50 protein-coding genes, 3 riboswitches and 2 other annotated features (1 of these 55 only partly in view) are annotated in these 57,671 nt (G+C 50.6%); of the genes, 43 read left to right on the forward strand and 7 right to left on the reverse strand.

Annotated elements, in window-relative coordinates; genetic code table 11:
• Nucleotides 1–1,037, reverse strand: the 5' portion of a protein-coding gene (locus tag OIM03_03495) for a PLP-dependent aspartate aminotransferase family protein (GenBank protein HJI73341.1). Its footprint begins 94 nt before the window's first position; 1,037 of the gene's 1,131 nt are visible here — the first part of the coding sequence; its start codon is at nucleotides 1,035–1,037; the stop codon falls past the left edge of the window.
• A gap of 41 nt (nucleotides 1,038–1,078) precedes the next feature.
• Here OIM03_03495 and OIM03_03500 point away from each other — a divergent pair, with 41 nt between their 5' ends.
• Nucleotides 1,079–1,351: a hypothetical protein gene (locus OIM03_03500; protein ID HJI73342.1), complete on the forward strand. Its 273-nt coding sequence runs from the start codon at nucleotides 1,079–1,081 to the stop codon at nucleotides 1,349–1,351.
• Between the two features lie 58 nt (nucleotides 1,352–1,409).
• On the opposite strand, the gene OIM03_03505 is transcribed toward OIM03_03500, so the two are convergent.
• On the reverse strand, nucleotides 1,410–2,312 hold the full coding sequence (locus OIM03_03505) for a LysR family transcriptional regulator (protein ID HJI73343.1): 903 nt from the start codon (nucleotides 2,310–2,312) through the stop codon (nucleotides 1,410–1,412).
• A gap of 1,787 nt (nucleotides 2,313–4,099) precedes the next feature.
• On the opposite strand from OIM03_03505, the gene OIM03_03510 reads away from it, so the two are divergent.
• From OIM03_03510 to upp, 4 genes are all read left to right on the forward strand, one after another.
• The gene (locus OIM03_03510) at nucleotides 4,100–4,603 is read left to right on the forward strand and encodes a 3-isopropylmalate dehydratase (protein HJI73344.1); all 504 of its coding nucleotides are present in this window, start codon (nucleotides 4,100–4,102) and stop codon (nucleotides 4,601–4,603) included.
• Entirely contained in the window at nucleotides 4,603–5,856 is a 1,254-nt protein-coding gene (locus tag OIM03_03515; protein HJI73345.1) for an aconitase/3-isopropylmalate dehydratase large subunit family protein, read from the forward strand. The genes OIM03_03510 and OIM03_03515 overlap by 1 nt, the downstream gene beginning before the upstream one ends.
• A gap of 95 nt (nucleotides 5,857–5,951) precedes the next feature.
• Nucleotides 5,952–6,593 carry a CpXC domain-containing protein gene (locus tag OIM03_03520; protein ID HJI73346.1) on the forward strand — a complete coding sequence of 214 codons (642 nt, stop codon included), beginning with the start codon at nucleotides 5,952–5,954 and terminating at the stop codon, nucleotides 6,591–6,593.
• 87 nt (nucleotides 6,594–6,680) lie between these two features.
• On the forward strand, nucleotides 6,681–7,307 hold the full coding sequence (upp, locus tag OIM03_03525; GenBank protein ID HJI73347.1) for a uracil phosphoribosyltransferase: 627 nt from the start codon (nucleotides 6,681–6,683) through the stop codon (nucleotides 7,305–7,307).
• A gap of 161 nt (nucleotides 7,308–7,468) precedes the next feature.
• Here the strand turns inward: upp and OIM03_03530 are convergent, their stop codons facing one another.
• Nucleotides 7,469–7,819 carry a cupin domain-containing protein gene (locus OIM03_03530; GenBank protein ID HJI73348.1) on the reverse strand — a complete coding sequence of 117 codons (351 nt, stop codon included), beginning with the start codon at nucleotides 7,817–7,819 and terminating at the stop codon, nucleotides 7,469–7,471.
• 284 nt (nucleotides 7,820–8,103) lie between these two features.
• On the opposite strand from OIM03_03530, the gene OIM03_03535 reads away from it, so the two are divergent.
• Nucleotides 8,104–9,681 carry a hypothetical protein gene (locus OIM03_03535; protein ID HJI73349.1) on the forward strand — a complete coding sequence of 526 codons (1,578 nt, stop codon included), beginning with the start codon at nucleotides 8,104–8,106 and terminating at the stop codon, nucleotides 9,679–9,681.
• A gap of 393 nt (nucleotides 9,682–10,074) precedes the next feature.
• Here the strand turns inward: OIM03_03535 and OIM03_03540 are convergent, their stop codons facing one another.
• A complete protein-coding gene (locus OIM03_03540; GenBank protein ID HJI73350.1) occupies nucleotides 10,075–10,908 on the reverse strand; it encodes a MetQ/NlpA family ABC transporter substrate-binding protein in 834 nt (277 codons plus the stop codon).
• 62 nt (nucleotides 10,909–10,970) lie between these two features.
• Nucleotides 10,971–11,204 (reverse strand) — a binding site (T-box leader).
• A gap of 221 nt (nucleotides 11,205–11,425) precedes the next feature.
• On the opposite strand from OIM03_03540, the gene OIM03_03545 reads away from it, so the two are divergent.
• The 9 genes from OIM03_03545 (at nucleotide 11,426) to OIM03_03585 (ending at nucleotide 20,877) form a co-directional block, all read left to right on the forward strand.
• Complete coding sequence (locus OIM03_03545; protein ID HJI73351.1) at nucleotides 11,426–12,664, forward strand: O-antigen ligase family protein; 1,239 nt, start codon at nucleotides 11,426–11,428, stop codon at nucleotides 12,662–12,664.
• 376 nt (nucleotides 12,665–13,040) lie between these two features.
• A complete protein-coding gene (locus OIM03_03550) occupies nucleotides 13,041–14,588 on the forward strand; it encodes a succinate CoA transferase (protein ID HJI73352.1) in 1,548 nt (515 codons plus the stop codon).
• Nucleotides 14,589–14,882: 294 nt separating this feature from the next.
• Nucleotides 14,883–16,529, forward strand: coding sequence for a methylmalonyl-CoA mutase family protein (locus OIM03_03555; protein HJI73353.1), 1,647 nt, complete (start codon nucleotides 14,883–14,885; stop codon nucleotides 16,527–16,529).
• Nucleotides 16,530–16,565: 36 nt separating this feature from the next.
• Nucleotides 16,566–16,961 carry a cobalamin B12-binding domain-containing protein gene (locus OIM03_03560; protein HJI73354.1) on the forward strand — a complete coding sequence of 132 codons (396 nt, stop codon included), beginning with the start codon at nucleotides 16,566–16,568 and terminating at the stop codon, nucleotides 16,959–16,961.
• Between the two features lie 126 nt (nucleotides 16,962–17,087).
• The gene (meaB, locus tag OIM03_03565) at nucleotides 17,088–18,026 is read left to right on the forward strand and encodes a methylmalonyl Co-A mutase-associated GTPase MeaB (protein ID HJI73355.1); all 939 of its coding nucleotides are present in this window, start codon (nucleotides 17,088–17,090) and stop codon (nucleotides 18,024–18,026) included.
• Between the two features lie 20 nt (nucleotides 18,027–18,046).
• Nucleotides 18,047–18,499: a VOC family protein gene (locus tag OIM03_03570; protein HJI73356.1), complete on the forward strand. Its 453-nt coding sequence runs from the start codon at nucleotides 18,047–18,049 to the stop codon at nucleotides 18,497–18,499.
• 82 nt (nucleotides 18,500–18,581) lie between these two features.
• Nucleotides 18,582–20,111: a methylmalonyl-CoA carboxyltransferase gene (locus OIM03_03575; protein HJI73357.1), complete on the forward strand. Its 1,530-nt coding sequence runs from the start codon at nucleotides 18,582–18,584 to the stop codon at nucleotides 20,109–20,111.
• Between the two features lie 41 nt (nucleotides 20,112–20,152).
• Nucleotides 20,153–20,470, forward strand: coding sequence for a hypothetical protein (locus OIM03_03580; GenBank protein ID HJI73358.1), 318 nt, complete (start codon nucleotides 20,153–20,155; stop codon nucleotides 20,468–20,470).
• Between the two features lie 38 nt (nucleotides 20,471–20,508).
• Nucleotides 20,509–20,877: an acetyl-CoA carboxylase biotin carboxyl carrier protein subunit gene (locus OIM03_03585; protein ID HJI73359.1), complete on the forward strand. Its 369-nt coding sequence runs from the start codon at nucleotides 20,509–20,511 to the stop codon at nucleotides 20,875–20,877.
• A 715-nt stretch (nucleotides 20,878–21,592) separates the two neighbouring features.
• Here the strand turns inward: OIM03_03585 and OIM03_03590 are convergent.
• Nucleotides 21,593–22,048, reverse strand: coding sequence for a hypothetical protein (locus OIM03_03590; GenBank protein HJI73360.1), 456 nt, complete (start codon nucleotides 22,046–22,048; stop codon nucleotides 21,593–21,595).
• Nucleotides 22,049–22,279: 231 nt separating this feature from the next.
• Nucleotides 22,280–22,455, forward strand: a riboswitch (cobalamin riboswitch).
• A 163-nt stretch (nucleotides 22,456–22,618) separates the two neighbouring features.
• On the opposite strand from OIM03_03590, the gene OIM03_03595 reads away from it, so the two are divergent.
• The 22 genes from OIM03_03595 (at nucleotide 22,619) to speE (ending at nucleotide 48,535) form a co-directional block, all read left to right on the forward strand.
• Nucleotides 22,619–24,898, forward strand: a complete 2,280-nt coding sequence (locus OIM03_03595) for an acyl-CoA mutase large subunit family protein (GenBank protein ID HJI73361.1) — start codon at nucleotides 22,619–22,621, stop codon at nucleotides 24,896–24,898.
• Between the two features lies 1 nt (nucleotide 24,899).
• Nucleotides 24,900–27,098, forward strand: coding sequence for a methylmalonyl-CoA mutase (scpA, locus tag OIM03_03600; GenBank protein ID HJI73362.1), 2,199 nt, complete (start codon nucleotides 24,900–24,902; stop codon nucleotides 27,096–27,098).
• Between the two features lie 10 nt (nucleotides 27,099–27,108).
• Nucleotides 27,109–28,275 (forward strand): methylmalonyl Co-A mutase-associated GTPase MeaB, encoded by a 1,167-nt coding sequence (gene meaB, locus OIM03_03605; GenBank protein HJI73363.1) that lies wholly within the window; start codon nucleotides 27,109–27,111, stop codon nucleotides 28,273–28,275.
• An 80-nt stretch (nucleotides 28,276–28,355) separates the two neighbouring features.
• The gene (gene msrA, locus OIM03_03610; GenBank protein HJI73364.1) at nucleotides 28,356–28,946 is read left to right on the forward strand and encodes a peptide-methionine (S)-S-oxide reductase MsrA; all 591 of its coding nucleotides are present in this window, start codon (nucleotides 28,356–28,358) and stop codon (nucleotides 28,944–28,946) included.
• A gap of 648 nt (nucleotides 28,947–29,594) precedes the next feature.
• A riboswitch (cobalamin riboswitch) is annotated at nucleotides 29,595–29,769 on the forward strand.
• A 102-nt stretch (nucleotides 29,770–29,871) separates the two neighbouring features.
• Nucleotides 29,872–30,048, forward strand: a riboswitch (cobalamin riboswitch).
• Nucleotides 30,049–30,713: 665 nt separating this feature from the next.
• The gene (locus tag OIM03_03615) at nucleotides 30,714–31,259 is read left to right on the forward strand and encodes a glutathione peroxidase (GenBank protein ID HJI73365.1); all 546 of its coding nucleotides are present in this window, start codon (nucleotides 30,714–30,716) and stop codon (nucleotides 31,257–31,259) included.
• Between the two features lie 124 nt (nucleotides 31,260–31,383).
• Nucleotides 31,384–32,151 (forward strand): HAD-IIB family hydrolase, encoded by a 768-nt coding sequence (locus OIM03_03620; protein HJI73366.1) that lies wholly within the window; start codon nucleotides 31,384–31,386, stop codon nucleotides 32,149–32,151.
• A gap of 133 nt (nucleotides 32,152–32,284) precedes the next feature.
• Nucleotides 32,285–33,163 carry an energy-coupling factor transporter ATPase gene (locus OIM03_03625; GenBank protein ID HJI73367.1) on the forward strand — a complete coding sequence of 293 codons (879 nt, stop codon included), beginning with the start codon at nucleotides 32,285–32,287 and terminating at the stop codon, nucleotides 33,161–33,163.
• Nucleotides 33,139–34,005, forward strand: coding sequence for an energy-coupling factor transporter ATPase (locus OIM03_03630; protein ID HJI73368.1), 867 nt, complete (start codon nucleotides 33,139–33,141; stop codon nucleotides 34,003–34,005). The genes OIM03_03625 and OIM03_03630 overlap by 25 nt, the downstream gene beginning before the upstream one ends.
• Complete coding sequence (locus OIM03_03635) at nucleotides 33,999–34,802, forward strand: energy-coupling factor transporter transmembrane protein EcfT (protein ID HJI73369.1); 804 nt, start codon at nucleotides 33,999–34,001, stop codon at nucleotides 34,800–34,802. Before OIM03_03630 ends, OIM03_03635 begins: the two co-directional genes overlap by 7 nt.
• Before the next feature lie 48 nt (nucleotides 34,803–34,850).
• Entirely contained in the window at nucleotides 34,851–35,648 is a 798-nt protein-coding gene (gene truA / locus OIM03_03640) for a tRNA pseudouridine(38-40) synthase TruA (GenBank protein HJI73370.1), read from the forward strand.
• A gap of 201 nt (nucleotides 35,649–35,849) precedes the next feature.
• On the forward strand, nucleotides 35,850–36,632 hold the full coding sequence (locus OIM03_03645; GenBank protein ID HJI73371.1) for a TetR/AcrR family transcriptional regulator: 783 nt from the start codon (nucleotides 35,850–35,852) through the stop codon (nucleotides 36,630–36,632).
• Nucleotides 36,633–36,664: 32 nt separating this feature from the next.
• The gene (locus OIM03_03650) at nucleotides 36,665–37,729 is read left to right on the forward strand and encodes an efflux RND transporter periplasmic adaptor subunit (GenBank protein HJI73372.1); all 1,065 of its coding nucleotides are present in this window, start codon (nucleotides 36,665–36,667) and stop codon (nucleotides 37,727–37,729) included.
• Nucleotides 37,726–40,806 carry an efflux RND transporter permease subunit gene (locus OIM03_03655; GenBank protein ID HJI73373.1) on the forward strand — a complete coding sequence of 1,027 codons (3,081 nt, stop codon included), beginning with the start codon at nucleotides 37,726–37,728 and terminating at the stop codon, nucleotides 40,804–40,806. The genes OIM03_03650 and OIM03_03655 overlap by 4 nt, the downstream gene beginning before the upstream one ends.
• 98 nt (nucleotides 40,807–40,904) lie before the next feature.
• Nucleotides 40,905–41,175 (forward strand) — a binding site (T-box leader).
• A gap of 78 nt (nucleotides 41,176–41,253) precedes the next feature.
• Nucleotides 41,254–42,039: a transporter substrate-binding domain-containing protein gene (locus OIM03_03660; protein HJI73374.1), complete on the forward strand. Its 786-nt coding sequence runs from the start codon at nucleotides 41,254–41,256 to the stop codon at nucleotides 42,037–42,039.
• Between the two features lie 29 nt (nucleotides 42,040–42,068).
• Complete coding sequence (locus OIM03_03665) at nucleotides 42,069–43,061, forward strand: ABC transporter substrate-binding protein (GenBank protein HJI73375.1); 993 nt, start codon at nucleotides 42,069–42,071, stop codon at nucleotides 43,059–43,061.
• Between the two features lie 382 nt (nucleotides 43,062–43,443).
• Nucleotides 43,444–44,130, forward strand: a complete 687-nt coding sequence (locus OIM03_03670; GenBank protein ID HJI73376.1) for a YggS family pyridoxal phosphate-dependent enzyme — start codon at nucleotides 43,444–43,446, stop codon at nucleotides 44,128–44,130.
• A 14-nt stretch (nucleotides 44,131–44,144) separates the two neighbouring features.
• Entirely contained in the window at nucleotides 44,145–44,654 is a 510-nt protein-coding gene (locus tag OIM03_03675) for a cell division protein SepF (protein HJI73377.1), read from the forward strand.
• On the forward strand, nucleotides 44,654–45,076 hold the full coding sequence (locus OIM03_03680; protein HJI73378.1) for a cell division protein SepF: 423 nt from the start codon (nucleotides 44,654–44,656) through the stop codon (nucleotides 45,074–45,076). Before OIM03_03675 ends, OIM03_03680 begins: the two co-directional genes overlap by 1 nt.
• Nucleotides 45,073–45,867, forward strand: coding sequence for a pyrroline-5-carboxylate reductase (gene proC / locus OIM03_03685; protein HJI73379.1), 795 nt, complete (start codon nucleotides 45,073–45,075; stop codon nucleotides 45,865–45,867). The genes OIM03_03680 and proC overlap by 4 nt, the downstream gene beginning before the upstream one ends.
• Nucleotides 45,868–45,923: 56 nt before the next feature.
• On the forward strand, nucleotides 45,924–46,715 hold the full coding sequence (locus OIM03_03690; protein ID HJI73380.1) for a YlmH/Sll1252 family protein: 792 nt from the start codon (nucleotides 45,924–45,926) through the stop codon (nucleotides 46,713–46,715).
• Nucleotides 46,716–46,824: 109 nt separating this feature from the next.
• A complete protein-coding gene (locus OIM03_03695; GenBank protein ID HJI73381.1) occupies nucleotides 46,825–47,673 on the forward strand; it encodes a DivIVA domain-containing protein in 849 nt (282 codons plus the stop codon).
• Nucleotides 47,674–47,677: 4 nt separating this feature from the next.
• The gene (speE, locus tag OIM03_03700) at nucleotides 47,678–48,535 is read left to right on the forward strand and encodes a polyamine aminopropyltransferase (protein ID HJI73382.1); all 858 of its coding nucleotides are present in this window, start codon (nucleotides 47,678–47,680) and stop codon (nucleotides 48,533–48,535) included.
• A gap of 217 nt (nucleotides 48,536–48,752) precedes the next feature.
• Here the strand turns inward: speE and OIM03_03705 are convergent, their stop codons facing one another.
• A complete protein-coding gene (locus OIM03_03705; protein ID HJI73383.1) occupies nucleotides 48,753–50,273 on the reverse strand; it encodes a diguanylate cyclase in 1,521 nt (506 codons plus the stop codon).
• Nucleotides 50,270–51,343 carry a hypothetical protein gene (locus OIM03_03710; GenBank protein ID HJI73384.1) on the reverse strand — a complete coding sequence of 358 codons (1,074 nt, stop codon included), beginning with the start codon at nucleotides 51,341–51,343 and terminating at the stop codon, nucleotides 50,270–50,272. The genes OIM03_03705 and OIM03_03710 overlap by 4 nt, the downstream gene beginning before the upstream one ends.
• Nucleotides 51,344–51,931: 588 nt before the next feature.
• Between OIM03_03710 and OIM03_03715 the strand changes: the two genes are divergently transcribed.
• The 6 genes from OIM03_03715 to OIM03_03740 all read left to right on the forward strand — a co-directional run bounded on the left by OIM03_03715 (nucleotide 51,932) and on the right by OIM03_03740 (nucleotide 57,670).
• Nucleotides 51,932–52,609, forward strand: coding sequence for a class I SAM-dependent methyltransferase (locus OIM03_03715; GenBank protein ID HJI73385.1), 678 nt, complete (start codon nucleotides 51,932–51,934; stop codon nucleotides 52,607–52,609).
• A gap of 324 nt (nucleotides 52,610–52,933) precedes the next feature.
• On the forward strand, nucleotides 52,934–54,187 hold the full coding sequence (locus OIM03_03720; protein ID HJI73386.1) for an argininosuccinate synthase: 1,254 nt from the start codon (nucleotides 52,934–52,936) through the stop codon (nucleotides 54,185–54,187).
• Nucleotides 54,184–55,611 carry an argininosuccinate lyase gene (argH, locus tag OIM03_03725; GenBank protein HJI73387.1) on the forward strand — a complete coding sequence of 476 codons (1,428 nt, stop codon included), beginning with the start codon at nucleotides 54,184–54,186 and terminating at the stop codon, nucleotides 55,609–55,611. The genes OIM03_03720 and argH overlap by 4 nt, the downstream gene beginning before the upstream one ends.
• A gap of 200 nt (nucleotides 55,612–55,811) precedes the next feature.
• Entirely contained in the window at nucleotides 55,812–56,645 is an 834-nt protein-coding gene (locus OIM03_03730) for a formate/nitrite transporter family protein (GenBank protein HJI73388.1), read from the forward strand.
• Between the two features lie 421 nt (nucleotides 56,646–57,066).
• Nucleotides 57,067–57,516 (forward strand): hypothetical protein, encoded by a 450-nt coding sequence (locus OIM03_03735; GenBank protein HJI73389.1) that lies wholly within the window; start codon nucleotides 57,067–57,069, stop codon nucleotides 57,514–57,516.
• A 1-nt stretch (nucleotide 57,517) separates the two neighbouring features.
• The gene (locus OIM03_03740) at nucleotides 57,518–57,670 is read left to right on the forward strand and encodes a hypothetical protein (protein HJI73390.1); all 153 of its coding nucleotides are present in this window, start codon (nucleotides 57,518–57,520) and stop codon (nucleotides 57,668–57,670) included.
• The last annotated feature ends 1 nt before the right edge of the window (nucleotide 57,671 follow it).

Genomic DNA, 57,671 nt, shown 5'->3' on the forward strand with positions numbered 1-57,671 from the left:
TGTCTTTCTTCTTCGGTGAGGTCGCTGTGCGTCTGGGTGGCAGGATAAGTGATGAGGCTTTCCACGCCACCAAGGCTTTCAGCAAAGCGGATGAGCTTGACGTTCTTCAGGATCTCCAGTGCCGTTTCATGGGTGTCGGTGTAGAAGGAAAGCATAGCGCCTGCGCCTCTGGACTGCTTGTCATGGATGTCCTTGTTTTCGAAACCGGGAAGTCCCGGGTAGAGGACTTTGGTGATCTTTTTCTGGGAAGAGAGCCATTCAGCGAGAATCTGCGAGTTCTTCTGGGCTGCTTCCATGCGAAGCGCCAGTGTCTTGATGCCGCGGGTGACGAGCCAGCTGTCCCACGGGGCGAGGCAGCCGCCGACGGTCTTGTAGAGGAAGCGGAGCTTTTCAGCGATTTCCTTGTCCTTGCATGCAACGAAGCCTGCCAGGGTATCGTTGTGGCCGGCAAGGTACTTCGTGCCGCTGTGGAGGATGATGTCTGCGCCAAGGTCGGCCGGGTTGCAGAAGTACGGGCTCATGAATGTATTGTCTGCGATGAGGAGAGCGCCGTGGGCATGAGCGATGTCAGCGATGGCTTTGATATCGGTGATCTGCATCATCGGGTTGGTCGGTGTTTCGATATAGACAGCCTTGACCGTTTCATCGAAGGCTTTTTCCACATCATCCAGATGGGATGTATTGACATAGCGGAAGTTCAGGCCGTTCTTTTCATTGACGAAGCGGAAAAGGCGGATGGAACCGCCGTAGAGGTCGTCACTGGAAATGATCGTATCGCCCGGCTTGAAAAGTTCCATGACCATGGAAATGGCAGCCATGCCGGACGAATAGCTGGTACAGTCGCAGCAGTGCTCAAGAGCGGCTACGAGCTTTTCCGTGCTTTCGCGGGTCGGGTTCTGCACGCGCGTGTAATCATAGCCGGTCGACTGGCCAAGCTCCGGATGGCCGAAAGTGGCGCTCTGGAAAATCGGAACGGAAATGCAGCCGGTCGGATCTTTCCAGTCGCCGCCATGAATGCAGATAGTCTTGATGTCCATAATGAAATCCTCCTTATATAATGCCGTGAAATGGGGCAGATTTGGCAAACAAAAAACCGCCCCTCTTACGAGAGACGGTGCTTAGCCGTGTTACCACTCTGTTTCTCCCTGCCGTCACCGGCAAAGACTCTGCGGGTACGCCGGACAATGCCATAAATACCCTGCTGCTGTATCGGGCAGTCCCGGCCGGCTTCATGATTCAGCCAAGCAGGCTCAAAGTCCATCTTCAGAAATCGTTCCCGGTCTGCTTCTCACCCTCCGCAGCTCTCTTTGCCATTCCGGATTTCCTACTCTTCTTCTCATTGCCTTTATAAAACTGACCTCATGATAGCATGGGAAAATGGTGATGTCAATGAGTGAAATGGCAAGAATTCAGCGGACGGTGGAGGACCTTTTGTCCGCAAATCTCTTCACGATGAACTGATGGAAGCGGAGCGCTGCTGGAGACAGGGGTCGCGTCATGTTCCATGCGATGCCGATTTCTCTCTTGCAGGAGGGGAAGGAGACGTGGATCTGGCGGATGCCGATCGCATTGCTTCCTGGAATCTTCGGGAGGAGGGAAACGCCCAGATTGGAAGCGACAAGGCTTGCAATTGTGTTCGTGTCGTCGCCTTCGAAAATGACCTTCGGATGGACATTGGCGAGCGCGCAGACGCGATTGGTGAGGATTCTGAGGCTATAGCTCGGCTTCATTGTAACGAAGGGCTCGTTTTCAATATCCTTCAGCGCAGTCTGCTCCCAGTCGGCCAGGCGGTGATGGAGAGGGACAGTAATGTAAATTTCCTCGGAATAGAGGTAGGACCAGGCGATATGCTTCATCGTGATCATCGTGGATCCCAGGCACAGGTCGCTCGTCCCGTCGATGAGTCCCTGCGCGAGCAGCGTGGAATCGTTCTGCTGCAGGTTGAACCTGGTCGAAGGATTCTGCACCTTGAATTCGGAAAGAAGGACAGGAAGCATGTAGGTGCCAAGGGAATGGATGAAGGAAAGATTGATGATGCCGCCCTGCGGATCGTTTTCATGATCGAGTAGCTCCCGCCTGCCTTCCTCGATTTCAGAAAGAGCGCGCTCTACGTGGATGAGGAAACGCTGCCCATCCGGAGTGAGGGAGATTTCATGGCCCGTGCGGTCGAAGAGGGGATGGCCGAGCTCGTTTTCCAGTTTCGTGATGGAGCGCGACAGGGCAGACTGCGAGATGGAAATGGAAGCCGCCGCTTTCGTGAAGTGGCGGATATGCGCAAGCGCGCGGAAATATTCCAGTTGGCTGAGATCCATGGGGGACTCCTTTATAAAATACGGGATTCATTCTTTATATAAGCCGGACTCATAATCGTTAGTTCAATTATACCTTTAGGAAGAGGGGCGTTTCAATAAAAAGAGGCAATATTTATGAAAGATAGGAAGGATTCCAATGCACGGCATGCATGATAAACAAATAATATAGAAAATTAACAATGTAATAATACGGTAAAATCGCGATTTTTGGATGAATTCGGGGATTTCTCGTTTTCTTTATGCATGGCAGGAATAGAAATAATCCTTGACCGGTATTAGACGAAACGGGGTGTCATGGATAGAATGGTACTTAACCAACCGGAACGCGGTTCTTAGGGACATCCGGAGGCAAAGCTGCACTGGCTTTTCTTATACCTGCCAATGAATATTCATTGAAGAAATGTCAGGAGACAGCGCCCCGTGGAAACATGGGAGAAAGCAGCCCCGTAAGCTGCGAAATTTTATATGGGCTTTTGCGCCGTTGATCCCCTCCTTTCATCTTCCTATGGGGATCTATTTTTTTGCCCGCGAAAGCGGGATTTTTTATTTGGTTCTCCCTGTTTGTGCTTTCCTTTTATCTGTATAATGAGAAGAAAAGAAGGATGGGAGGGACCTAAGGAATGAAAATAAAAACATATGAGGCTGATGTAGTTGTCCTCAATGAAGAGAAAGGCTTTGCTGCGCTGAAAAAGGCGGCTGAAAGCGGCAGGAAGCTCTGGGATACTGAGAAGATCAGGGTCGTGATCGACAAGAAGGTGCCGCCGAATTCACCGGAGGAATCAAAAAGGCAGCAGGAGGTGCTTGCGCTTGCAAGGAAGCTTTCCATTCCTCATGCGTACGGGAAGGGAATGGCTTTCCACCTGCTGGCCGAAGAGTTCCTCTCCGAGGACTTTATTGCCGTATCCGGAGATCCTGACGTCTATGTGATGGGCGCCTTTGGCGGGAAGGGGTACTGCCTTGATGAGGAAGGCCGTGAAGAAGTGCTTCTTACGGGATCCTTCTCCATCCAGGAAGGCGGCGTATTCAATGTTTTTCTGAGTACAAAGGAAACGAGGTATGACCGGTTTTTCAGGGAAGGATACCGCCCCTGCAATTACGATAAGGCCTATGCGCTTTCCAAAAAGATTCCCCAAGGGATGCCCGTGTGTATTTCAGGAGAGCTTCAAGAATTCAGGAAGGAAGAGCTTGCTGTCATGTGCATGGCCGCAGGAAGAGCCTCCGGATGCACGGCTTTTGTGAAAGAAAACGTGCAGGGATCCCATATCCGGATCCAGTACGTTCCCTCTGTCGTCATCCATGAGGGAAAGGAAATCAGCCAGAAGGGACGGATCCCGATTTCCGCTGTCTTCATAGGCGGCGCGCAGGGCGGTTTCCTGGAGGATATCAGGCATGCCGCTGACATCATCCGCGGGGAGCATGTATCTGATGGCGTCCGTCTTTCCGTGGCTCCTGCCACAGCGGAGGTATACAGAAAGGCCGCTGACCTTGGCTATATCAAGGACATCATGGACGCAGGCGGTATTTTCCTCAATCAGTGCGCCGATCCTTCCTATGAGGCAAAGGCAGGGAAGGGAGAAATACTCCTTACGAACGATAATAAGGATTATGGGGACGAAATCGAGGCGGCCGTCTTCCATGTCAGCACGGAAAGAGCGGCCAATGCGGCCGTGAGAGGATATATCGGCGGCGAATTCCTGAAAAGAAAAAGGCAGGAAGAGCCTGAGGCGCCGGTGCTTTTTGAGGAAAAGGCGGAAGAATCTGAAAAGCCTGCTCCGGGAATAAAGAACCTGAGCGCGGATCCGATCCTTGCCTTCTCCGGGCGCGTGTGGAAGTTCGGGGACGACATTGATACGGACATCATCATCCCGACGCAGCATCTTTCCTATCCGTCCTGGGATGAAATCAAAAAACACATGTTCGAACCGCTCCGGCCTGAGCTGGCAGAAGAAGTCAGGGATGGAGACATCCTTGTCGCCGGGAACAACTTCGGCTGCGGTTCTTCAAGGGAACAGGCCGCCGAGGTGCTTTCTGAAAGCGGCATCCGATGCATCATCGCCAAATCCTTCGCGCGCATATTCTTCCGGAATGCTGTCAATAACGGCATCCTTCCGATTGAATGCGCCGCGCTCTTTGATGACGTAGAAGAAGGGGATACGGTCATCGTCGTACCGAATGAATACATCCTGTGCAAGGGGAAGAAATATCCGATTTCCAAAGTGAGGGGCGATCTTCTTTCGCTCATCATGGATGGCGGGCTCGTGAAGCATGTACAGAAGGAAAGGGGGAGGTAATGATGGGACATACTCTTGCTGAAAAGATCATCATGAAGAATACGGGCCTTGCCGATCTTCATCCGGGCGATCTTGTGACGGTCACGCCGGATCGGGCGGTCGTCCATGATATTTATACGAAGAGCCTTTATGAGAAGCTTATGGAAATGGGATTTGAAAAAGCCATGTATCCGGAGCGCCTCATCATTTTCCATGACCATCTGAATCCGGCCTGCCTTCCCACCGACCCGGACAGCCTTTCTTACGGGTACAAGCTGCGTGACAAGTACCATGTCGGGCACTTCCATGCTTCTGGTGGCATCTGCCATCAGCTCATCCCCGAGCTGGGTTACGGGAAGCCGGGAGAAATCCTCCTCTGCACCGACTCCCACACGACGACGGCCGGCGGTGTCGGCTGTTTCGGTACGGGTATCGGATATACGGAAATGGCATACTTATGGGGGACAGGGAAATTGTGGCTCCGCGTGCCGTCCTCGATCAAGGTACGCATTGAAGGGAAAATCCCGTCCAATGTTTATGCCAAGGACATCATCCTCCGCGTGCTGGGCGATCTCCGCGCGGCCGGAGGGACGTACCGATCCCTTGAATTTACGGGAAGCGCCGTGGAGAGCCTTTCCGTCGACAGCCGCCTGACAATATCCAACATGGTCGTCGAATGCGGCGCCAAGGCAGGCCTTTTTGCTGCTGATGAAAAGACAGCCGCTTATTGCAAAATACCCTATGAATCGATTTCATGGGTGAAGGCAGACGAAGATGCTGTCTATGAAAGGGAACTCTTCTACCAGGCAGAAGACCTTGAGCCAGTCATCGCCTGTCCGCCCCATGTCGACAACATCCGTCCGCTTTCTGAAATCGAAGGGGTGAAGGTCGATCAGGTCTGCCTCGGTTCCTGCACGAACGGAAGGCTGGAGGACCTCGAAGAAGCGGCAAAGATCCTGAAGGGCCGCCATATAGCAGAAGACCTTAAATTCATCGTGACGCCGGCTTCCGCCTCCATCATGGAAGAAGCCGTAAAGCGCGGCTGGATCCAGACCTTCGTCGAGGCAGGCGCTCTTGTGACGCCTCCGTACTGTTCCTTCTGCGAAGGACGCACGATGGCCCTCATGGGGGACGGGGAAGTGATGCTCGGTACGAACAACAGGAATTTCCTGGGTCGCTTCGGCTCTGCGAAAGCAAAAGCATACCTTGCCTCTCCTGCCGTGGCCGCGGCGACAGCCGTCAAAGGTGTCATCACCGATCCGGCCCATTTGTAAAAATATGGAAAAGTCCGCCGTATGGAATTTATTTCCGCTCCTTGTACGGTATAATAGAAGGAAAGCATATCATTTAATGAATCACGGAGGTTCCAATGTCACAAAGCTCAATGTCTGAAATCACCTGCCCGGCCTGCGGCAGCAAGCATGAATTCAAAGTCTGGGACAGCATCAATACGAAGCAGGATCCGGAATTGAAGGAAGCCGTCAGGACGGGGGACGCGTTCCGCTATACCTGTCCCGACTGCGGCGCGACTGCTCTTTTGAATTACAATTTCCTGTATCATCAGATGGAAGACAAGTACATGGTCTTCGTTTCTGTCGAAGGTGATGCATGGAATCAGATGATGTCCATCCTTTCGGCGAGGCAGAAGGACCTTCCGGACTATACGATGAGAATCGTCCGCTCCTACAACGATTTCCGCGAAAAGCTGATGATCCTTGATGCAGGCCTTGACGACCGCGTCGTGGAAATCATCAAGAGCAGCGTCTGGCACAATGTCGAGGAAACGTATGCCGACAAGGGCATCGATGAAATCCTCTTTGCTACGAATGACGACGGCGAGCATGGATTCCTTTTCAGAAGCCAGGACAAGATGATCGCATCCATGGAATTTGACATGGACCTGTACAAGGTAGTGAAGAATGCGGCTGAATCCAGGCTTGACTTCTATTCCAGAGGCATTTTTGTCATCGACCGCGCATGGGCTGACCGCGTGGTGGGGGAAATGGGCTGATTCTTTTGAAATTTTCCTACACTTTTTCACTTATTGTGCTAAAATGGTTAAGGCGAATTACAGAATAGTCTAAATTACAGGGAGGCAATCATGCAGATTCATATTATTGATCACCCGCTCATTCAACACAAACTCACGATCATGCGGTCCAAGGAAACAAGCTCCAGCGAGTTCCGCCGCCTGCTCCAGGAAATTACACTCCTCATGGGTTATGAAATCACCCGTGATCTTCCGCTCGAAGATGTCGAAGTGGAGACCCCGCTCGAAAAGATGCGCGGCCGCCGCGTAGCCGGCAAGAAAGTCGGCATCGTTCCGATCCTCCGCGCAGGCTTCGGCATGGTGGACGGCCTTCTTGAACTGATGCCGTCTGCAAGAGTCGGCGTCATCGGCCTCTACCGCGATCCGGAAACATCCAAGCCGATCGAATACTACTGCAAGCTGCCGGATGTGGACAACCGCGATTTCATCATCGTCGACCCGATGCTCGCAACCGGCGGAAGCGCTGTCGCAGCCATCAACATGATGAAGGAAAAAGGCGTAAAGAACATTAAGTTCATGTGCCTCGTATCCGCACCGGAAGGCGTTGAAGTCGTCAACCAGGCTCATCCTGATGTGCCGATCTACACCGCTGCCCTCGATCGTCAGCTCGATGATCATAACTACATCCTCCCAGGTCTCGGCGATGCCGGCGACCGTATCTTCGGAACCATGTAATACAATAAAAAACGGGACCACGCAAAGCGGTTCCGTTTTTTTATTTACAACGCTATGCTCCTCAAGAGGATTTTAGGCAAAAGAAAAGAGAGACTCGGGGGAAGTCTCTCTTTTTAACCCGGAGCCGCCGGGGGGACGGAGTTCCGGTCCGTTAAATCCCTTCATCTTTCATAAGGGAATACAACGGTCAAACACATTTTCATCGGTTCCAGCGCATAGACTGCATGGTCTACGTCATGGGGCATCAGGATGGATTCTCCTTCGGAAACCTCGAAGAATTCCTTGCCGACCATGATGCGAGCTTTTCCTTCCAGTACCTGGATCATAGCATCGCCCGTGGACTGATGAGAGCTGATCTCTTCGTCTTTATCAAAGGCAAAGAGGGTTAGGCTGACGTTTTTGTTTTGCGCCAGCGTCTTGCTTGCGATCTGACCTTCCTGATAGGAGATCTGATCCTTCAAAGTGAGCACGGATGCTCTGGGTAAATGGCGGATGAATTGCTTTTCCTCCATGTGGTCCTCCTTTAGTGTGATCAAAGATAGAAGTTGTCCTATCTTTATCTTCATTATACTATATGTTGAGGATTAGTCAACGCTAAAACTTAGAACCAAACGAATTTTACTATACTACAGAACATTTTGCAAGGATAAAAAATTTATGAGGGGTGATAAACGGTATAAAACGCAGAACGGGTGACAACGAGGCTGATTTGATGTAAAATAACAGTGTTAGTATCTATAAATCAAGCAAATGAATCCAGAGTATGAATTGTCTTTATTCAGAAAAGAGGAAATATATGAAACACAGCAAACTGACCGCTTTACTCTGCGCCCTGGTCATGACAGGCGCCGGCTCTATGTCCGCTTTTGCAGCGGATGCAGCACCGGCAGCGGCTGCAGCTACAGCTGCACAGCCGGCCAAGGCACAGGAAACGACAGCTGCCGCAGGCACTCCGGCCGAGGCTGCTCAGCCGGAAGTCAACTACACTGAAGCACTTCTGAAAGGCATGTCCCTGACACTGCCGGATGTTGAAAAAGCCGTAGAAGCCGGCACATTCAAGAACCTTTCTCCGGAAGCTCCGAAACCGGCTGAACCAGAACCGGCTCCAGCCCCGGAACCCATTCCTGAACCTGAGCCCGCACCAGCTCCTGAACCGGAGCCGGAACCCGAGCCCGCACCGACACCGGCGCAGACTGCCAAGTACACGGCTGATCAGGGAACAAGCGCAGCAACGATTGAAACAGACGGAACCTATGATGCTCAGACTTACACGTCTGCAGCCGCTGACCAGAATGCACTCCGCGTTTCCTACGCTTACATGAGCGCAGCAGGCGACACATTCACAAAGACCGGCGATGCTACGAATACAGAAAGCTCCAATCAGTACGGCATGAATGCAGCTCTCCTCGTCACCCATGGCGGCCATGGCGCATTCACCAAGGCATCCATCACATCCTCTGCTCTCGGCGCACCGGGCGCATTCGGATACAGCAAGGGAACCTACCTCAACCTGACTGATTCCACCGTTACAACGACAGGAAACAATTCTCCTGCCCTTGAAACAGCAGAAAGAGCCATGATGAAAGTCGTTAACACGACCGTTACCACATCCGGCTATGCATCCCCGGCTATGAAGGTATCCCAGAACGGCGGCATGATTCTTGCTGAAAGCAGTCATTTCACCACGACTGGCAAGGACTCCCACGGCGCATACGTCAATGGCGACGTCACACTGACAAACAGCAGCGTGAACGCACAGAACACCAAGGCAGCCGTTGTCCGCAACAACAATACGCTTTCCCTTGAAAACTCCACGCTCGAAGGCAATGAAACAGGATCCGTACCGTACAACATCGTTCTCTACGCTGATCCTTCCGCTATCGGAACCATGGGCGTACAGCAGTTCAATGCAACAGGCTCCACCCTGATTTCCCATCACGGCGGCATGTTCCTCGTCACCGGCACCCACAACCGCATCACGCTGAAGAAGACAACACTCCAGCAGGATCCGGGCCTTCCGATCCTCTCAGCTCTTGGCAATGACGGCGCTTACGGCTGGGGAACCCCGGGCGCTAACGGCGGCCATGTCGAACTGATTGCTGATGAAGAAACACTGAATGGCGATATCGTCGTCGATACGATTTCCGACGTCAACCTGACCCTTAGAAACAACTCCGTATGGACAGGCGCCATCACCATCATCCCGAACGCACAGGGCGGCGAAAAGTACAAGACCAATGCTGACATCTTCATCGGAGCAGGCTCCGTATGGAACCTCACCGCTGACAGCCAGGCAACCACCGTCAACAACCTTGGCACCATCAACTTCAACGGTCACACCATTACCCTCGCTGACGGAACAGTCCTGAAATAAGAGCTTATAGCAGAAATACATATATATAGTATATATATAATAAAAGAAGAGGCTCTCCGGAAATCCCGGGGCCTCTTTTTTGTGGGCAGTTATAGCGCCAATGAAAAGGGGATGTGACAAAATAAGGGGAAGTACGGCCTCGCCTTCCCAGACGGGGAAGGGGGACCGCTTGCGGTGGATAGGGTTGATTTCTGACAGCCAAAGGCTGGTTGTATGGTTTTCAAAAGGTGCAGTTTCTAAAAAGGCGAAGCATCTTTTGAGGTTTTCAGATAAAACAGATAGATAAATATGTTGGATAATTCCTCCAAGCGAATATAACAATGAAAAAGGAGCCGCAGCAAAATGATTGAACATTTTGCCACAGCTCCTTTTTCTATTTCCTTAATTAGTTGATCAGAATGCAGGAATGACAGCGCCTTTGTAGGTGTCTTCGATGAATTTCTTGGATTCAGGGCTGGTGAGCGCTATCATCAGTTCCTGGATTTCCGGACGGTTTTCATCGCCAGCTCTTACAGCTACGATGTTAGCGTACGGGGAGTCCTTGCTTTCTGTGTAGATGGCATCCTTCGGATTCAGCTTGGCTTCCAGGGCAAAGTTGATGTTGATGACAGCAGCATCGACGTCAGCCAGGGATCTTGGAAGCTGCGGAGCTTCGAGTTCGGAGAATTTCAGGTTGTGCGGGTTTTCAGCAATATCCTGCGGGGTGGCAGTGACAGGAGCACCGTCGCGGAGTTTGATCAGGCCGGCAGACTGGAGGACGAGGAGAGCACGGCCGCCATTGGTCGGATCGTTCGGAATGGCAATGGATGCGCCGTCCGGCAGTTCAGCGAGGGATTTGTACTTATTGGAGAAGACGGACATTGGTTCAAGATGAACAGCACCGACGGAAGCAAGCTTCAGGCCTCTGGATTTGCAGAATTCATCCAGGTACGGTTTGTGCTGGAAGAAATTTGCGTCGAGGCTCTTGTCGTTCAAGGCCAGGTTCGGCTGGACATAGTCAGTGAATTCGACGATTTCTACATTGATGCCCTTCTTGGCAAGCTGATCCTTCACTGCATTGACGATCTGTTCATGCGGAACGGGGGAGACGCCGACTTTGATGGTCGTTGTTTTGGAAGCAGAGCCTGCAGCCTTGGAAGCAGCCGGTTTTTCTCCGCCGCAGCCGGCGATGAGACCAGCGGCAGCAAGAGCAGCGAGGGAAACGGCGAGAGTTTTGCGGTAGTTCATAGTAAGTCCTCCTTATGATTTCGTGGAAATAACGATTCCGGGTACAAAAAAATCCCTCTTCCCAACGGGACGAAGGATTCTGTTTCGTGGTACCACCCATGTTCGCCTTTCCGTCGCCGGAAAGACCTTGTGAAGTGCAAAGGCACTCCTGTCCTGTAACGGGAACTCCCGGGCCGCTTCATCATTCGGCGGCGCATGCTCCAAGGCCATGTTCGGCGGATGTCCGGCGTCCCTTCTCACCATACGGGACTCTCTTTGGCTTTCTTTCCGCGTACTCTTCTCTTCATCGCTTGTATCAAGTTGGACATACTATAGCATTTTGTCAGGGGAGCGTCAAGAAAATTTTGAAATTGTTATTTTGAGAATACGAAAGTAAAAGAGAGAAAAAGTGAAGAAAAAGCACTTTAAAGGAGAAAAGGACGAAAGGCCGTGCCGTTGCCCTAAAAGAATCAGTCTATTATAATGAGATACGGAACAAAGTGGTTCCTTTTATAGAATTGATTAGCCGGAGGTGGAAATGGGTTTTTCCGGCCTGATGCATAAAGCATGCTCGCGCGAGCATGTCCTATATCTTTTATATTTGACGCTGTTCCTGATTCCGCTGAATCCATTCCTTTTCTACGCGCCCCTCATTCCGGCCCTCATTCTGTGGCTTGTCAACTGGCGCACATCAAAGGAAGTGTCCTTCCGCGTCCCTCCATACTGGGGAGCAGGGGCCGTCTTTTTAGCGTGTTCGCTTCTGTCCACGGCCGTATCCAAGGACAGCTTCTTCTCGATTTTCAACTGGTCGCTCCAGCCGCTTCTTTATGCGGCTGTCTACCTCATGGTCTTTTCCACGATTCGTACGGTCAGGGAAAAGGAAAAGGCGCTCTATGCCTTTCTGGCAGGCGCTCTCTGTGTGGCCGCTTACGGTTTCTTCCAATATGCGGATGCCCATGACATGGCAAAGGATCTTACAGCGCAGAGCTGGGTCGATCCGGAGAGGTTCCCGCTTCTCCGCCGCCGCATGTATTCGACGCTGGAGAATCCGAACCTTTTGGGTGCGTACCTTCTGATGATCATCAGCGCGCTTTCCTCTTTCTTCCTCTATGAGAAGAAGGGGAGGAGAAAGTACATTTTCGGGCTCGTCCTGCTGGTGCTCCTTACCTGCCTGGCGCTTACCTATTCCAGAGGCGCGTGGGTGGCTGCCGGAGGCATCGTGGCAGGCCTTGCCATTTTCCATGATAAGAGATTCGGGCTTTTGTTCCTGCTCGTTCCGATCGGCCTTCTCTTTTATCACGGACAGATTGCTGAACGTTTCCTCTCCCTTTTCAGAGGGGACGATACGTCCGTCGATCTCCGCTTCGCTCTCTGGGAAAGTACGAGAGCCATGATTGAAGAACATCCGCTTCTGGGCATCGGCTGGGGATCCTATTTCCTCGCATACCCGGATTACAATTTCTTTATACAGAATGACAATGTACTGATTTTCCATGCACACAACATGTACCTGAACATGCTGGCGGAAGTGGGGATCCCCGGTGGCCTTGCATTCCTGGCTGCGTTCTTTGCCCAGGGAATCATCGCCTACAGGATTTTCAAAGGAGGAGAGACTGCCTTTGACCGCGCCATGGGCCTTGGAGGCATGCTTGCCGTCATCTCGATTGCCATTATAAGCTTCGGGGACCATGTACTTTTTAGCCGCTCCGTATCATTTTGTTTCTGGAGTCTTGCGGGTTTGTGGACTTCATGCATAAGTCATGCAAAAGAAAAATAGAAATATATGATTATGGTTTTCTGTAAATTTCATGTTATACAACATGTAAATCATAATTTGTCTAATAGGAATTATTTATATGACCCATAATAGAAATTAAGAAACAGAGAACCTATTTTAGGGAATACAATCCGTGAAAATGTGGTATAATGGTAAAGGTGATAAGGTAAATAAAAATGCAGTCAGTATGATGAATTAGATTAGGAAATGGATTTTTTGAAGTAAATGCTTACCGAACATTTTCGATAAAGAGAAGAAAACATTCCTGTCTCGTATAGACTGTGTTTTTTACTGAGGTAAAAAGATCTGCAGCAAAAGCAGGTAAATCAAGCTGTGGACTTTTATATATTATTTTATTTTTGGGAGGATGATAGTAATGATCGAAACCAATGATAGTGAATTCCTTAGCAGGATTGAAGACAAAGCCCTTCTCTCCAAGGTCTGCGACGGCAAGACAGCTGCTGCAATGATCAGCGCAGGGGATATCATCGGTATTTCCGGATTTACGCCATGCGGCTATCCGAAAATTACAATGCATGAACTCGCAGAACGCATGAAAGAAACCCCATTCCAGGTAGATATCTGGACCGGCGCTTCCACAGGTTCCCAGATCGACACCGAACTGGTTGCTGTAAACGGCGTTAGAAACCGTATGCCATACCAGACAAACGCTAACCTGAGAAAAGCAATCAACGCAGGCAAAGTCAACTACTACGATCTGCACCTGTCTCATGTAGCACAGCAGGTTCGCGCTGGCTTCTTCACCAACGTTAAAGGCGAACGCGTAACCGGCCCGGATTTCGCAGTCGTTGAAGCATGCAAGATCGGACCGAACGGCGAAATCTACCCGACAACCGCTATCGGCAACTCTCCGGTATATGTAGACACCGCTAAGAAAGTCATTGTCGAAGTCAACACCACTCAGCCACTCGGCCTCGTAGGCATGGCTGATATTTACATGCGCAAGAACCCGCCGCATTGCGAACCGATTCCGATTCTCCACGCTGGCGATCGTATCGGCACACCGTACATCAAATGCGATCCGTCCAAGATCGTAGCTGTTGTTCCTTGCGACATGCCAGACGTAACCCGTGCACTGGCTCCGCTCGATGACGACGCAGAAGCAATGGGCAACAACCTGGTAGAATTCCTGACAAACGAAGTTAAACAGGGCAGACTTCCGGAAAACCTGCTTCCGCTGCAGTCTGGCGTAGGCAACGTTGCTAACGCAGTTATCCACGGCCTCGTTGAATCCCAGTTCAAGAACCTGTCCGTATACACCGAAGTTATTCAGGATGGTATGTTCGACCTGATCGACAGAGACAAGATCGACATGATTTCCGGTACTTCCCTGTCTCCATCTCCGGAAGGCCTGAAACGCTTCTATGACAACATCGAAAAATACAACAAGAAGATCGTTCTGCGTCCGCAGGAAATCTCCAACAACGGTGAAGTTGTTCGTCGTATCGGCGTTATCGGCATGAACACCGCTCTTGAAATGGATATTTACGGCCACGTAAACTCCACCCATGTAACAGGCACCAAGCTGATGAACGGTATCGGCGGTTCCGGCGACTTCGCTCGTAACGCATTCCTGTCCTGCTTCTTCTGCCACAGCTCCGCTAAGGGCGGCAAGATCTCCGCAGTTGTTCCGATGTGCTCCCATGTTGATCACACCGAACATGATACCCATGTATTCATCTCTGAACAGGGCGTCGCAGATGTTCGCGGCCTGAGCCCGAAAGAAAGAGCAAAGGTTATCATCAACAACGTTGCTCATCCGTCCTTCAGAGATCAGCTCATGGACTACTATGAAAGAGCAGTTGCTGCATGCGGCCACAGCCAGACCCCGCACATTCTTCCGGAAGCTTTCAAATTCCATGAAAGCCTGGCAGAAACCGGCGATATGCACTTCAAGAAATAATTTAGTGCTGTATTAAAATTTTTAATGCTTTACAAATAAACTCAGTACGGTATAATAATCTATGATGATGACTGCCCATTGACAGTGTCATATACATGGGTTTCGCAAGTGTCCTGAAACCGCTGCAAGAAGACCTTAAAAGCGCTGCAGCGGGGAAGGCGTTGCGGGCCCTGGATCGGAAAGAAGTTCCCTTAGAAAACAGTGAGAAGAGCATAAAGACGCCACCGCTGATAAATGATGGGAAGTTTTTTCCCAGAAGTTACTTACTTACTTTTTTAGGAGGAAGATGAACTCATGTCTAACGAATCCCTGAAAGCTAAACTTGATGCCTACAATGCAGAATATGCAAAACAGACGGCAAAACATCCGGAAAGAGTTGGTCTTAAACATAAGAACCTGTACACACCACTCGATCTTGAAGGTTTTGATTATGAAAGAGACCTCGGTTTCCCGGGCGAATATCCATACACCCGTGGCGTACAGCCGACCATGTATCGTGGCCGTCTCTGGACCATGCGTATGTATGCAGGCTTCGCAACCGCTGAAGAATCCAACAAACGTTATCGTTACCTGATTGCTAACGGCGGATCTGGTCTGTCCGTAGCATTCGACCTTCCAACCCAGATCGGCTATGACTCCGATGATAAGATGGCTGAAGGCGAAGTTGGTAAAGTAGGCGTTGCTATTGATACACTGAAAGATATGGAAATCCTGTTCGATCAGATCGACCTGGGCAAAGTTTCCACATCCATGACCATCAACGCACCGGCATCCGTTCTGCTCGCTATGTACATTGCAGTTGCTGAAAAACAGGGCGTTCCTGCTTCCGCACTCCGCGGCACAATTCAGAACGATATTCTGAAGGAATACTCCGCTCGCGGCACCTACATTTTCCCGGTTAAACCATCCATGCGTTTAATCACCAACATTTTTGAATACTGCTCCAAGAACGTTCCGAAGTGGAACACCATCTCCATTTCCGGTTACCACATCCGTGAAGCTGGTTCCACCGCTGCTCAGGAAATCGCATTCACCATCGCTGATGGTATTGCTTACATCGAAGCAGCTCTGAAAGCTGGCATGCACATCGATGATTTCGCTCCGCGTCTGTCCTTCTTCTGGAATGCACACAACAACGTACTCGAAGAAGTCGCTAAATTCCGCGCTTCCCGTCGTCTGTGGGCTACAATCCTGAGAGAAAGATTCCACGCTGAAAACCCGAAATCCATGAAACTGCGTTTCCACACCCAGACCGCAGGCTCCATGCTGACAGCTCAGCAGCCAAACAACAACATCGTTCGTGTTGCTCTGCAGACAGCAGCAGCTGTTATGGGCGGAACACAGTCCCTGCACACCAACTCCCGTGATGAAGCTCTGGCTCTGCCAACCACTGAATCCGTAACCATCGCTCTGCGTACACAGCAGATCGTTGCTTATGAATCCGGCCTGGCTGATGTAGTTGATCCGCTCGGCGGCTCCTACTATGTTGAAGCTATGACCAATGCTATCGAAGCTGAAGCTAAAGAATACATCAGAAAGATCGATGAAATGGGCGGCGCTGTAGAAGCTATTGATAAAGGCTACATCCAGAAGGAAATTCAGGACTCCGCTTATGCTTGGCAGATGGCTGTTGAATCCGGCGAAAAGACAATCGTTGGCGTCAACAAGTTCACAATGGAAGAACCACCGGTTGAAGGCCTGCTGAAGGTTGATGCATCCGCTGGTGAATTCCAGAAGAAGAAACTGGCTAAAGTTAAGGCAGATCGTGATAATGCAAAGGTTCAGGAAGAACTGAAGAAGCTGGAAGTTGCAGCTGCTGATGAAGACACCAACCTGATGCCAGTTATTCTCGACTGCGTACGTGCTTATTGCTCCCTCGGCGAAATCTGCGGAGTACTCCGTAAGGTATTCGGCGAATACAAACCGCACAACACACTTTAATTAGATAATCGGAAATAGTTCTGGAGGTAATTAACAATGGCAGAAAAACGTATCAGAGTACTCGTAGCTAAACCGGGTCTTGATGGACATGATCGCGGCGCAAAGGTTATTGCCCGTGCACTCCGTGATGCAGGCATGGAAGTTATTTACACAGGTCTTCGCCAGACCGTTGAACAGATCGTTGAAGCAGCTGACGCAGAAGACGTTGATGTAGTAGCACTGTCCCTGCTGTCCGGCGCTCACAACACACTGTTCCCGGAAGTTGTCAAAGCTCTCGAAGCTAAAGGTATGGGCGACGTACTCGTTATCGGCGGCGGCGTAATTCCGGCTGCTGATATCCCAGGTCTGGAAAAAGCAGGCGTAAAGGCAATCTTCACACCTGGCACACCAACCAAGGAAGTTATTGACTTCATCAAAGCAAACGTAAAATAAGCTTTTAGACTACCACTGGCGGTTTATAAGTGTAATTTAGCTGTCAAAGGGCTGGGTAGGGTACACTCTCAGCCCTTTACAACTATTTATTTCTCTAGATTTACTCCTCGAAAAGGCGGTGTATCCATGGAATTTTCTATGAAAGATTTTTGGAATGGAAATAGACGCGCCTTAGCGAGAGCAATTACCATCGTTGAAGACGAACGTGATGGCTTTGAAGATATCATGAAAGATATCTATCACCATACCGGTCGTGCTCAGGTCATCGGTATCACTGGTGCGCCTGGTGCGGGTAAGAGCACACTGTCTGATGCCCTCATAAAGCAGTATCGCAAACAGGGTAAAACAGTAGGCATCGTCGCTGTCGATCCTACCAGTCCGTTCTCGGGCGGCGCCATTCTTGGCGACCGTATTCGTATGAACGACCTGACGTTGGATAAGGGTGTTTATATCCGTAGTATGGGTACACGCGGCAGTCTCGGGGGTTTGTCCCGCAAGACCGCAGATGCGGTTAAACTGATGGATGCTTTCGGTCTCGATGTTATTTTCATCGAAACAGTAGGCGTAGGACAGTCCGAAGTCGATATCGTTAAGAATGCGGATACCACACTTGTTGTGCTCGTACCCGGACTTGGCGACGATATTCAGGCAATCAAGGCTGGTATCCTTGAAATCGGTGACGTATTTGTCATCAATAAATGTGATCGCGACGGCGCAGATCGTTTGAATGTTGAGATCGAAATGATGCTCGATCTGGGCGAAGCTCAGAACTGGCGTCCACCGATCGAAAGAACGATCGCGAACAAAGACCAGGGTGTAGAAGATGTAGTAGCAGCTCTGGGTGATCATAGGAAGTATCTCGAAGAATCCGGCTTGCTGGAAGAACGCAGACGCGAACGCGCACGCAGCGAGATACTCGAAATGATTCACGACCGCATTTCCCGTCATATTGAAGAAAATGTCTCCAAGACGGGTGAATTCAATGGCTACGTGGAAGACGTATTTGAAAGGAAAACTGATCCATTCACTGTCGTCGATTCCATCGTGGACAAAATATTCAAATAATTTATAAAGGAGGAGTTATTATGGCATTCAAAGTTTTGTGTGTCGATCATGTAGGCGTAGCTGTTAAAGACCTGGCTCTTATTAAACAGCAGATGAAAGACATTCTGGGACTGGATCCATCCCTGCCGGATGAAACCGTTGAAGATCAGCATGTAACAACAAGCTTCTTCAAACCATCTCCGCAGACCGAAGCTTGCGAACTCGAATTCCTGGGTTCCACAACTCCGGATGGCCCGATCGCTCGTTTCATTGAAAAATCCAACGGCGGCAAGAACGGCTTCCAGCATGTTGCTCTTCGTGTTGACGACATCGAAGCATGCCTCGCAGATCTGCAGGCTAAAGAAGTTCCGCTCATCGACAAGAAATGGCGTGTCGGTGCAGGCGGCTGTCACATCGCATTCTTGCATCCAAAGGCTACCGGCCTTCTGCTTGAACTGACAGAACGCCCTGGCGGCCCGTCCTTCAATAAATAAGTTGAATGATGGCAAATGATTCGCCCGTTTTGGGCGAGTCATCCCCCTTGCGGGGGACCCTAATATTTTTGGAGGTGTAAGAATGGCAACTGTTGAAGAAAGAATTGAACTTCTCCATAAGAACCTCGCTCATGTTGAGGCTATGGGTGGCGAAAAACGTGTTGAAAAACAGCATGCAAAAGGCAAACTGACCGCTCGTGAAAGACTCGCTCTTCTGTTTGATGAAGGCACTTTCGTTGAAGTCAATGCCCTCGTAAAATCCCGCTGCCACAACTTCGGCCAGGAAAAGAAAGATCTCCCGGGCGAAGGCGTTGTAACAGGTTACGGCACTGTTGATGGAAGATTGGTATTTGCATTCGCTCAGGACTTCACCGTTGAAGGCGGCTCCCTTGGTGAAATGCACGCTGCAAAGATCGTTCACGTAAATGAACTGGCTCTCAAAGTCGGTGCACCTTGCGTAGGCCTGAACGATTCCGGCGGAGCTCGTATTCAGGAAGCTGTCGATGCCCTCTCCGGCTACGGCAAGATTTTCTGGTGCAACACCATCGCTTCCGGCGTAATCCCGCAGATTTCTGCAATCATGGGACCATCCGCAGGCGGCGCTGTTTACTCCCCGGCTCTGACCGACTTCATTTACATGGTTAAGAAAACATCCCAGATGTTCCTGACCGGCCCGGCTGTCGTTGAATCCGTCACCGGCGAAAAGATCACCGCTGAAGCACTCGGCGGCGCTATGACCCATAACCGTACATCCGGCGTAGCTCAGTTCGCAGCTGAAAACGACGAAGACTGCATTAAACAGATTCGTTACCTGCTCAGCTTCCTCCCGAGCAACAACATGGAAGACGCTCCGATCGTAGAAACCGGAGACGATCCGACCAGAACTGATCCAGCTCTGGACACCATTATGCCGGAAAGCTCCAATGCACCGTACAATATGTATGATGTACTGAAATCCATTGTTGATAATGGCGAATACTACGATGTAGCTAAGGAATTCGCAAAGAACATCATCACCTGCTTCGCTCGTATGGACGGACAGACTGTTGGTATCATTGCTAACCAGCCAGCATTCATGGCAGGCTGCCTTGACTACAACGCATCCGATAAAGCAGCTCGCTTCATTCGTTTCTGCGACTGCTTCAACATTCCGGTTCTGAACGTTGTCGACGTTCCTGGCTTCCTGCCTGGCAAACAGCAGGAATATGCCGGCGTAATTCGTCACGGCGCTAAGATGCTGTTCGCATACTGCGAAGCTACAGTTCCGAAGATCACCATGATTCTGCGTAAAGCTTACGGCGGCTCCTACATCGCTATGTGCTCCCGTGAACAGGGCGCTGACCAGGTATTTGCTTGGCCAACCGCTGAAATCGCAGTTATGGGACCTGCAGGCGCAGCTAACATCATCTTCAAGAAAGACCCGAACAAAGAAGAACGCACAAAGGAATATGTCGAGGAATTCGCTACTCCTTACAAAGCTGCAGAACGTGGCTATGTAGATGCAGTAATCGATCCAAGAAATACCCGCCCAACAATCATCAATGCACTGAAGATGCTTGCTTCCAAGCACGAAGTACATCCGGCAAAGAAACACGGAAACATTCCGCTCTAATATTTGCCGCTTAAATCTCTATATTGAAAGGATGGGTACAGATGGATAACAGTACAGTTATGTATATCGCGGTTTTTGCTGCTATCGTTGCAGTAATTGCCCTGATCATGATCTGGCAGGTACGTTCATCTCTCAATCAGTCCGCAGCACCGGCACCAGCTCCTAAAAAGGCAGCAGCTCCAGCAGCAAGAGCAGCAGCTCCTGCAGCAGCAGCTAACAATGGTGCAGTCGTAGCAGCTATCGCTGCTGCTATCGTTGCTATGGGTGGCGGCGAAATCGTCTCCATCCGCCCGGCAGCTAGACCTGGCTGGACTTCCGCAGCTCGCATTGCGGGCGTTTCCGGCAACCAGCAGTTCTAATTGAAAGTTGAAAGTACAATCATTTAGGAGGAAAGACAATGAGAAAATTTACTGTAACAGTTAACGGCCAGGATTACGATGTAGTAGTTAAAGACGGCGGCGCTGCAGCAGCAGCTCCGGCTCCGGCAGCAGCTCCAGCTCCGGCTCCGGCTCCGGCTCCAGCTCCGGCTCCGGCAGCAGCTCCTGCAGGTGCAGGCGAATCCGTAGAAGCTCCAATGCCTGGTAAAGTCATCCGCATCAACAAACATGTTGGTGACGCAGTAGCAGCAGGCGATGAAGTCCTCGTACTCGAAGCTATGAAGATGGGCAACCCGATCATGGCTCCATGCGATGGCAAGATCACCTCTATGCAGGCTCAGGAAGGCCAGTCCGTACAGGGCGGCGATCCGCTGTTCACCGTTGGCTAATATTGGCTTAATGAACATCGCTTAATCTAAAAGGGCAGTGCTTCGGCACTGCTCTTTTTTTATGCCCGGCTTACCGTGGGGTGTGATAGGCTATACGACATTTCGTGGTGATTTTATGGTCGATGAGGCGCGTATTTAGGCTTATAGGACATTTCGTGTTGGTTTTAATGCCGATGGAACCCGTATTTATCGGGATCCATCGGCATTTTAAGATTTTCAGTAATTCTTAAAGGGTGGACATCGCGGTAATTTAATTTGGTTCTTCTCGTTTTTGGGGCTGTGGCGAAATGATTCCACATTTTACAGCCTTTTTTGTCACTTAGTTATATTGCCCTCGTACTGATGACGTGAATCAATAGCTGACCAGTGTCAAGGAGTACTTATCATTTCCGTATCCGTTCACCTCGTATCACAGACATCAAGAGAAGAAGATTCATGAAACGTAAATCTGGACTGTATATTTGGGTAGAGATTTGACATAGTTGAACAAGAGAGTAAGTAGATTGCATTCCTTTCCTGGTTTTGTGGTGATTCTAAGAATGGAGCATCTCATGCTCTTTTTCAATACCTTTTATTCAGTTTTCAAATTTTCTTACATTCAAATCCACAAAGAATCCGTGATGAATCTATGAAAAAAGAGTTCCCGATCGAAAGGATCAAAGGAACTCTTTTTTATCAATGCTGTTAAATTTTTTAGATGCCGGAGAAAAACGAATCAGATCTCGGCATCTTCATCTTCCTCTCTGGCCAGGAGAAGATGAAGCATAGTGATGCTGGCATTGCCCAGAGGATACGTTTCGGGGAATGCTGCGGTAACGCCATACCTGATGAGGTGATTTTTTTCACTGTCACTGCAGTCATGGACAGCGGTCAAAATATCATCTCTTCCCATGACAGTGAGGGCCTGCATCATTTTAACCAGAAGGGCAGTTTTCCCATTGCTCCTCGAAAGATAATAAATGAAGTGTACGTCGTTATCAGATGCTGTCTGAGCAGATTCCTCTGCGCTCTGCGGGGCACCTACATCGACATCCCAGCCTGCGTCAGCCAGTAAGGCAGCGGCCATTTTTCTTTCTTCATGGCAGCCATCATCTTCAAGTTCCGGGATGAATACACGGGGACGGCGCCCATCGATTTCAGCAAATTTCTGACTAAGGGAAACAGATTCCATTCGGGTACTTTCATCGTTTGTCTGCATCTTTTCTCCTTCTCATAACTGAATTTTTAACAAAAATTGATTTAATGATTAGCTTTAAATTATTATAATATGAGATTAGATTATTTTTCAAGAAAAATAATTCTATAATTAGAATATAAAAATATATAATTAGAATAAAAACAAATAATATTAATTGACAATTAAATAATCATGAATTATACTTTAGTCATAATCTTTTAGACAATTCCATATTGACTGACAGATGCTTTTAAGCATAAAAGAGAATCCGGTTAAAATCCGGAGCGGTCCCGCCACTGTAATGACGAGTCCCTGTCCAAGATGTCACTGGGGTAACCTGGGAAGGCGGATGGGGATGATGACGCTAAGCCAGGAGAACTATCTGTCTGTGGATCCACCGCTAAGCCTGCGAGAGATGGGTAGGGGATTAGGAGCTTTTTTATGCGCCTTTTATTTCCGGTACCATTGGCAGGTGCCGGATTTTTTATTGGTTTCCGGCATCTTGTGAATCGTCCGGAGGTATCCATAAGGAAATTGTCTAATTTTTTAAAGGAGGATATATTCATGGATGAACAAAAACCCCAGGAACCAGTAAAACAGCTTACCGATAAGGAACTGGAAGCCATCCTGCGCCAGTCCGAACGTAAGACTGAGTTCCCGGCCGTCAGTTTCGATGAATTCACGCCGCCGACCTACGAGGAATGGGTCGATGCGTGCAACGCTCTTCTCAAGGGGAAACCTTTCGAGAAGACAATGTATACCCCGACATACGAGGGTATTACATTCGATCCGATCTACACATGGCGGACCGGCCCCTCTGCGGTTGACGACATTCTTCCCGTTGATGACTATCCGGGAATGGGTGATTTCGTAAGAGGCGCTAAGGTTAATGGTTACAAATGTGCACCTTGGGGCATCGCTCAGGCTTGCGATGAAACACTCCCGAAGGAAAACAATGAACTTCTGAAACATGAAATTGATAAAGGTTCAACTGTATATAATATCCGCCTTGATACACCGACTATGCATGGCGTGGATGCTCAGAATGCCAAGCATGTAGGCAATATCGGTGTAAGCATCACAACCCTGGAAGATATGAGCACGCTGCTTGATGGTCTGGATCTGAAAAAATATCCGATCATGATCTACTGCGGTGCTGATTCCATGAGGATGATTGCACTGGCTGCAGCAGCATTGAAAGCAAAAGGCGAACCTGTTGAAAATCTGCATGGCGTTATCGGGGCCAACCCGCTGGCGCAGATGGCAAAAGCAGGCAGACTCAGACAGTCGCTGGAATCCCACTATGACGACATGGCTGAAGCCATCAGATGGACAACAAAGAATGCGCCGAATCTGCGTACTATTTTCGTTCGTTCTGATATATTCTCCCGAGGCGGCGCTAATGCGGTTCAGGAAACTGCATATACCTTCGGTATGGCAGTTGAGTATATCAGAGCCATGCTGAAACGCGGACTGTCCATTCATGATATTGCAAGAAGCATCCAGTTCGGTTTCAATACGGGAGCTACCTTCTACATTGAAATTGCAAAACTCCGTGCTGCCCGTCAGGTCTGGGCCAACATCCTGGAAGCATTCGGTGCAGATGAAGCTGACCGCGGCGCAGTCATTCATGCGCGTCCTGCTTATTTAACAAAAACAATTTTCGATATCGGCGTAAACATGCTGCGCAACACAACAGAAATCTTCTCGGCAGTTGTCGGCGGAGTCGATACTTATGAAAATGAGCCATACGATGAAACAGTAAGAAAGGGCGATGAATTCTCCCGCCGTATCGCACGCAACGTGCAGATCCTCCTGCAGGAAGAATTCGGAATGCTCCGTCCTATCGATCCGGCTGGCGGTTCCTGGGCTATTGAAGCACTTACCAAGGAAATGGCTGAAAAAGTCTGGGCTGAATTCCAGAAGATCGAAGATCTGGGCGGCATGAAGAAAGCTTTCGAAGCCGGATATCCGCAGGAACAGATTCTTGAAGTCGTCAAGAAGCGTTTCAAAGCACTGGATCTTAGAAAAGACCGCGCTGTCGGAACCAATATGTATCCGAATATGACAGAAGTTCTTCTCGAACCAAGACCGGAAGATACACCGGCACTGAAGAAAGAACTGTCTGAAGCAGCAGCAGCTTACAGGAAGACCATTGATAAAGAATTCATGGGCAAGAAGCTTGAAGAGCTGGAAGGCACTGAAGAGGGCAGACTGGACAAGGCCATTGAAGCGTTCATGGCAGGCGCAACAGTCGGAGAAGTCAGAGAAGCGCTGAAGGGAGAAGAAAGCGGCGTCGAAGGTATCAAGCCGATCACTGAACACCGCTGGACCGAACGTTTTGAACAGCTCCGCTTTGATACAGAAGCATACAAGAAAGAAACCGGCAAGAATGTTGAAGTATTCCTGGCTAACATGGGCAAGATTCCGCAGCATAAAGCCAGAGCCGATTTCTCCACCTCCTTCCTGCAGGTCGGTGAATTCAATGTACACCTGAATGATGGTTTCCAGGATGATGAAGGCAAGCCGGGATCCCGCTGGGAAAAGTGCATCGAAGCACTCAAAGCCGGCTGTGATGATCAGGGGACACCATATGACTGTGCTGTCATTTGTTCCAAGGATGATACCTATCCGGAAGACGTTCCGGCCCTGGCTCCTAAGATGAAGGAAATCCTCGGAAACGGAACCTTGTTCCTGGCAGGTGCAGCTCCAAAAGATCTGGAAAAGGTATATCGTGAAGCCGGAGTTGACGACTTCATCAGCGTAAAAGCAAATTGTTATGAAATCCTCCGTAATCTGCAGAAAGCCAAAGGAATGAAGATCACGGAAAAGGAGGTAAACTAATATGGCGATGAATCCCGATTTTACGAAGTTAGGGCTTAGCGGTCATCCTCATTGTGATTACGATACCTGGAAAGGTGATCTGGAAGGAATCACAGGAGCAAAGTATGAGGATCTTTACGAAAATACGATGGAACGTATCCCGGTAGGACCTCTTTATACGAAAGACATTTATAACGAATGCAATCATCTGGACTTCATGTCCGGGATTCCTCCGTTCCTGCGCGGACCGTATTCGACGATGTACGTATTCCGTCCGTGGACAGTCCGCCAGTATGCAGGCTTCTCCACTGCAGAAGAATCCAATGCATTCTACAAGAGAAACCTTGCTGCAGGGCAGAAAGGCCTCTCCATTGCATTCGACCTCCCGACACACAGAGGCTACGATGCAGATAACCCCCGCGTTGTCGGCGACGTTGGCAAGGCAGGCGTATCCGTCTGCTCCATGCTCGATATGAACATCCTCTTCGACGGCATTCCGCTGGATCAGATGTCCGTATCCATGACAATGAACGGCGCAGTACTGCCGATCCTGGCATTCTTCATTACAGCCGGCATTGAACAGGGCGTAGACAAGAAAATTCTCCAGGGCACCATTCAGAACGATATCCTGAAGGAATTCATGGTACGTAATACTTACATCTACCCGCCGGATATGTCCATGCGAATCATCGGCGATATCTTCGAATACACCACGAAGTACATGCCGAAATTCAACTCCATCTCCATTTCCGGTTACCACATTCAGGAATGCGGCGCTACCTGCGACCTTGAACTTGGTTATACACTGGCCGATGGTATGGAATACATCCGCTGCGGCGAAAAAGCAGGACTTCCGGTCGATGCCTTCGCAAAGAGACTTTCCTTCTTCTGGGATCAGGGCAAGAACTACTTCATGGAAATTGCCAAGATGCGTGCAGCACGTGTCCTCTGGGCAAAGATCCTGAAATCCTTCGGCGCAGAAAACCCGAAATCCATGGCTCTGCGTACCCATTCCCAAACCTCCGGCTGGTCCCTGACCGAACAGGATCCATTCAACAACATTGCCCGTACATGTATGGAAGCTATGTCTGCCGCATTGGGTCACACACAGTCACTGCATACCAACGCACTGGATGAAGCCATCGCTCTTCCGACTGACTTCTCCGCCCGTCTGGCTCGTAATACACAGCTTTACATCCAGGATGAAACCAAATCCTGTAAGATCATCGATCCGTGGGGCGGTTCCTACTACGTCGAATATCTGACCAACGAAGTTATCAAACGCGCCTGGGCTCATATTCAGGAAGTAGAAGCACTGGGCGGCATGTCCAAGGCAATTGCAACCGGCCTTCCGAAGATGCGTATCGAAGAATGCGCCGCACGCCGTCAGGCAGACATCGATTCCGGTAAGGAAACCATTGTCGGCCTTAATAAATACAGACTGGCAAAAGAAGATCCATTGAACGTACTGTCCATTGATAACACGGCTGTACGTGAAGCACAGATCAAACGCCTTGAAAAATTGAGAAGCATTCGTGATCCGGAAGCTGTCCGCCGCGATCTGGAAGCCATCACCAAGTGCGCTGAATCCCGTGACAACGGCAACCTCCTTGAAGCAGCCGTACAGGCAGCACATGACCGCGCATCCCTGGGAGAAATTTCCGATGCCGTTGAAAAAGTATCCGGAAGATACAATGCTGTCATTCATACAGTATCCGGCGTTTACTCCAGTGAATTTGAAGATTCTTCAAAACTGAACGAAGCCAAATCCCTGGTAGAAACATTTGAAAAACTCGAAGGCCGCCGTCCCCGTATTTTCTTCGCAAAGATGGGTCAGGATGGTCACGACAGAGGACAGAAAGTTCTGGCGACATCCTTCGCAGATATGGGCTGGGACGTCGACGTAGGACCTTTATTCCAGACACCGGAAGAAGCTGCACAGGATGCAGTGGATAACGATGTTCATATTGTTGGCTTCTCCTCCCTGGCGGCAGGACATAAGACACTGCTCCCGAGTATCGTGGAAGAGCTGAAGAAACTGGGCCGCGATGATATTCTCGTCTGCATTGGCGGGGTTATTCCTCCACAGGATTACCAGTTCCTCTACGACCATGGTGCACAGGCTATCTTCGGACCAGGCACCAACATCCCGGAATGCTGCATTAAGTTGCTGCAGATGCTTGTAGACCGCGCTAAGGAAGAACAAGTCAGGGAAGGTTAAGGTAGACCGTATGCCTGAAAATGATGATGATTTAAGACCCAGCTGGGTACCGAAAGAAGATAACCCGGAATTTGCATGCTCCGTTATGAGAGGGATCGACAGCACCGTGAACTCCGTAACAGAAAACAAGTATTATCCTAAGGAGGCACTCCGCAAGGTACCTCTCAGGAAAAAACTCACCGTTGACGAATATGTCAAAGGTGTCGAATCAGGGGACCGCATGATTCTTGCCAAAGCAATTACTTTGATAGAAAGCAATGCGCCCCGTGATTTCGACAAGGCCCAGCGGGTACTCCAGGCATTGCTGCCCAGGACCGGGAAAGCGCTTCGCATCGGCATCACCGGTGTTCCAGGGGCAGGCAAAAGTACATTTATCGAAGCTTTCGGCACGATTTTGTGCCAGCAGGGCTTCAAAGTAGCCGTTCTGGCAGTCGATCCTACAAGTTCCATTACAGGCGGCTCCATTCTCGGCGACAAGACCAGAATGCAGACACTCTCCAGGGAACCGAACTGCTTCATCCGCCCGTCACCTTCTGGCGGAACCTTGGGCGGCGTAGCCAGAAAGAGCCGTGAAACCATGCTTCTCTGCGAAGCGGCAGGCTGCGATGTAATCCTGGTCGAAACCGTTGGCGTAGGCCAGTCTGAAACGACAGTCCGTGATATGGTAGACTTCTTCATGCTCGTCGTTCTCACCGGTGCCGGTGATGAACTTCAGGGCATCAAGAAGGGCATCATGGAACTTGCGGATGCTATTGTCGTCAATAAAGCAGACGGCGATAACCTGACGAAAGCGCAGGTCACCTGCGGCGAATATGAAAGAATGGTTGAATTTGTCAGACCGGCGACAGAGGGATGGAAAACACATGCCTACTGCTGCTCGGCACTGAAAAAGACAGGCCTTCTGGAACTCTGGGCCGTCATGAGAAAGTTTGAAAAAGTGACGAAGAAGTCCGGAGCCTTCCAGAACAGAAGACAGCGCCAGGTTCTGTCCTGGGTGCACAGCATGATCAATGAACACCTGCATAACCTTTTCTTCGAAGATCCGCTGATCAAGAGCCGTATGCCCGATGTAAGGGCAGCCGTACTGGCCGGAGTCATCTCTCCAAGCCAGGCAGTATCGGAACTGATCAAGCTTTTTGAAGAAGATCATTCGATGGAAAGCAGGCACCCGCTGTAATTCTGGTATGAAGGAAACGGGAGCGTCCATGCTCCCGGTCCTCCTTCTTACGCATATTCCGCAATAAAAGGGGGGATAAAATGAAAGACCTGTATCTCTCAGGAGGCTCCTTCTACGGAATCCAGGAAGTATTCTCCCGCGTGAAAGGCGTAGTAGATACAAAAGCCGGATATGCCAACAGCAGCATGGAAAACCCGACAAAAGATGACGTGGATAAGGGTCTTGCCGGCGCAGTAGAATGCGTAAAAGTGACGTATGATCCCAAGAAGATAGATATTGCATCCCTGCTCGCCCTGTTTTTCACCATTATAAATCCTTATACAGACGGGATTCAGGGAAAATACAAGGGTCCGCAGTACAGGAGCGGCATCTACTATACGTCTCAGGAAGATACCATCCAGATCAGCTACTACATGGCCTTTATGGCAAATAAAGGAGTACGGCACCAGATGACAGACAACTCCTTTGTCATTAACCAGTATGAAGGGGAAGGCGGAAGGCGTCCGCCCATCCGTACAGAGGCAAAAGAACTCATTAATTTCTTCGAGGCACCTGCTGAAGAACAGCACTACCTTCGCAGGAATCCGACAGCGTATACGCCAATCAACATACAGCTTCTGGAACAAGTAGGAGCCATTGAAAAAATACAAGAGGAATTAGAATCTGAATAAGAATTCCCTTTGCATACTATAGCAGTCATCCCTTGTAACCTTAGGATTTTTCGCTGAGAAGATCAGATGAAAACAAAGCCAGGCGAAGGAAGGCCAAAGACCATGCCTTGAAATACCCGGTCTTGCGATTGACAGAAACTTTCTGATCGATTCGGTGTAAATACCCGCAAGGGTTTTACATAAATCAGGGGATCCATCCCTGTTCATCTTCCTTTGGAGTGATGACGGCAACAGGGAAATGCCGTCATCATTCTCCCTTTTTCTTTCCCTTTACATTGAAGTCAGCTGCATGAAAAATGCAGAATCGTTTTCCCCAGGCTCGGTCAATTCATTGCGGATTTAGACCGGGCCTGTTTTTATATGCGGAAATGACAGTGGAGAAATGGATGGATCCGGCTTATAGGAAGCCTCCCCAAGTCCATTTCCCGGGATCTTCACTTCAGCAGCGGGTAATATGGTACACACAAATATATGCATCTGGTGCGAAACAGATTGTTTGATAGAATTGGAGAAATACCGAGATATCGGGAATCTCATATAGATAAGAATCGCGCAGTATATATAGAATAGGCATATATGGTACTTTCAGGCCGTTTTGAGAATCTGTCACATTGACACCTACAATATATAGTGATATGATATCTACAGTTAAATACGGATAAGACAGGTGCCCGTCAGGGCTTAATAGGGAAGACCGGTGAAATGCCGGCACGGTCCCGCCACTGTAATGCGGAGCGACTCCAAATATGTCACTGGGAAACCGGGAAGGCAGGAGAAGCGTTGAAGCAAAGTCAGGAGAACTGCCTGTTTTTTGTCACCGATTGAACCCACGAGCGATGGGAAGGGGATGTCTATGATGTCTCTTTGCGTTCGTGCAAAGAGGTTTTTTATTGGGGATTTCCGGTTTGACTAACTGAGGAGAATAAACTGAATCAAGGAAATGGGTGCCCGTCAGGGCTTAATAGGGAAGACCGGTGAAATGCCGGCACGGTCCCGCCACTGTAATGCAGAGCGACTCCAGTAAATGTCACTGAGGAGATTGGGAAGACAGGAGAAGCGAGGAAGCAGAGTCAGGAGAACTGCCTATTTCTAATCACCGCAAGACCTACGAGCGATGGGATGGTGTGAGAATGTCTTTTTGGCGTCCACTCTATCCGTGTCGGTAGAGTGGATTTTTTGGTGAATGAGGAGGATTCAGGGTCATTCATGCAAGACTGGAGGATGACGTCAGGGAACGTCTTCTCTGCCTGCCGCTGAAGCGCTAAGGGAAAGGCGCTTCAGCAGTAAAGACAGGTTTTAATAGTTGTAAACGGCGCTATCGCACCTTTACATAGATAGGTTGCCTTCACGGGTTACCGACATGGTTCTTCTTCCGGGTGATGGAGTAATAGGGAAATACGATCATCACCCACACTTTTTACAGATCCTTCCGCATGGAAGTTCTTATATATCGGAGTTCATCTTAAAAGCCATACGGCTTTTGCAGCTTGAGAAAAGAGCTGCATCCTAATTCCTCATTGGTAATAACTCCGCAAGGTGTTATTATACAGGTTTCTCATTATTTTGGGCTGGTGCCCATCCCCTTTTGAAGCGGCTCTACCGCTTCTTTTTTTCTGCCAGAATTCCAAAAGATGCTGCCCCTCCAGGATAGCTTTTTCCTCTGAAATTCATGTAAAAATTAAAATTTTTACATTGACTATTTCGAAATCAATCAATATAATAAAGATAAAGGCATTTCAATGTATTAATATATAAGGAGGAAACACAATGAGCGTTTATGATTTTACATGCACCACCATGCAGGGTAAGGAAGTTTCTCTCTCTCAGTATAAAGGCAAGGTTCTTCTGATCGTCAATACCGCAAGCAAATGCGGATTCACACCGCAGTTTGCCGGACTTGAGAAACTGTACAAGGAATACAAGGACAAGGGTCTGGAAATCCTCGGCTTCCCGAGCAACCAGTTCAATGAACAGGATCCTGGAACCAATGAAGAAATCCAGGAATTCTGCAAGGTCAACTATGGCGTCACATTCCAGATGTTCAAGAAGGGCGATGTACGCGGTGACAACCCGCAGCCTCTCTTCGCTTACCTGACCAAGCAAAAAGGATTCAAAGGATTCAACATGGATCATCCGGTTGCACCGAAGCTCGTTCCGATGCTGAAGGAAAAACATCCGGAAATCCTTGAAGGCGACGGAATCAAATGGAACTTCACCAAATTCCTGATCGACCGCGAAGGCAATGTCGTAGAACGTTTCGAACCGACCACCACACCGGAAGAAATCGCTCCGGCTATCGAAAAACTTCTGTAATACACGAGTGAAAGAGAGCTGCTGCTGAGGCAGCTCTTTTTTATTGTCCGATTTGCAGGAATTATTCGGTAAAGCCTCCGGAATGTAGTATAATGAAAGTGATTATACGGCAGGAGGAGTAAGGATGAACGGAAGAAAATTCTTTTTCTTTGATATCGACGGCACATTGACGACACCGCTGACGAACGATTACCCGGACAGCACGAGAGAGGCCATCAAGGAGCTGCAGGATAACGGTCATTTTGTAGCGATTGCGACGGGACGCATGCAGGCGGACGCCTGGGAAGTGGCGAAAGCCCTTGGCATCTGCGCCGCTGTTTCAGACGGGGGAAATGCTCTGACCATTCATGGGGAGCTGATTTATGATGAGGGTCTTCCTCTTGAGGACTGCATCAGGACGCTTTCGGAAATCGACAGCGAGAGATTTCCTTTTGCCGTCTGCCCGGAAAACAAGAAAATGCGTGTGGCGACTTCGGACTTGTACTTATCCCGCGTGAAGGACAGGTACTATGAAACGGTCGTCGATCCATCCTTTGATTTCAGGAAGGTGGATACGATCCACAAGATTTTCGTTGCCTGCACGAAGGATGATCTTCCTGAGATTCCGCTTCATATGCTTCCGCATGTCTGGTTCAGGAAGGATAATATGCTGATCGAGCCTGTCCATAAGGAAAGAGGCATCTTCGAAGTCATGAAGCGCTACCACCTTACGGATGAGGATGTCGTCGTATTCGGAGATGGCATGAATGACCGCTCCATGTTCAGGGATGAATGGTTCAGCATAGCTATGGGCAATGCGAAGCCGCAGCTGAAAGAAAAAGCGAAGTACATCACGAAAAGAGCCGATGATGACGGGATTTATTACGCCTGCAAGAAGTTTGGCTGGATTTGATTGTCAATATGAAACAAGCAAAATATTTGTTAATTAAGCGCGGCGCTGCGGGTTGACTGTAATGCCGCGCTTCTGTTATATTATAGATTGTTAAATTGTAATGTTTTCCTGTTGAGTAAGAGAAAGAGGAAAGATGGATAAAGAAATCAGGAAAGATGGAGAAGGGGAAGTTCTCTTCGATATCCGTCACTTGACCCACACGTTCGAGACAGAGGACGGCAGGACGTTCGATGCCCTTAAGGACGTGACGGCCCAGATCATGAAGGGATCCTTCACGGCGATCATCGGAACGAACGGGAGCGGCAAATCTACGCTGGCCCGTCATTTGAATGCGCTCATGATGCCTACATCCGGTGAAGTGATCGTCGAGGGAATGTCCACATCGGATTATTCCCACATCTGGGATATAAGGCAGAAGGTCGGCATGGTATTCCAGAATCCGGACAATCAGCTGGTTGCTGCGATCGTAGAGGAAGATGTCGCTTTCGGCCCGGAAAACCTGGGCGTGCCACCGGATGAAATCCGCCGCCGTGTCGATGCCGCTCTTGAAAAAGTAGGCATGACCGAGTTCCGCACGCATGCACCTGCCATGCTTTCCGGCGGGCAGAAGCAGAGAATCGCCATTGCAGGCATTCTTGCCATGCATCCGGACTGCATCGTCCTTGATGAACCGACGGCTATGCTCGATCCTTCGGGAAGAGCCGAGGTCATGAAGACGATTCATGAACTGAATGAAAAAGAGGGCATCACGATCGTCCTCATTACGCATTTCATGGAAGAAGCCGTGACTGCCGATCACGTCCTGGTTGTCGACCAGAGCGAGCTCAAAATGCAGGGAACGGCAAGAGAAGTATTTTCTCAGGCGGAAAAGCTGACAAAGATGGGTCTTGATGTGCCGGTCGCGGCCGACCTGGCGCACGGCCTTCGCGAGAAGGGATTCAAGATTCCGGAAGACTGCCTGACCGATGAGGAGCTGGGAGAAGCGTTATGTCCATACGTGTCGAAGATATAAGCTACATATACGGCAAAGGATCCCCGTTTGAAAAGACGGCGCTTTCGCATATCAATCTCACGATCAATAAGGGTGAATTCATCGGCGTCATCGGACACACGGGAAGCGGCAAGTCCACGCTCATCCAGCATTTGAACGGGCTCATCCATCCGACGAGCGGCAAAGTCACCATCGACGGCATCGATCTTGCGGCAAAGACGAAGGATGCCGTGGCCAAGCGCCATTCCGTCGGGATGGTATTCCAGTACCCGGAGCATCAGCTCTTCGAGGAAACCGTAGCGCAGGATATCGCCTTCGGCCCGAAGAACCTTGGATGCGACGAGGAAGAAGTGGACAAGCGTGTCAAAAGCGCCATGCGCTTTGCCGGCATTGATTATGAGAAATTCGCAGGCCGCTCGCCGTTTCGTCTTTCCGGCGGACAGCAGCGCCGTGTTGCCATTGCAGGCGTCATTGCCATGCACCCGGATTTCCTGATCCTTGACGAACCATCCGCCGGCCTTGATCCGATCGGAAGAAGAGAAATCTTCAGTCGCATCTGGGACTGGTACAATAAGGGCGTATTCTCCGTCATCCTCGTTTCCCATAACATGGACGACATCGCCCGCCTTGCAACAAGGCTTCTTGTCATGCACAAGGGAAAGCTCGTCCTTGACGGCGATCCGATGGATATATTCCTGAACCACAGGGAAGAGCTGAAGGAATGCGGCGTCGACGCACCGCCCCTGACGCAGACACTGCAGGCGCTCAAAGCCCGCGGCATCCCCGTTCCGGAAGACGCAAAGACGACGAAGGAAGCCATCGACCGCATGGCGAAAATGCTGGGAGGGAATAAATCATGCTGACAGATATGACGCTTGGACAGTACTACCCGGGCGACTCTTTCCTGCACAGGATGGACCCCCGCGCGAAGATCCTCTGCACGATGATTTTCATCATTGCGATATTCCTGGCCAATAACCCGTTTTCCTACCTTCTCGTGGCCGCTTTCACGCTCGGTGCGATTTCCGTATCCGGCGTGCCTTACAAGCTTGTATGGAGAGCTGTGAAGCCTTTATGGTTCATCCTTCTCTTCACGCTGGCCATCCACGTATTCACGACACCGGGAACCGAGCTCTTTTCCTGGAAATTCATCCATATCAGCGAAGAAGGTATCAGGAACGGCGTGGAAATGACGCTCCGTCTCGTATTCCTGATCGCTTTCACATCGCTCTTGACTTACACGACGAGCCCGATCGTCCTGACGGACGGTATCGAAGCGCTCCTCATGCCATTCAAACGCATCGGCGTACCGGCGCATGAACTGGCTATGATGATGACGATTGCGCTCCGCTTCATCCCGACACTTCTGGAAGAAACAGACCGCATCATGAAGGCGCAGTCCTCCAGAGGCGCGGACTTCGTGAACGGCAATCTCTGGCAGAGGGCGAAGAACATGGTTCCGCTCCTCGTGCCGCTCTTCATTTCCGCTTTCAGAAGGGCCGACGACCTGGCGACCGCCATGGAAGCGCGCTGCTACAGGGGCGGCGAAGGACGCACGAAGATGCACCAGCTCGCCTATACATGGAGAGACAGAAATGCCATGATTTCTGTCGTACTTGTGACTGCAGCGCTCATCGGGCTTTACGTATATTTCAGATAAATAAGAAGGGCCGGGGCGATGCTTCGGTCCTTTTTGGCAGGGAGAATCATGAGAAACATTTGGATCACCGTTTCCTATGAAGGAAGCGGATACGCAGGCTTCCAGCGGCAGGAAAACCGCATGACGGTGCAGGAAATGCTGGAGAACTGCCTTCTGGAACTGACAGGGGAGAAGACGACACTCTACTTCGTTGCAAGGACGGATGCGGGTGTCCATGCCTACGGGCAGGAATGCACCTTCTATACGGATTCGACAATCCCGGGTGACCGTCTCATTTATGCGATGAATGCACGTCTCCCCGGCGATATCCGTGTGACGAAGAGCTGCGAGATGGACGAAGACTTTTCTGTCAGACGAAGAAATTACGGGAAAACGTACGGCTACCTCCTGACAGAAAGCAGAGAGGCCTCGCCGTTTTTGAAACGCTATATCTGGCGGACAGGGAAAAAGCTCGACCTTGAGAAAATGAGGAAGGCGGCCAGAGTGCTCGAAGGCCGCCATGACTTCACATCCTTCCGCGGGAATAATTCCGTGCCGTCCGATCCGGTCAGGAACATCCATGAAATCCGCGTCGAAAAAGACGAAGATCTCGTCCGCATCTATGTGACAGGCGAAGGCTTCCTCTACCACATGGTAAGAAACATCGCGGGCTGCCTTGTCGATGCAGGGATGGGGATCCTTTCTGTCAGGGACATAGAAGAAATCCTTGCAGCAAAGGACAGAAGGAAACTGGGAATGACAGCGCCGGCAGAAGGCCTCTGCCTCCTGCGCGTCTACTTCTCGCCGATTACAAAAGAGAGCATCGAAGAAACACTCGCCATGCCCCTTTTCCCATGGTGTAGATAAAGAAATAATGTCCGCACAAAAGGAGCTGTAGAAATGTGAAATCATTTCTACAGCTCCTTTTTTCATATGCATATATATCATGCAAACTATCCGAACGTTGCGGATTCGAACAGTTTAATCGTTTAGCTTTAATTTACCATTCTAACGTATTATAATAAGAGTAAATCATCTTAGAATCTACAAATAACAGGGGGACATGGCATGACAAAGAAAGAACTGATCAGAAAAGCTGCCATACAGATTTTCCGCGAGAAGGGATACAGCGGCACATCGCTTCGGGATATCAGCCGGGAAGCGGGCGTCAGCGTTTCTACCGTATCCTACTACTATGGCTCGAAGGAAAACATGTACAAGACACTTTTCCCTGAAGAAATGGCACAGCAGGAGCCGAAGCGCCGCGAGCAGATCGAGAACGCAGCGATCCGCCTCTTTGCGCTGAAGGGATATTCGGACGTTTCCATCCGCGACATAGGCAAGGAAGCCGGCGTGAACAGTGCGGCGATTTCCTACTACTTCGGCGGCAAGAGAGAGCTCTATTCCGCGATTCTTCAGAAGGGGAGCGCTCTTCTTGTCGACTTCGTGGAGCAGGCAGCCCATGGCAACCATACGCCGATGGAAATCATGGAAATGTACTCCCGCTTCTTCTACCGTCTGATGAAGGAGCATCCTTACATTCTCCGCATCTTTTCCTGGGAAATGATTCACCCGACCGACGTTTTCGCATCGATCGGGAAGGAACGCTTTGCCATGGTTCTCGTCGTCCTCAGGGGCGCCCTGACCGAGGGCATTGAGGAAGGATGCTTCAGAAAGGACTTGAAGCCCACGGAAGTCTGCATTTCCTGGGCCGGTATGGTCGCTTACTACTACCTCATGAATGAAATCAAAAAGCGTTTCTCCGTGAAGGAAGGAATCACGGAAGACTCTTACATGCATCAGGCATTCGATGTATTGATGAACGGGATCAAGAATAAGGAAATCGGCTGAGGGAAGGCCGCATTTGAAAAGGGGAAAAGGGTATGAAACGATGGGCAGGAATAGCGGCAGCCGTGATGCTTGGCATGTCGCTTTCACTGACGGGATGTGGAAAGTCCGTCAATAAAGGACCGTCTGCGCCGCTCGTGAAGACGATCGTCATCGGAGAAGACGCAAAGGATGCGAAGGATACATTCTCCGGCACCGTGCACGGATTCTTCGAGTCTCCGCTTGCTTTCCAGACAGGCGGGCGCATCATGCAGCGCTATGTCACAAGCGGGGAGCGCGTGACGGCAGGACAGGAACTCTTCCGTGTCGATTCGAAGGATGCAGAAGAGCAGGCAGCAGCAGCCAGATCGTCACTTGATGCGGCAGGGGCTTCCCTGAAGCTTGCGCAGTCGACACTGGCAAGATATGAAAAGCTCCATGCGGCCAATGCGATTTCCGATCTGGCCATGGATCAGACAAGGAACAGCTACGACCTTGCGCTGACGCAGTACCGGTCAGCTGAGGCGGCTCTTTCGCGCGCGGAAAACAATCTGGGCTTCACGACGCTTGTCGCCGATCGTGACGGCATCGTGGGCACGACAATGTATGAAGTCGGACAGGTCGTTGCTGCCGGTACGCCGGTCGTAACGATCATCGACGACTCCAAGCTGGACGTGTATATTTCTCTTACAGAAAAACAGTACGGGCTCTACTCGGTCGGCATGCCCTGCGAAGTGACCTTCTGGGCGCTTCCAGGCGTCAAAGTGGCAGGCAAGGTCAGGGAAGTGGCGGCAGCGCCGAATACGGCGACAGGCACTTATGATGCCAAAGTCACGCTTGAAAACCCGCCTCAGGATGTCGCTGTCGGCATGACAGCGCAGGTGAAATTCACCGACCCTGACAGTGCAAGGGGATTCATGGTGCCGCTTTCGGCCATGGCTTCCCAGCAGGCCTCTCCTTCCGTCTGGGTCATCCGTGACGGCAAGGCGCATCTCCAGAAGGTAGAAACGGGACGCTACGGCAAGGATGCCGTCGAAATCACCTCAGGTCTCAAGAAAGGAGACCGCGTCGTGACAGCCGGCGTCGCCCGCCTGAGTGAGGATGAAGAGGTACGCGTATGAAGCAGATCAATCTGGCGGAATGGGCGATCAAGCACAAGCAGATTGTCTATTTCTTCATCTTTTTCATCCTCTTGGGAGGGATCATGTCCTACTTCTCTCTGGGGAGAAGCGAGGACCCTGCCTTCACCATCCGCGAAGCCGTCGTAACGGCGGCCTGGCCTGGCGCATCGGCAGAACAGATCACCGAGCAGGTGACCGATCCCCTTGAAAAGACGCTGCAGGACGTGAAAGGGCTCGATTACCTGAGGTCCTTCACGCATGACGGCAAGACAGTCATCTATGTCGACCTCAAGGACGATGTGCCCAAGGATGAAATACAGACACGCTGGCACGAGATGAGGAACCTCGTCGAAGATGAATGGGGAAACCTTCCGGCCGGCGTTGTAGGGCCTTTCATCGATGACCGCTTCGATGATGTGTACGGCTCGATTTACGCTGTCACAGGGGATGATTTCTCCTATGAAGAAAAAAGAAAGTACGCTGAAAAGATCCGCCGCCGTCTGACGTCCGTGGAAGACGTGCAGAAGGTCGAGCTTCTTGGCGTGCAGGAACAGAATATCTACATCGAGATGGACCAGAACAAGCTCGCTACGTTCGGCTTGAGCCCATCGGATGTATTCACGATGATTTCCCAGCAGTCGGCCATGATGCCCTCGGGCATGATCCACACGTCCACCAGAAATGTGGCTATCCGCGTCGACGGGCTCCTTGGAAGCGTCGAATCGCTCGAAAACCTGCCGATCCATGTGGGCGAGAGATCGTTCCACTTAGGCGACATTGCCAAGATCACGCAGAGCTACACGACGCCGGAAACGTCCCTCTTCTACTTTGACGGGAAACCGGCGATCGGCATTGCCGTTTCCATGAGGGACGGGGGAAACAACCTCACGCTTGGCGAGCATCTGAATGCGGAAATCGAAAAAGCGCAGAAGGAAGTTCCGGCCGGCATGACGATCAGCCTCGTCGCCGATCAGCCGAAGGTCGTCAATAACTCCATCCACGATTTCACGGAATCTTTGCTGGAAGCCATCATCATCGTCATGGCAGCTTCCTTCCTTTCTCTCGGGTTCTGGAGCGGCATCGTTCTTGCCCTCTGCATCCCGGTCGTCGTCTGCGGCTCTTTCATTTTCATGAAATGGCAGGGAATCGACCTCCACCTCGTATCTCTGGGCTCCCTCATCGTGTCGCTGGGCCTTCTTGTCGATGATGCGATCATCGTCATTGAAATGATGCAGGTCAAGCTTGAAGCAGGCATGGACCGCATAGCAGCGGCAGAAGCGGCCTACAAAGGCTGCGCGAAACCTATGCTGGCCGGCACGCTCATCACTGCTGCAGGCTTCATCCCTGTCGGCCTTGCCCAGGGACAGACTGCCGAATATACATCCTCCTTCTTCTGGGTCATCGGCTCGACACTCCTGATTTCCTGGCTGGCCTCCATCTTCGTTTCACCGGTTCTCGGCTATAAATTCATCCGCGTGAAATCGAAGGAAGAACGCGCCAAGGGAAAGAAGAAGGGCATCAAGGAAAAAATCGGCGAGAAGTCGTACCAGATCTTTGACAGACTTATCAAAGGAAGCATCAGGTACAGGAAATCTGTCATCGCCGGCACATTTGCTCTCTTTATAGCCACCATGATGTGCCTTCCCTTCGTCAATCAGGAATTCTTCCCGAACTCCAAGCGTCCGGAAATCATCCTGGACGTGAACCTGCCCTCCGGCGCCTCCATTGAGGAGACGAAGCGCGTCATGGCAGGCATTGCAGACAACCTGTACGGGGACAAGCGCATCGAATCCTTCTCGACCTATGTCGGAGACTCCGCACCCCGTTTCATCCTTCTCTTCGATCCGTCCGCGCCGGAAGACGGCCACGGGCAGATGATCATCGTCACGACAGGAAACGACGTCAGGGACGATGTCAGAAGCGAGCTCGACCAGTTCATCGCTGACAAGTATCCGGATGCCCGCGCGCATACAAGGCTCATCACGACCGGTCCGCCTTCCGATTACCCCGTCATGTTCCGCCTGATCGGCGAGGACAATAAGAAGACAGCCGAGCTTGCTGTCAAAGCGCTCGACATCATGAGGAAGAATCCGGACATCGTGAATGCCAGCCTTGACTGGCCGGAAGAAATGCCTTCCATTAAGCTGAAAATCAATCAGGACCGCGTCCGCGAGCTCGGCATCGACAACTATGCCGTATCGCTCGACCTGTACTCGAAGCTCTCCGGCTACAAGGTCGCTGAATCGTACCAGGGAGACCAGCTCGTCCCGATTTCCTTCAAGCTCGAAGGAAAGAATGCAGCCCAGCTGCCCGACCTTTCCTCCATGCCGGTTCATGTAGGAAACGGACGCTACGTGCCTCTTGGACAGTTTGCCGATATTTCCTATGAGAATGAGATCAGCACCATCTGGAGAAGAGACCTGAAGCCTACGATCACGCTCCGCGCTGACTGCAAGGACGGCGTCATGGCAGACTCCCTCATGCAGGAACTCTACAATGACGACTTCGCTTCCTTCAAGGCAAGCCTTCCCGACGGATACACGCTTGAAAAAGACGGATCTGCCGAATGGAGCGACAAGTCGATGAAGTACATCTTCCAGGCCGTGCCGATCATGATTTTCTTCGTCCTCATGGTCCTCATCTTCGAGCTGGGGACGATACCGAAGCTCCTCATCGCCATCGTGACCGGGCCGTTCGGTCTCATCGGTGCCATCCTGACACTCCTTATCACAAGGCAGCCGATAGGATTCGTCGCTATCATCGGCATGATTGCCCTTTCGGGCATGGTCATCCGGAACAGTATCATCCTTCTGGACCAGATCCGGCAGCACCTCGAAGCGGGGCTCACGCCGTATGATGCCGTCGTGAAATCGGCCGTGCTCCGTTTCCGTCCGATCATGCTTTCCTCGGTCACCGACGTCCTTGGCTTCGTGCCGCTCATTACCAACCCGTTCTGGCGGCCGCTTGCCGTATCCTTTGTCGGCGGGCTTCTTCTTGCCACCGCCATCGGTCTTCTCTTCGTGCCTGCGCTCTACAGCCAGATTTACGGAGTGAAAATACCGAAAGGGGAAAGATAATTAAAAGAGCTGTGAAGACCCTGTGTTTTCATGGCTCTTTTTATATTGAAATTTTTCTTGACAAGTTTTTCTGAAATGGCTAAAATGTACACAATACAGGAATAGTATTGACGGAAAAAAGTACTTATTGGAGTGCTTCTCAGAGATCCGGCGGATGGTGCGAGCCGGAAAGCAGAAAATAAGGAAGTTCTTTCCCGAACTGCCGCGCTGAAAGTCGAGTAGGAGCGGCCGGAGTGATCCGCGTTACAGGATCGAGAGTCGATCTGATCGAGTAGGGTGGTACCACGGAACTTCCGTCCCTTGGGTACCACCCTTTTGTGTTTATCAGATAACTTGGGTGGTACCGCGGCGGATTCCGTCGTCCCCTGCTTGTTTTAAAGCAGGGGATTTTTTATTGGACCGCATGGAGTTCCGGATGGCCGGAGAGGAAGAGCAGGAGGAAACATCATGAAGAAATGGATGAAATACGGAGCAGCAGCTGTCATGGCAGCAGGCATGGTATTGGGAGGAAGCATGGAAGCGCTCGCAGCGCATCTGGAAGACAGTACGGCAAGAGGGACGATCCGCATAGGGACGACCGGGGATTACCGCCCGATGTCCTACAAGGATAAGGAAACAGGAAAATACGAGGGCTTTGATGCTGAGCTTGCCCAAAGGCTTGCCGATTCCCTCCACGTGAAGGTCGAATACGTCCCCACGACCTGGAAGACACTGACAGCCGATACAGAGGCAGGGAAATTCGACCTGGCCCTCTGCGGCATCACAAGGACCTTCGACAGGGAACGCGTCATGTCCATGTCGGACGGCTACCTCCTCTTCGGTAAGACGATTCTCTGCAGGAAGGGCGATGCAGGGAAGTACAAATCCATTGCCGATATCAACAGGCCGGAAGTGAAGGTCATGGTCAATCCGGGCGGAACGAATGAAAAGTTCGCCAAGGCATACCTTCCGAAAGCCACGCTCATCATTCATGAACAGAATGCAGAAATCCCCGGCCTCATCGCTGAAGGAAAAGCAGACATCATGATCACGGAAACGATGGAAGCCAAGAAGTATGCGAAGATGGATTCCCGCCTGGCCGACCCGCTCGTGAACCAGCCGTTCACAAAGAACCGTTTCGGCGCTCTCATGCAGAAGGGCGATCAGGAATTCCTGAACTACGTCAATTTCTTCCTGGCAGAGCTTGAAACGAACGGCACGATGAAGAATATGGAACAGAAGTATATCGGATAATCGAAGGACAGCAGGAGAGGAGAAGCATCATGAAAAAATGGATGAAAGCAGGCATTGCCGCAGTTCTGGCGGCTTCAGCACTCATATACGGAGGATGCGGCGGACAGGCGCCAAAGAGCGCAGGCTCTGACGCAGGAAAAATCAAGATAGGCGTCGTCCAGATTGTCCAGCACGGCTCGCTGGATCAGGCCAATAAGGGCTTCATCGACGGCCTTACCAAACGCGGCTACGGCCCGGACAAGATCGTCGTCGACCAGCAGAACGCACAGGGCGACCAGTCCAATCTGAAGACCATCGTCTCCCATTTCAAGGACACGAAGCCGAACCTGATCTGCGCCATTGCGACCCCGGCTGCCCAGGCGGCTGCCAATGAAATCAAGGACATCCCGATCGTAGGGACGGCCATTACCGATTACACCTCGGCCAAGCTCGTCAAGAGCGATGAAAAGCCTGGCGGAAACGTCACAGGCGTCAGCGACCTCGCATCGATCGATGCACAGATGGACCTTGCCAGAGAGCTCGTCCCGAATGCGAAGAACATCGGGCTCATCTACTGCTCGAGCGAAGTGAACAGTGAAATCCAGGCGAACATGGTGAAGGACTACTGCAAAGCGCATGGTCTTAACGTCGTCGAAAAGACTGTCAATAACGTCAACGACATCCAGCAGACCGCTGAATCCCTTGCCGGCCAGGTCGATCTCATTTACACACCGACTGACAACATGATCGCCTCTGCCATTCCCGCCCTCGTCAAAGTGACAGATGCCCGCAAGATCCCCGTCATTGCCGGTGCTGACATCATGGCCAAAGACGGTGCACTTGCTGCCCTTTCCGTGGATTACTACAAGCTCGGCCTTGAGACAGGCGAGCTGGCTGCCGACATCCTTGACGGCAAAGTGAAGCCGGCAGATGCGCCGATCCGCCACCAGAAGGAATATGATACCGTTATCAATAAGAAGGATGCAGAGACCCTTGGAATCCAGATTCCGGATGCGCTCAAAGCCAAGGCAAAACTCGTCTGAAATAGGGATATCCTAAAGAAATAAAAAGGCATACAGGAATCAAACAGATTCAAACGAAAAGAAAAGGCCGGCCGCCTCCGATAAAGCCGGCCTTTTTCGTGCATGAAAAACGGGCAGAGACAAAGTTTAGGGGAGGCTGTGACCCAAAATTGACTGATGCGGAAGAAAGAAGTGGGGAACGGAAGAAAATAGTTTTGGAAAAACCGAAGGAAACGGGCTTTTTCATAAGATAAATTAATTATGAATACATGTGAAAACGCCGATATTTATGTTGTTTTACTATTTTTCTCAAAAAATATCTGTGTTATAATATTTACAAGTATATCTATCTGCAAAAGTACGGGACGGATATGCTGAAAAATTCTGTAAAGAAGGCGGGGCTATGTCAGAAATAGAAGAAAGATTAGCCCAGGTAAGAGCCCGCATCGCGGAGGCTGAAAGGAGATCTCCCTACGGACAGGAAGTCACGCTTGTCGCTGTGACGAAGTTCCATCCGCTGGAGGATATGGAAGAAGCCATCCGGCTGGGCGTTACCCAGGTGGGCGAGAACCGAGTGCAGGAAATGGAAGAGAAGAGAAGGTCTCTCTCGGCTCCTGTCGTCTGGAATTTACAGGGACATTTGCAAAAGAACAAAGTAAAAAAAGCCGTAGCCTGTGCGGATCTCATCCAGTCCTGTGATTCGGAAGAGATCTTGAAGGAAATCGACAAGAAAGCGGAAAGCGCGGGAAAGGTGCAGGACGTTCTTCTGGAATTCAATATTTCCGGAGAGGAGAGCAAGTATGGGTTCTCCCCGGAAGAATTCAAAAACGCCGTGGAGGCGGCCAAAGCGTGCACGCATGTGCGCGTGAAAGGCCTGATGTGTATGGCGCCGAATGAAGAACCTGAAAAGACGCGCCCCGTATTCCGGGAAGGCCGCAGACTATGGACTGAAATGAAAAAGGAATTTCCTGAAGGACAGATCACAATACTGTCCATGGGCATGACGAACGATTTTGAAATAGCCATTGAAGAAGGGGCAACAATGGTGCGCATAGGCACCGCGATATTCGGAGCCCGGCAATACCACTGAGAGGAGAAATGATTATGAGTTTACTGGACAAGTTCAAAGGTAATTTTGTTGACAACGATGATGATGAAGAATTAGATGAAGAAGAGGGCATGGAAGAAGAAGGCATGCCTGCTTCTCCTGTCAATCCATCCGCTCCTGTACCGCCGAGATCTCAGGCTGTACGCAGCAGTGTAGGCCGCGCAGGAGTACCGGTCCGCCAGACATCCAAACCATATACCATGGTCGTCGTTTCCCCTAAGGAATACGCAGATGCTGAAAAAATCGCTGACCATCTGAAAGCCATGCGTCCTGTTGTCATGAACATCGAAAAGACAGATGACGACGAAGCAGAAAGAATCGTAGACTTCGTACAGGGCGTCATGTATGCGCTTGACGGCCGTCTGGACCGCATTTCCGACAAAATCTATCTCTGCGCGCCGAGCAATGTCAGTGTTTCCCAGGATTCCCTGACACCTCAGCCTGAACCACAGGCCGCTCCTGAAGCTCCGCAGTGGAACCAGGGCGCACAGGCTCCGCATATCTGATGGCAGGATTATTCTCAAGCCTGAAGAATCTGGCAGACGGGTTCTTCATGGAGGAAGAGGATACAGACGATTTACCGGAACTGGAAAGGGATAAGCCTGTACCGGCAGGCGCGCTGCCAGTCAGGAGTATCCGCCCTCTGGAAATCGTCACCATGGTCCCGGGTGAGTACCGGGACGCCGGACGCGCCGCTGATGCCCTTGCAAAGGGGCTCGTCGTCGTCGTGCTCCTGGGAGACAACGTGGACAGCGACACAGCCAAACGGTTCGTCGACTTCCTGGCCGGCGCCGTCTACCTGACGCACGGTGATATCGAACTCCTGAACGACAACGTTTTGATTATCACGCCCGATACCGTGCGCGTCGAAAGAGACACGTTCATCCCCGTATCGGACATTCCGATGTGGAAAGGACCGCAGGGATGAAGAAAGTCATCATTATCGGGTGCGGCGCCATGGGAGGAGAGATCCTCTCCGGCTGCCTTGCCCATGACATATGGAAAAAAGAAGAAGTCATCGTGAGGGAACACAGCGAAGAAGCTTCCGCTGCAAAGGCAAAACAGTACGGGACAGGGATCTGCCATGACCTCAAAGAGGCTGAAACAGCCGATCTTGTCCTCATTGCTGTCAAGCCGAACATCGTTCCTTCCGTTCTGGAAGAACTCCGTCCGCATCATCCGAAGAAAGTCATTTCCATCGCAGCGGCCGTTGCTTTGGAAACCCTTGAAAAAGGACTTCCGGATGCGGAAATCGTCCGCGTCATGCCAAATACACCGGCTTCCGTCGGCGAAGGCATGACAGCCATAGCGCCCGGGAGAAAGGCATCGGATGAACTCGTAAAGACGACAGAAGAAATCTTCACCGCACTGGGGAAGGCTGCCGTCGTCACCGAAAGACAGCTCGACGAACTGGGTGCGCTCTCCGGAGCAGGCCCGGGATATGCATTCGTTATCATTGACGCTCTGGCGGATGCAGGCGTCCTCGTCGGACTTCCAAGAAAACTCGCCATCGAAGCTGCAGCACAGACACTCTACGGCGCAGCCAAGATGGTCCTTGAGACAGGAAAACATCCGGCCGAACTCCGCGACCAGGTCACAAGCCCGGGCGGAACGACGATTGCCGGCATCTATGCCATGGAAAAGAGAGGCATCAGAGCCGCTCTGATCGACGGTGTGAAAGCCTGCCTCGACCGCTCAGACGAAATGTCCGGGAAATAAAGAAACCCTTGGATACAGGAGAATCTCCCGGTATCTTAGGGGGAATTGAGGAATACATGAAAGATAGAGAAAAAATTCTTCGCTACTTTACGGCAACAGGCGAAGAAGCAAAGGACATGGCCATTCGCCTGCTGGATCTCGCCGATGCGGTAGACCGCGGCCGTCCTTTTGCTGTAGGGCCTTTTATGAGTCCCTTTGCCGCACAGGTCGGACAGACGATTGCCGCACATGCGGGAACCATCACGGCCAAAAGCTTCGGCGGTTACCACGAAGCTGAAAGAATAAAAGTAGCTTTTGTCGATGGCGGCTATGAAGGCCCCGTAGACTTCGGCATCAAACTCCTCTCCGTCAAATGGGACGGCAGGTACCGCCTCATCGGACACAGGGATGTCCTGGGCTCCCTCATGGGCCTTGGCATCGACCGCGCTGTCCTGGGTGATATCCTCATGCAGGAAAACGGATGCCAGATCCTCTGCGATGCAGATATGGCACAGTGGATCATCGACAACTTCCATAAAGTCGCCATGGTCACCGTTACCGTCGAAGAAGTCCCGATGGAAGAACTCCATCCGCCGGAAAAGACAGCCAAGGAAGTACGCGCCACCGTCGCCTCCCTTCGCCTCGATGCCGTCGGAGCTGCGGGTTTCGGCCTTTCCAGGACGAAGATGGTCCAGCTCGTAGACGACCAGAGGACAGAAGTCAACTGGCAGCTCGCAAAAAGCGCCTCCCAGGCAGTCAAGCCGGGCGACGTCATCAGCGTCAGAGGGCGCGGAAGAATCGAAATCAAGGAAATCACCGGTAAAAGCCGCAAAGGCCGCATCGGGGTTTTGATAGAAAGATACCGCTAAGGTTTTGCGGCAGAGGAAGCAGGAAGCTGCTGCACGCCGGCCGGGGAAACCCGACATTTCCTTTGCCATAGAGGCATGCGTCACACATCGTACACTAGGAGGAAATTTTATGATCACACCGATGGACATTCACAACAAGACATTCTCCAAACAGATCAGGGGATACTCTTCCGAAGAAGTCAACAGCTTCCTCGAAGAACTCGCAGGCGATTACGAAAGAATCTACCGCGAACACCGTGAAATGGAAGAAGAGATGGACGCCATCAAGACAAAGCTCCGCAACTATGAAAAGATGGAAGAAACCATGTCCAGCACCCTCGTCATGGCTCAGCAGACCGCTGAAAACGTGAAGAGAAATGCGAACAAGGAAGCAGAACTCTCCATCCGCGAGGCACAGAATGAAGCCAGAAAGATCGTTTCCGACGCTGAAGCAGCACGCCGTAAAATGAATGCAGACCTTCTGAAAACAGAAGGAGACATGAACCTTTATATCGAAAAGCTCCTGTCCAACTTCAAATCCGCGCTTTCCCTGATTGAATCTGCCAAAGCCGCACAGGCTCCGCAGCCGATCCAGACTGCTCCGAAGACGCAGGAAGCTCCGGCTGCTCCAGCCGCTCCTGAAGAAGCACCGGCTGAAGACATTCCGGTCCAGACAGAAGAAACTGCCGAGGCACCGGCAGAAGAAGCGCCAGCTGCAGAAGCAGCCTCCGAAAGCGAAGAAGCTCCATCTGAAGATACTGCAGAAGCTGCTCTTGCTGACGAAGTCAAAGCTGACGTAGAAACAGATGAAGCCGCTGAAGAAACGGAAGAAACCGCTGAAACAGCAGAAGCTGAACCTTTCGCAGAAGCGGAAGAAGAAGCGGCTGCTGATACAGAAGAAGAAAAAGAAGAAGAAAAAGGCGCCAACGTATTCGACGTGGCTGCTGAAACCGTAAAGAAGGAGGAAAAGAAGGACTAAGCCTATGGAAGAGAAACAATACGTCACCGAATGGGCCAATGAAAACCTTGGTCTCACACTGAAAATCACAAAAATGCTCCATGAAGAACAGACACCGTACCAGAAGATTCAGATTGCTGATACCCTCGAATACGGCCGCCTGCTCATTCTTGACGGCGTTTTCCAGACGTCCGTCAAAGATGAATGGACATACCACGAGATGATCTCCCACGTGCCGCTCATGCTGCACCCGAATCCGGAAAGAGTACTCATCATCGGCGGCGGTGACGGCGGCGTAGCCAGAGAAGTCTGCCGTCACGACTGCGTCAAGCAGGTCGACCTCTGCGACATCGACGGCCGCGTCATTGAACTCTCCAAGGAATACTTCCCGACCATCGCATCCGCACTTCTTGATCCGCCGGAAAAGCTTCATGTCCATGTAGGAGACGGCATCGCCTTTGCGAAATCTGTCAAGGACTTCTATGATGTCATCATCATCGACTGCTCCGATCCGATCGGACCCGGTGAAGGCCTTTTCACCCGCGAATTCTACAAGAGTGCCCATGAAGCCCTCCGCGAAGACGGACTCATCGTCCAGCAGACCGAGTCCCCGATCGTGCAGCAAAAGACCGTCCATGACGTCTACAAGGCCATGGGAGACGTATTCCCGATTGTCAGGATGTACTACTCCCACGTGCCGATCTATCCGGCCTGCATGCATTCCTTCATGCTTGCATCCAAGGTGCATGATCCGCTCCGCACCGGCGTAAGACGTCCGGTTCCGCAGCCGATGAAGTACTACAACAGAACGATCCAGAAGAGCTGCTTCGTCCTGCCAAACTTCATCAAGGAACTCCTCTACAAAGGAAACCTGAGCTTCTAAATATTAGTAAGTAAAAGAGACTGTAAAAGTGCCAATGAGCATTTCTGCAGTCTCTTTTTTGCTGGAATTTTTCAAAAGGGAAATAGGCCGCCATTTCCCCAAAACGCATTTAAAGGCACCTTTTCCGTCCTGTATTCGCGCAAAATAAAGGAGGTCGGGAGGGAAGTCCCGACCCCCAAGGAAGGGCGTTTTTGGTGAAATTTGAATCATTTATCCCTTAATGCCATCTCGTTTCTTCCGGAGATATGCCTCGCCTTTCCATTTCAGGATGATGGTCATAGAATTCGGATTTGTTCTTGTACATTTCCTCATCCGCTCTCTGGAAGACATCCATGTAGCTGTTGTCCGTGCCGGGCACATAGCTTGCCATGCCGGCTGCGAGGACGACCTGGCCCGGAAGCTCGCGGTAAGATTCGGAGTGGTCCCTCATCCTCTGACGGAATCCGCGGATCATTTCGCCGCAGAGATCGGAGAGCTTGTTTTCCATGATGATGACAAATTCATCGCCGCCGATACGGTAGATTTCCGAGCGCGGGAATTCCTCCGTCAGGAGCTGGTAACCGTTGCGGATGAGGTAGTCGCCTGCTGCATGGCCCTGCGTGTCATTGACATGCTTAAGGTTGTTGACGTCGAAGACCATGACAGAGAAGATAGCGGTGCCTTCGTTGATCTTGTCCCCGATTTCCGTGATGCGTTCGATATAGGAAGAACTATTGCCGGCGCCTGTCAGCGTATCGGTATGGGACATCTTGAAAATGCGGCGGAGAATACTCGTCATCGTGAGAATCAGGATAGCGGAAATCGCTGCCGTCAGAAGGAATATCGTGTACGTCATGACATCCTGCTTGTAGTTCAGTTCCGCTTCAGGGACAAGAATGGCCAGACGCATGCCGTTTTTGATCTGGCTGCTTTCCACGAAGACGCGGTTCTGGTGATCCATGTAGCTTGTCGACAGGCTGTCACGGGTAGGATCCATGATCTTTTCAATCGTTTCCTGCGGGATATGGACAGAACGGTTGCCGTCAAAGAGGAGATCCCCTCTGGGGCCGAAGAGAACGGCAAAGCCTGATTCATACGCCGTCATGTTATTGATGCGTTTGCAGAATTCATCGAAGTCGATATCTGCGCCGACGATGCCGATCAGGGTATCGCCCTTGTAAATCGGACGGACATAGGAAATACACTGGCCGCCCATCATCGTATTGTAGTAAGGAGGAAGCCAGGTCGGTTCCTTGCGGGAAACCGGCACATAGTACCAGCCTACATGGTTCATGTCGTCTTCTTCAAATTTATGCAGATTGACCGGCGTCAGTTTGAGGACGCTGATCCCGTCTGCCGAGCGCGCTACATTGTAGCCTGCCTGCGGGTTGTCCGTGAGTTCCGGGCTTAAGCGGTAGTAGAGGGAAGCAATCTTGAAATTCTCAGAGAGAAGATGGTAGCCAAGATTTTCCGTCTTGTCTTCGTAAGCGGAGAGGAATGCAGGATCCTTCAGGAGGGAAAGGTCGTCAGGGACGATGTCCGCATAGCTGGCGGTCAGTGCATTGACCGTCTGCGCCGTTACACGCAGCGTATCATTCAGCTCTTCCATATCCGTCTGCTGGATGGACTTCATAATCGCGCGGTTATCATTGCTGCTGATTTCGCGGAATGTGAAAGTGGAGATGCCGCCAATCAGAGCCGCTGCGAGCATGATGCCCATGACCAGTATGATGATCAAGTGCTTTTGCAGCTGTTTCATAGGCTCTCCTTTCCGCTTTCGCCGGCATTGAGATCCTCCAGCCGGCTCCTTGCTTCATCGAGTGCCTGCTGTGTTTCTTTCTGCCTGGATTCAGAGCGGTCCAGCGCTTCCATCGTTTTCTTGTGGCTGTCCTGTTCCTTATCGAGGTCATGCTTTGTCTTGAGTTCTTTATACTGCGCTTCTTCAAGTGCTTTCTGCGTTTCCTTCGTCTTGGCTTCGGAACGGTCCAGCGCTTCGAGCGCTTTCTGATGGTCGTCCTGCTGTTTCTTGAAAATGCCCTTGTATTTGGCAAGCTTTTCCTGCGTCCTGCGTTCCTGGGACTGCGATTCCTCGAGCGCCTTGATGGTCCGTTTCTGTTCTGTCAGGGCAAAGCGCAGATCACGGTCGCTTTCAAGATCCTGTACCTTGAAGAAATGCCAGAGGTAAAGAATCATGGTGCCGATCGTTGCGCCGATATTGATAGACGCAAAGGACGTGAAGGCAAGCTGAAGGATGCCGGAAATGATGAGCACGCCGAAAACAGCTGCCAGGCAGTACCTGTCTTCCTTGATGATACGGTCACGGCGCTGATGGATTTTGAAAAGGCAGTGCCCGTAAATGATGGCAAGGATACCATAGAAACAGAGGAATCCAGGGCCTCTCAGGTAGTTATTGTGCACGTCGTAGAAATAGAAGAACCCCGTGAACTGCGTCACGCCAAGGAGCACAAGGCCGATGACTGCCAGAATTTCATTGAAATAGAGCCAGGCGGCGGAACGGACTCTGAGACGGGCATGGAGATAGTACGTGAATTCCACAGCAAAAACAAGCATCAGGACATAGACAGCAATATTGGCCGACTGCGAAATCCAGATGCCAAGCTCCGATTCATCCCCGCGGTAAAGGCAGGAGAGGCTGTCGCATGAAATCGTCAGCACATTCGTCAGGAGCAGAAGCCAGAGACGTTTCCCCGGCTTGTCATGTTCAGGGATCCTATGCGTCGTCAGGAGAGCGATGATGAGGGAAATGATGCATCCCCAGAATTCCAGGCTGACCTGCAGTATGGTAGGAATAGATATATTGATAGACATATGAGATCCTTCTTGCAGTAAAGAATCCGAAGAACCCGTAGACCTGCGGATGCCGGCTCGTTCTTCGTATATGTATCTACCCTAATTTTATCATGATTCATTATAAGTGTAAAATTATTTTAATAACTCTTTTATATTTAATTTATATTTTACAAAAGGTAAAAATGGATGAAAAAGCAGCGGAGGGGCGATAAAAGGGGAAAATGAAAAGTATCGCAAAATGAAGGAAAATGGTGGATTTCAGGAGAATTTCGCAAAAACAGGAAATTTGATTTTCAGAAGCTTTTGGACCATTCGAAGGGAAAACTGCGCAGGAAGGGGCCAGTGAAAATATAGATGCGGGGTATATACTAAAACTGCTATTTGTCCTGTAACAGACTGGAGGAAAAGGAAGGGGAGCAAGAGTCAGAAAGCGGAAAGTGCAGGATTTCAAAAAGAGTACCATTGTCTCAGCGACCATAGAGGCGATATAATATAGAAAAGGTTCAAAGGCTGTTGTATAAAACGGAGGCGGTAATGATGGAGTCCCTGACGAAACTCAATTGTCCCTGTTTAAGGGAAAAAGCAGTGAAAGCAATGTACAAAGGCATGAATTTGATGACAATTCCCTTGTCACGCTGGGGACTGTCCCATGTGGAAATCCATGACGATGCTGACATCCTGGATATCGGATGCGGCGGAGGCAGGAACATCCAGCGCCTTCTCCGCGCAGCACCGAAAGGCCATGTGACAGGCATCGACCCGTCCGAGACAGCGGTATCCCTGTCCTTTGCACTGAACCGCGAAGCCATTGCGGACGGACGCTGTGACGTCTATGAAGGAACGGCGGACATTCTCCCTTTCGGAGACAACCGCTTCGATCTTGTCATGGCATCAGAAACGATGTACTTCTGGAAGAATCCGGATGAATGCGTCAGGGAAATTCTCCGCGTACTGAAGCCGGGCGGCATTTTCCTTGCCGTCAATTCCAAAGGCGGCACCTGCCCCCTCGATGACATCTACGAGAAGATCATCCCGGGCATGAAGATTTTCCATCAGGAAGAACTCGAAGAACTTTTCCTGAATGCAGGTTTCCGCGACCTGGATACCGATTACAAACTGGGAGCCCTCGCTCTTACGGCTGTGAAGCCGATGACCAAGCTTGACGCCGTCAGGAAGAGACTCCTCCTCAAGGAACCGGCATCCTACGGAAAGATTGCCATCATGGCAGGCATCCTTGCGCTGATCGGTGTCGCTATCGCTGCGGGGTCCAAGAAGAAAGAATAAAAGAAAAAGTCATATAAGAGAGCTTATGGACGAGACTGTTCCAAGGCTCTCTTTTTTTTGCCCTGAATCATCGTTTATACGTAATATACTGCATAATGTGCATATGGAGGTTTTAGGAATTTACAAAATATGTATGCAACTTTATTCGATAAATACGACTTATTTCCAAAATATATGCAGAAAATTCCAAAAAAGTTGAAAAAAATACAGTTTTGCCTATTGCGTAATTATACATTGCGTTGTATAATTATTTCATCTTCAGAAAAGCCCCCGTGAAGGGCTTGAGAAATTGTCTATTACTTATTTGGAAAGGCGGTCATCATTATGACAGATATCAATGGCGTTAAAAAAGTAGTTCTTGCTTATTCCGGTGGACTGGATACATCCGTTATCATTCCGTGGCTGAAAGAAAATTATGGCTGCGAAGTTATTGCCTGCACCGTAAACCTCGGGCAGCCGGAAGACTTCGATGCCATTCATGAAAAAGCACTGAAATCCGGTGCATCCGCTGCTGAAACCCTCGACGTAAGAAAAGAATTCATCGAAGAATACGCTTACAACGTACTGAAAGCTGACGGCATCTATGAAGGCAAGTACCTCCTGGGCACCTCCTTCGCTCGTCCGCTCATCGGCAAATGCCTCGTCGACATGGCCAAGAAGTACGGCGCTGACGCTATCTGCCACGGCGCTACCGGCAAGGGCAATGACCAGGTCCGTTTCGAACTGACCATCAAAGCACTCGCTCCGCATATGAAAATCATCGCTCCATGGAGAATCTGGGACATGAAATCCAGAGAAGATGAAATGAAGTACGCTGAAGAACATGGCGTGCCGATCGACAAGTACGATGAAAAGCAGTCCGACGAAGAAAAGGCTGCCCAGAAATATCCGTACTCCATGGACTGGAACATGTGGCACCTGTCCCATGAAGGCGACGACCTGGAAAATCCGGCAAACGCTCCTCACAAGGATATGTACCTCGTCACCTGCGATCCGGAAGACGCTCCTGACAAGCCGGAATTCGTTTCCATCGACTTCGAAGCAGGCGTACCGGTTGCTGTCAATGGCAAGAAGATGGACGGCGTTGAACTCGTCAACACACTGAATGCTATCGGTGCCAAGAACGGCGTAGGCATCAACGACCTCGTTGAAAACAGACTCGTAGGCATGAAATCCCGTGGCGTTTATGAAAACCCATGCGGCTCCATCCTCTTCTACGCACACACCGAACTCGAAAGACTCTGCCTTGACCGCGCTACCTTCCACTTCAAGGAAGTCGCAGCTGTCAAATACAGCGAACTCGTATACGACGGCATGTGGTTTGCACCGCTCCGTGAAGCACTGCAGGCATTTGCCGACAAGACCTCTGAAACTGTCACCGGTACTGTCAAACTCCGTCTCTACAAAGGCAACATCATGAGCGCAGGCGCAACAAGCCCGTACTCCCTCTACAACGAAGAATTCGTAACCTTTGGTGAAGACGACGTTTACAACCAGGCTGATGCAGAAGGCTTCATCAACCTCTTCGGACTTCCGCTCACCATCAGAGCCCTGATGAAGGAGAAGAATGAAAAATGAGTGAAATGATGTGGGGAGGCCGCTTCACGAAAGCCGAGGAAAAGAATGCGCTGGATTTCAACGCCTCCATTTCCTACGACTGCCGGATGTACAGGGAAGATATCGCCGGATCGATCGCCCATGCGAAAATGCTGGCCGCTCACGGCATCATCTCCGCTGAAGATCAGGGAAAAATCACAGCGGGCCTCAAGAAAATCAAGAAACAGATCGATGAGGGACAGTTTGACTTCTCCATCGAACTCGAAGATATCCATATGAATATCGAAAAGCGGCTGACGGACGACATCGGCGATGCCGGTGCCCGCCTTCACACCGCAAGGTCCAGAAACGACCAGTGCGCCCTGGATCTCCATATGTACATGAAGCGCCAGATCGGCCGTCTCTCTGAAAAGCTCATCGCTGTCGAGAGCGCACTCCTCGCAGCTGCCGTCAAGTACAAGGACGTCATCATCCCGGGATATACCCATATGCAGCGTGCGCAGCCTGTCTACTTCGCGCACCACATGCTCGCATACTTTGCGATGCTCGAAAGAGACTTCAAACGCCTCGAAGACTGCTACGAAGCCTGCGACATGTCCCCGATCGGAGCATGCGCTCTGGCGGGCACGACCTATGACACCAATCCGCTCGAAGAAGCAGAGGACCTCCATTTCTCCTCTGTCTATGGAAACAGCCTGGACGCCGTCTCTGACAGAGACTACCTCCTGCAGTTCCTGTCCTTCACGTCCATCTGCGCCATGCACCTGTCCCGCCTGTCTGAAGAATTCATTTACTGGAGCACCAGCGAATTCCAGTTCATCGAACTCGACGACGGCTATTCCACAGGAAGCTCCATCATGCCCCAGAAGAAAAATCCGGACATGTGCGAACTCATCCGCGGAAAGACAGGCCGTGTCTACGGGCATCTCATCGGCCTTCTCACTGTCATGAAGGGACTTCCGCTTGCCTATGACAAGGACATGCAGGAAGACAAGGAAGGCGTATTCGATGCCATCGACACGCTCTACTTTGCCCTCGACATCTATGCCGGCATGATTTCCACCATGACCGTCAATGGCGACAAGACCCGTGAAGCCCTTGAACACGACTTCTCGAATGCCACCGACATGGCAGACTACCTTGCCAAGAAAGGACTTCCTTTCCGCCAGGCTCATGCTGTTGTCGGCAGCGCCGTCCATTACTGCATCGAACACCACAAGTACCTTCTGGATCTCACCATGGACGAATTCAAATCCATGAGCCCTCTCTTTGAGGAAGACATCCTGGAAGCACTGAAAATCGAAAACTGCGTCAACCTCCGTGAAAGCTACGGCGGCACCGGACGCAAGTCCATCGAAAGACAGGAAGCCCATGCCTCCGAAACCATCGCCAAGATGAAGGAAGCCTCCGCATCCTGGAAGGAAGAAATGGCTTTCCTGGACTAAGACGAAACCACGGCATTCCGCCTGGTATAGACAATTTCACACGGGAAAGGCTCTCCGAAGAGGGGAGCTTTTTCTGTTTTTTATGCGGATTCAGGCAGTATTCATATTAAAATCATATCGAAAAAAGTTGTTATGAAATCCTGCTTCTTGGTATAATATATGTATATAAAATAAAGAAAGAACCAGATCGGGGGAAATGTATGACGATACTCAAAGAAGATTTTGATAAAGAATACGAGAAATCGAAGACCAAAGTCACCGTCGAAGAATACGAAAAGCTGTCGTCCAAGCTGCTTTTCGAGATCATCCGCCACGATGGGGAGAAGGAACTCGAGCGCCATTCCGGGCCGCTCTTCTTCTCCGCGCTGGCAGCCGGAATCATGGTCTCCTTCTCCTTTTACTTCCGCGCTGTCCTTGCCATGTATGCAGGAACTGCGCCCTATGCGGATGCCATCAGCGGCATCGGCTACACGACAGGCTTCCTCATTGTAATCCTGGGCCGCCTGCAGCTCTTTACCGAGCACACGATCACGGCTGTCATCCCGCTCTGGGAGCATCCGTCCTGGTACAGGCTCATGCGGATCCTGCGCCTCTGGGCGATCGTCCTCGGATCGAACATGGTCGGCACCTTCATTGCTGCGCTCTTCATGACCTCGCCATACTTTGCAGGAAATGAAATATCGACATCGCTTGGTATCGTGGCCGGCCACGTCATGCACTTCTCGGCAGGGGAGAACATCTTCCGCGGCATACCTGCCGGCATGCTCATCGCGGCGATCGTCTGGATGCTGCCGATGTCCAGAGGATTTTCCTTCTTCACTATACTGACCTTTACCTACTTCATCGCCATCGGGGGATTCGCGCATGTCGTCGTCGGGTCAGGGGAGGCAGCCTATGCCGTCCTGACAGGCGCTTCTTCCGTTTCAGACTACTTCTTCCGTTTCCTCATACCGACAGGACTTGGAAACATCATAGGCGGTACAGGCATATTTACACTCCTTGTCTCTGCGCAGGTCAAATTCGGACATGAATAAAAGATAAAAATAAACATAAAAGAAAACATAAAAAGGGATGCGTTCAGCGAATACGAACGTGTCCCTTTTATGCATCTATTAGATAAGAGAGAAATTTTAAAAAGTTACGGAACAAATTATTTTATATAAGACCTATCGAGGAATTTAATTTGCAAACATACATGTTATAAATAAAAAATCGTAAAAATGCGATAAAATCGGGTCTTGACAAGGTCAAAATTGTAAAATTCATGCAATAAAACTCATGAGTCGTAGTCTATATTATAGACTCTAATGCATGAATTTAAAGAAAAACATGTATTATTCACAATATAATTTATGGGGTATACTCAGGGCGAATTCAAGAGAAACGTTTCTTTTAAAAGCCGGGGAGTGAAGCTCCTCAAGGTTGTTACACAGAAAATGTGGAAAGGGAATTACTATGATTAATTTGGAAGATTTCTTAGCCGTTGGCCAGAATGCCATTGCCCGCAGAGTTGTTCAGCAGTCCGACTGCGCTGATAACTACGAAAACGATTTCAAGGGACTTCTTTCTACCCCTCGTCTGATTCACTGGGCACTCGATGCTTCCATCGAAGCTATCGATCCGTACCTCCCGGATGACTATGCATCCATCAGCTTGGGCGTCAGCTTCGTTCATACAGCTCCGACAAGCATCGGCATGACCGTTACCGTACATGCTGCTATCATTGCCATCACTGATCACGACGTAACACTCGACATCAAAGCATGGGATGAACAGGGTGAAATCGCTCACGGCACACACAGACGTGCCATTGTCCTGAAAGAAGACGTACTGAAGAAAGTTGAAGAAAGAGCACGTCTTCTCATGATCCGTCAGGCAAATGAACAGATAAAGGAGATGAACTAATATGACAATGATTCCAGATACGCTGGAAGGTGCACTCCTTCTCTCCGCTATCGACTTCGTTCTTTCATTCGTATTCATCTCATTTATCGGAGTAATCCTCCACTTCTTCCCGCTTCTTAACAAGATCGGCGAAGTAAAAGAAAGGAGAGACTAAT

The sequence above is a fragment of the Veillonellaceae bacterium genome (assembly GCA_025992895.1).
Taxonomy (GTDB): domain Bacteria; phylum Bacillota; class Negativicutes; order Veillonellales; family Dialisteraceae; genus Dialister.

What these genes read in the sequence shown, in the direction of transcription:
- OIM03_03505 (HJI73343.1), bottom strand. Translation starts at nt 2,312, where the DNA reads ATGGATCTCAGCCAACTGGAATATTTCCGCGCGCTTGCGCATATCCGC.
- OIM03_03515 (HJI73345.1), top strand. Translation starts at nt 4,603, where the DNA reads ATGATGGGACATACTCTTGCTGAAAAGATCATCATGAAGAATACGGGC.
- OIM03_03520 (HJI73346.1), top strand. Translation starts at nt 5,952, where the DNA reads ATGTCACAAAGCTCAATGTCTGAAATCACCTGCCCGGCCTGCGGCAGC.
- OIM03_03530 (HJI73348.1), bottom strand. Translation starts at nt 7,819, where the DNA reads ATGGAGGAAAAGCAATTCATCCGCCATTTACCCAGAGCATCCGTGCTC.
- OIM03_03535 (HJI73349.1), top strand. Translation starts at nt 8,104, where the DNA reads ATGAAACACAGCAAACTGACCGCTTTACTCTGCGCCCTGGTCATGACA.
- OIM03_03540 (HJI73350.1), bottom strand. Translation starts at nt 10,908, where the DNA reads ATGAACTACCGCAAAACTCTCGCCGTTTCCCTCGCTGCTCTTGCTGCC.
- OIM03_03545 (HJI73351.1), top strand. Translation starts at nt 11,426, where the DNA reads ATGGGTTTTTCCGGCCTGATGCATAAAGCATGCTCGCGCGAGCATGTC.
- OIM03_03550 (HJI73352.1), top strand. Translation starts at nt 13,041, where the DNA reads ATGATCGAAACCAATGATAGTGAATTCCTTAGCAGGATTGAAGACAAA.
- OIM03_03555 (HJI73353.1), top strand. Translation starts at nt 14,883, where the DNA reads ATGTCTAACGAATCCCTGAAAGCTAAACTTGATGCCTACAATGCAGAA.
- OIM03_03560 (HJI73354.1), top strand. Translation starts at nt 16,566, where the DNA reads ATGGCAGAAAAACGTATCAGAGTACTCGTAGCTAAACCGGGTCTTGAT.
- meaB (HJI73355.1), top strand. Translation starts at nt 17,088, where the DNA reads ATGGAATTTTCTATGAAAGATTTTTGGAATGGAAATAGACGCGCCTTA.
- OIM03_03570 (HJI73356.1), top strand. Translation starts at nt 18,047, where the DNA reads ATGGCATTCAAAGTTTTGTGTGTCGATCATGTAGGCGTAGCTGTTAAA.
- OIM03_03575 (HJI73357.1), top strand. Translation starts at nt 18,582, where the DNA reads ATGGCAACTGTTGAAGAAAGAATTGAACTTCTCCATAAGAACCTCGCT.
- OIM03_03580 (HJI73358.1), top strand. Translation starts at nt 20,153, where the DNA reads ATGGATAACAGTACAGTTATGTATATCGCGGTTTTTGCTGCTATCGTT.
- OIM03_03585 (HJI73359.1), top strand. Translation starts at nt 20,509, where the DNA reads ATGAGAAAATTTACTGTAACAGTTAACGGCCAGGATTACGATGTAGTA.
- OIM03_03590 (HJI73360.1), bottom strand. Translation starts at nt 22,048, where the DNA reads ATGGAATCTGTTTCCCTTAGTCAGAAATTTGCTGAAATCGATGGGCGC.
- OIM03_03595 (HJI73361.1), top strand. Translation starts at nt 22,619, where the DNA reads ATGGATGAACAAAAACCCCAGGAACCAGTAAAACAGCTTACCGATAAG.
- scpA (HJI73362.1), top strand. Translation starts at nt 24,900, where the DNA reads ATGGCGATGAATCCCGATTTTACGAAGTTAGGGCTTAGCGGTCATCCT.
- meaB (HJI73363.1), top strand. Translation starts at nt 27,109, where the DNA reads ATGCCTGAAAATGATGATGATTTAAGACCCAGCTGGGTACCGAAAGAA.
- msrA (HJI73364.1), top strand. Translation starts at nt 28,356, where the DNA reads ATGAAAGACCTGTATCTCTCAGGAGGCTCCTTCTACGGAATCCAGGAA.
- OIM03_03615 (HJI73365.1), top strand. Translation starts at nt 30,714, where the DNA reads ATGAGCGTTTATGATTTTACATGCACCACCATGCAGGGTAAGGAAGTT.
- OIM03_03620 (HJI73366.1), top strand. Translation starts at nt 31,384, where the DNA reads ATGAACGGAAGAAAATTCTTTTTCTTTGATATCGACGGCACATTGACG.
- OIM03_03625 (HJI73367.1), top strand. Translation starts at nt 32,285, where the DNA reads ATGGATAAAGAAATCAGGAAAGATGGAGAAGGGGAAGTTCTCTTCGAT.
- OIM03_03630 (HJI73368.1), top strand. Translation starts at nt 33,139, where the DNA reads ATGTCCATACGTGTCGAAGATATAAGCTACATATACGGCAAAGGATCC.
- OIM03_03635 (HJI73369.1), top strand. Translation starts at nt 33,999, where the DNA reads ATGCTGACAGATATGACGCTTGGACAGTACTACCCGGGCGACTCTTTC.
- truA (HJI73370.1), top strand. Translation starts at nt 34,851, where the DNA reads ATGAGAAACATTTGGATCACCGTTTCCTATGAAGGAAGCGGATACGCA.
- OIM03_03645 (HJI73371.1), top strand. Translation starts at nt 35,850, where the DNA reads ATGACAAAGAAAGAACTGATCAGAAAAGCTGCCATACAGATTTTCCGC.
- OIM03_03650 (HJI73372.1), top strand. Translation starts at nt 36,665, where the DNA reads ATGAAACGATGGGCAGGAATAGCGGCAGCCGTGATGCTTGGCATGTCG.
- OIM03_03655 (HJI73373.1), top strand. Translation starts at nt 37,726, where the DNA reads ATGAAGCAGATCAATCTGGCGGAATGGGCGATCAAGCACAAGCAGATT.
- OIM03_03660 (HJI73374.1), top strand. Translation starts at nt 41,254, where the DNA reads ATGAAGAAATGGATGAAATACGGAGCAGCAGCTGTCATGGCAGCAGGC.
- OIM03_03665 (HJI73375.1), top strand. Translation starts at nt 42,069, where the DNA reads ATGAAAAAATGGATGAAAGCAGGCATTGCCGCAGTTCTGGCGGCTTCA.
- OIM03_03670 (HJI73376.1), top strand. Translation starts at nt 43,444, where the DNA reads ATGTCAGAAATAGAAGAAAGATTAGCCCAGGTAAGAGCCCGCATCGCG.
- OIM03_03675 (HJI73377.1), top strand. Translation starts at nt 44,145, where the DNA reads ATGAGTTTACTGGACAAGTTCAAAGGTAATTTTGTTGACAACGATGAT.
- OIM03_03680 (HJI73378.1), top strand. Translation starts at nt 44,654, where the DNA reads ATGGCAGGATTATTCTCAAGCCTGAAGAATCTGGCAGACGGGTTCTTC.
- proC (HJI73379.1), top strand. Translation starts at nt 45,073, where the DNA reads ATGAAGAAAGTCATCATTATCGGGTGCGGCGCCATGGGAGGAGAGATC.
- OIM03_03690 (HJI73380.1), top strand. Translation starts at nt 45,924, where the DNA reads ATGAAAGATAGAGAAAAAATTCTTCGCTACTTTACGGCAACAGGCGAA.
- OIM03_03695 (HJI73381.1), top strand. Translation starts at nt 46,825, where the DNA reads ATGATCACACCGATGGACATTCACAACAAGACATTCTCCAAACAGATC.
- speE (HJI73382.1), top strand. Translation starts at nt 47,678, where the DNA reads ATGGAAGAGAAACAATACGTCACCGAATGGGCCAATGAAAACCTTGGT.
- OIM03_03705 (HJI73383.1), bottom strand. Translation starts at nt 50,273, where the DNA reads ATGAAACAGCTGCAAAAGCACTTGATCATCATACTGGTCATGGGCATC.
- OIM03_03710 (HJI73384.1), bottom strand. Translation starts at nt 51,343, where the DNA reads ATGTCTATCAATATATCTATTCCTACCATACTGCAGGTCAGCCTGGAA.
- OIM03_03715 (HJI73385.1), top strand. Translation starts at nt 51,932, where the DNA reads ATGAATTTGATGACAATTCCCTTGTCACGCTGGGGACTGTCCCATGTG.
- OIM03_03720 (HJI73386.1), top strand. Translation starts at nt 52,934, where the DNA reads ATGACAGATATCAATGGCGTTAAAAAAGTAGTTCTTGCTTATTCCGGT.
- argH (HJI73387.1), top strand. Translation starts at nt 54,184, where the DNA reads ATGAGTGAAATGATGTGGGGAGGCCGCTTCACGAAAGCCGAGGAAAAG.
- OIM03_03730 (HJI73388.1), top strand. Translation starts at nt 55,812, where the DNA reads ATGACGATACTCAAAGAAGATTTTGATAAAGAATACGAGAAATCGAAG.
- OIM03_03735 (HJI73389.1), top strand. Translation starts at nt 57,067, where the DNA reads ATGATTAATTTGGAAGATTTCTTAGCCGTTGGCCAGAATGCCATTGCC.
- OIM03_03740 (HJI73390.1), top strand. Translation starts at nt 57,518, where the DNA reads ATGACAATGATTCCAGATACGCTGGAAGGTGCACTCCTTCTCTCCGCT.